The sequence below is a fragment of the Ruegeria sp. E1 genome (genome assembly GCF_056534225.1).
Genome location: NZ_JBQFPE010000004.1, coordinates 221,447 through 277,510, shown reverse-complemented (window position 1 = coordinate 277,510; position 56,064 = coordinate 221,447). Strand labels below are relative to the sequence as shown.

The 56,064-nt window shown below is 57.1% G+C and carries 57 protein-coding genes (1 of these 57 running past the window's edge); 25 read left to right on the top strand and 32 right to left on the bottom strand.

The features are described 5' to 3' along the window. Positions 1 to 1,134, top strand: the 3' portion of a protein-coding gene (locus ACR0FG_RS06900) for a SagB family peptide dehydrogenase (RefSeq protein WP_480891378.1). 171 nt of this gene lie to the left of the window's left edge; the window shows 1,134 of its 1,305 coding nt (coding positions 172–1,305); its start codon lies beyond the left edge, outside the window; its stop codon occupies positions 1,132 to 1,134. A 103-nt stretch (positions 1,135 to 1,237) separates the two neighbouring features. Beyond that, the gene (locus tag ACR0FG_RS06895) at positions 1,238 to 2,641 is read left to right on the top strand and encodes an MATE family efflux transporter (protein WP_480891376.1); all 1,404 of its coding nucleotides are present in this window, start codon (positions 1,238 to 1,240) and stop codon (positions 2,639 to 2,641) included. 5 nt (positions 2,642 to 2,646) lie between these two features. Here ACR0FG_RS06895 and ACR0FG_RS06890 read toward each other — a convergent pair whose 3' ends face one another. After that, complete coding sequence (locus ACR0FG_RS06890; protein WP_480891373.1) at positions 2,647 to 3,915, bottom strand: cytochrome-c peroxidase; 1,269 nt, start codon at positions 3,913 to 3,915, stop codon at positions 2,647 to 2,649. 15 nt (positions 3,916 to 3,930) lie between these two features. Between ACR0FG_RS06890 and ACR0FG_RS06885 the strand changes: the two genes are divergently transcribed. After that, on the top strand, positions 3,931 to 4,401 hold the full coding sequence (locus ACR0FG_RS06885; protein WP_170711336.1) for a tetratricopeptide repeat protein: 471 nt from the start codon (positions 3,931 to 3,933) through the stop codon (positions 4,399 to 4,401). A gap of 30 nt (positions 4,402 to 4,431) precedes the next feature. Here ACR0FG_RS06885 and ACR0FG_RS06880 read toward each other — a convergent pair whose 3' ends face one another. From ACR0FG_RS06880 to ACR0FG_RS06855, 6 genes are read right to left on the bottom strand one after another with little or no spacing between them, the layout of a single operon-like run. Beyond that, a complete protein-coding gene (locus ACR0FG_RS06880; protein WP_480891371.1) occupies positions 4,432 to 5,493 on the bottom strand; it encodes a TRAP transporter substrate-binding protein in 1,062 nt (353 codons plus the stop codon). A gap of 24 nt (positions 5,494 to 5,517) precedes the next feature. Further along, a complete protein-coding gene (locus ACR0FG_RS06875) occupies positions 5,518 to 6,807 on the bottom strand; it encodes a TRAP transporter large permease (RefSeq protein WP_170711338.1) in 1,290 nt (429 codons plus the stop codon). Continuing rightward, positions 6,808 to 7,395, bottom strand: a complete 588-nt coding sequence (locus tag ACR0FG_RS06870; protein ID WP_480891369.1) for a TRAP transporter small permease — start codon at positions 7,393 to 7,395, stop codon at positions 6,808 to 6,810. 53 nt (positions 7,396 to 7,448) lie between these two features. Then, a complete protein-coding gene (locus ACR0FG_RS06865) occupies positions 7,449 to 7,964 on the bottom strand; it encodes a flavin reductase family protein (RefSeq protein ID WP_170711340.1) in 516 nt (171 codons plus the stop codon). Beyond that, a complete protein-coding gene (locus ACR0FG_RS06860; protein ID WP_480891366.1) occupies positions 7,964 to 8,854 on the bottom strand; it encodes an aldo/keto reductase in 891 nt (296 codons plus the stop codon). The genes ACR0FG_RS06865 and ACR0FG_RS06860 overlap by 1 nt, the downstream gene beginning before the upstream one ends. After that, the gene (locus ACR0FG_RS06855) at positions 8,854 to 10,008 is read right to left on the bottom strand and encodes an LLM class flavin-dependent oxidoreductase (protein WP_480891363.1); all 1,155 of its coding nucleotides are present in this window, start codon (positions 10,006 to 10,008) and stop codon (positions 8,854 to 8,856) included. Before ACR0FG_RS06855 ends, ACR0FG_RS06860 begins: the two co-directional genes overlap by 1 nt. Positions 10,009 to 10,113: 105 nt before the next feature. On the opposite strand from ACR0FG_RS06855, the gene ACR0FG_RS06850 reads away from it, so the two are divergent. The 4 genes from ACR0FG_RS06850 to ACR0FG_RS06835 all read left to right on the top strand — a co-directional run bounded on the left by ACR0FG_RS06850 (position 10,114) and on the right by ACR0FG_RS06835 (position 13,464). Further along, on the top strand, positions 10,114 to 10,824 hold the full coding sequence (locus ACR0FG_RS06850) for a GntR family transcriptional regulator (RefSeq protein WP_480891360.1): 711 nt from the start codon (positions 10,114 to 10,116) through the stop codon (positions 10,822 to 10,824). A 12-nt stretch (positions 10,825 to 10,836) separates the two neighbouring features. Further along, positions 10,837 to 11,937: a Gfo/Idh/MocA family protein gene (locus ACR0FG_RS06845; protein WP_480891357.1), complete on the top strand. Its 1,101-nt coding sequence runs from the start codon at positions 10,837 to 10,839 to the stop codon at positions 11,935 to 11,937. Positions 11,938 to 12,040: 103 nt separating this feature from the next. Next, entirely contained in the window at positions 12,041 to 12,409 is a 369-nt protein-coding gene (locus ACR0FG_RS06840; RefSeq protein WP_480891354.1) for a group I truncated hemoglobin, read from the top strand. Further along, complete coding sequence (locus ACR0FG_RS06835; RefSeq protein ID WP_480891351.1) at positions 12,406 to 13,464, top strand: adenylate/guanylate cyclase domain-containing protein; 1,059 nt, start codon at positions 12,406 to 12,408, stop codon at positions 13,462 to 13,464. Before ACR0FG_RS06840 ends, ACR0FG_RS06835 begins: the two co-directional genes overlap by 4 nt. Before the next feature lie 5 nt (positions 13,465 to 13,469). On the opposite strand, the gene ACR0FG_RS06830 is transcribed toward ACR0FG_RS06835, so the two are convergent. From ACR0FG_RS06830 to guaA, 11 genes are all read right to left on the bottom strand, one after another. Then, positions 13,470 to 14,084, bottom strand: a complete 615-nt coding sequence (locus ACR0FG_RS06830; protein WP_170711347.1) for a TetR/AcrR family transcriptional regulator — start codon at positions 14,082 to 14,084, stop codon at positions 13,470 to 13,472. Between the two features lie 133 nt (positions 14,085 to 14,217). Further along, positions 14,218 to 15,249, bottom strand: coding sequence for a sterol desaturase family protein (locus ACR0FG_RS06825; RefSeq protein WP_480891348.1), 1,032 nt, complete (start codon positions 15,247 to 15,249; stop codon positions 14,218 to 14,220). A 114-nt stretch (positions 15,250 to 15,363) separates the two neighbouring features. Continuing rightward, positions 15,364 to 16,233, bottom strand: a complete 870-nt coding sequence (gene ppk2 / locus ACR0FG_RS06820; RefSeq protein WP_480891345.1) for a polyphosphate kinase 2 — start codon at positions 16,231 to 16,233, stop codon at positions 15,364 to 15,366. 49 nt (positions 16,234 to 16,282) lie between these two features. Next, the gene (locus tag ACR0FG_RS06815) at positions 16,283 to 17,230 is read right to left on the bottom strand and encodes an alpha/beta fold hydrolase (protein ID WP_480891499.1); all 948 of its coding nucleotides are present in this window, start codon (positions 17,228 to 17,230) and stop codon (positions 16,283 to 16,285) included. A gap of 9 nt (positions 17,231 to 17,239) precedes the next feature. Then, entirely contained in the window at positions 17,240 to 18,178 is a 939-nt protein-coding gene (gene metA, locus ACR0FG_RS06810) for a homoserine O-acetyltransferase MetA (protein ID WP_480891343.1), read from the bottom strand. Between the two features lie 39 nt (positions 18,179 to 18,217). Beyond that, entirely contained in the window at positions 18,218 to 19,090 is an 873-nt protein-coding gene (locus ACR0FG_RS06805) for an ATPase (RefSeq protein ID WP_480891340.1), read from the bottom strand. A 49-nt stretch (positions 19,091 to 19,139) separates the two neighbouring features. Next, positions 19,140 to 20,036, bottom strand: coding sequence for a DMT family transporter (locus ACR0FG_RS06800; protein ID WP_170711353.1), 897 nt, complete (start codon positions 20,034 to 20,036; stop codon positions 19,140 to 19,142). A gap of 97 nt (positions 20,037 to 20,133) precedes the next feature. Continuing rightward, the gene (locus ACR0FG_RS06795) at positions 20,134 to 21,354 is read right to left on the bottom strand and encodes an outer membrane protein transport protein (RefSeq protein ID WP_170711354.1); all 1,221 of its coding nucleotides are present in this window, start codon (positions 21,352 to 21,354) and stop codon (positions 20,134 to 20,136) included. A 117-nt stretch (positions 21,355 to 21,471) separates the two neighbouring features. Next, positions 21,472 to 22,374, bottom strand: coding sequence for a DMT family transporter (locus tag ACR0FG_RS06790; RefSeq protein ID WP_480891335.1), 903 nt, complete (start codon positions 22,372 to 22,374; stop codon positions 21,472 to 21,474). 201 nt (positions 22,375 to 22,575) lie between these two features. Beyond that, entirely contained in the window at positions 22,576 to 23,490 is a 915-nt protein-coding gene (locus ACR0FG_RS06785) for a methionyl-tRNA formyltransferase (protein WP_480891333.1), read from the bottom strand. Positions 23,491 to 23,610: 120 nt separating this feature from the next. After that, on the bottom strand, positions 23,611 to 25,185 hold the full coding sequence (guaA, locus tag ACR0FG_RS06780) for a glutamine-hydrolyzing GMP synthase (RefSeq protein ID WP_480891330.1): 1,575 nt from the start codon (positions 25,183 to 25,185) through the stop codon (positions 23,611 to 23,613). A gap of 93 nt (positions 25,186 to 25,278) precedes the next feature. Here guaA and ACR0FG_RS06775 point away from each other — a divergent pair, with 93 nt between their 5' ends. Next, positions 25,279 to 25,737, top strand: a complete 459-nt coding sequence (locus ACR0FG_RS06775) for a GNAT family N-acetyltransferase (protein ID WP_480891327.1) — start codon at positions 25,279 to 25,281, stop codon at positions 25,735 to 25,737. Between the two features lie 105 nt (positions 25,738 to 25,842). After that, positions 25,843 to 27,387 (top strand): trimethylamine methyltransferase family protein, encoded by a 1,545-nt coding sequence (locus ACR0FG_RS06770; RefSeq protein WP_170711358.1) that lies wholly within the window; start codon positions 25,843 to 25,845, stop codon positions 27,385 to 27,387. Here the strand turns inward: ACR0FG_RS06770 and ACR0FG_RS06765 are convergent, their stop codons facing one another. Beyond that, positions 27,388 to 27,687 (bottom strand): DUF6477 family protein, encoded by a 300-nt coding sequence (locus ACR0FG_RS06765; RefSeq protein ID WP_170711359.1) that lies wholly within the window; start codon positions 27,685 to 27,687, stop codon positions 27,388 to 27,390. 239 nt (positions 27,688 to 27,926) lie between these two features. Between ACR0FG_RS06765 and ACR0FG_RS06760 the strand changes: the two genes are divergently transcribed. Both ACR0FG_RS06760 and ACR0FG_RS06755 read left to right on the top strand, forming a co-directional pair. Then, positions 27,927 to 29,033, top strand: coding sequence for a DUF6456 domain-containing protein (locus tag ACR0FG_RS06760; protein WP_480891324.1), 1,107 nt, complete (start codon positions 27,927 to 27,929; stop codon positions 29,031 to 29,033). A gap of 60 nt (positions 29,034 to 29,093) precedes the next feature. Further along, positions 29,094 to 30,017: a hydrogen peroxide-inducible genes activator gene (locus ACR0FG_RS06755; protein WP_170711361.1), complete on the top strand. Its 924-nt coding sequence runs from the start codon at positions 29,094 to 29,096 to the stop codon at positions 30,015 to 30,017. A 40-nt stretch (positions 30,018 to 30,057) separates the two neighbouring features. On the opposite strand, the gene ACR0FG_RS06750 is transcribed toward ACR0FG_RS06755, so the two are convergent. Further along, on the bottom strand, positions 30,058 to 30,609 hold the full coding sequence (locus ACR0FG_RS06750; RefSeq protein WP_480891321.1) for a redoxin family protein: 552 nt from the start codon (positions 30,607 to 30,609) through the stop codon (positions 30,058 to 30,060). 262 nt (positions 30,610 to 30,871) lie between these two features. Between ACR0FG_RS06750 and lipA the strand changes: the two genes are divergently transcribed. Then, positions 30,872 to 31,822: a lipoyl synthase gene (gene lipA, locus ACR0FG_RS06745; RefSeq protein ID WP_170711363.1), complete on the top strand. Its 951-nt coding sequence runs from the start codon at positions 30,872 to 30,874 to the stop codon at positions 31,820 to 31,822. Then, positions 31,819 to 32,967, top strand: a complete 1,149-nt coding sequence (locus ACR0FG_RS06740; RefSeq protein WP_480891318.1) for an amidohydrolase — start codon at positions 31,819 to 31,821, stop codon at positions 32,965 to 32,967. The genes lipA and ACR0FG_RS06740 overlap by 4 nt, the downstream gene beginning before the upstream one ends. 21 nt (positions 32,968 to 32,988) lie before the next feature. Here the strand turns inward: ACR0FG_RS06740 and hpt are convergent, their stop codons facing one another. Continuing rightward, positions 32,989 to 33,531, bottom strand: a complete 543-nt coding sequence (hpt, locus tag ACR0FG_RS06735; protein WP_170711365.1) for a hypoxanthine phosphoribosyltransferase — start codon at positions 33,529 to 33,531, stop codon at positions 32,989 to 32,991. A gap of 72 nt (positions 33,532 to 33,603) precedes the next feature. On the opposite strand from hpt, the gene ACR0FG_RS06730 reads away from it, so the two are divergent. Next, complete coding sequence (locus ACR0FG_RS06730) at positions 33,604 to 34,047, top strand: type II toxin-antitoxin system RatA family toxin (protein WP_480891315.1); 444 nt, start codon at positions 33,604 to 33,606, stop codon at positions 34,045 to 34,047. Positions 34,048 to 34,085: 38 nt separating this feature from the next. Beyond that, on the top strand, positions 34,086 to 35,381 hold the full coding sequence (locus ACR0FG_RS06725) for an MmgE/PrpD family protein (protein WP_480891314.1): 1,296 nt from the start codon (positions 34,086 to 34,088) through the stop codon (positions 35,379 to 35,381). On the opposite strand, the gene pyrC is transcribed toward ACR0FG_RS06725, so the two are convergent. After that, entirely contained in the window at positions 35,378 to 36,415 is a 1,038-nt protein-coding gene (pyrC, locus tag ACR0FG_RS06720) for a dihydroorotase (RefSeq protein ID WP_480891311.1), read from the bottom strand. The genes ACR0FG_RS06725 and pyrC overlap by 4 nt on opposite strands. A gap of 135 nt (positions 36,416 to 36,550) precedes the next feature. On the opposite strand from pyrC, the gene ACR0FG_RS06715 reads away from it, so the two are divergent. Continuing rightward, positions 36,551 to 37,459 carry an AAA family ATPase gene (locus ACR0FG_RS06715; protein WP_480891308.1) on the top strand — a complete coding sequence of 303 codons (909 nt, stop codon included), beginning with the start codon at positions 36,551 to 36,553 and terminating at the stop codon, positions 37,457 to 37,459. 58 nt (positions 37,460 to 37,517) lie between these two features. Further along, positions 37,518 to 38,774 carry a vWA domain-containing protein gene (locus tag ACR0FG_RS06710; RefSeq protein WP_480891306.1) on the top strand — a complete coding sequence of 419 codons (1,257 nt, stop codon included), beginning with the start codon at positions 37,518 to 37,520 and terminating at the stop codon, positions 38,772 to 38,774. Positions 38,775 to 38,777: 3 nt separating this feature from the next. Here the strand turns inward: ACR0FG_RS06710 and ACR0FG_RS06705 are convergent, their stop codons facing one another. Further along, complete coding sequence (locus ACR0FG_RS06705; RefSeq protein ID WP_480891304.1) at positions 38,778 to 39,278, bottom strand: hypothetical protein; 501 nt, start codon at positions 39,276 to 39,278, stop codon at positions 38,778 to 38,780. Between the two features lie 227 nt (positions 39,279 to 39,505). Here ACR0FG_RS06705 and ACR0FG_RS06700 point away from each other — a divergent pair, with 227 nt between their 5' ends. From ACR0FG_RS06700 to ACR0FG_RS06680, 5 genes are all read left to right on the top strand, one after another. Continuing rightward, positions 39,506 to 40,474 (top strand): XdhC family protein, encoded by a 969-nt coding sequence (locus ACR0FG_RS06700; RefSeq protein ID WP_480891301.1) that lies wholly within the window; start codon positions 39,506 to 39,508, stop codon positions 40,472 to 40,474. Beyond that, positions 40,471 to 41,472 (top strand): molybdopterin-binding protein, encoded by a 1,002-nt coding sequence (locus tag ACR0FG_RS06695; RefSeq protein ID WP_480891299.1) that lies wholly within the window; start codon positions 40,471 to 40,473, stop codon positions 41,470 to 41,472. Before ACR0FG_RS06700 ends, ACR0FG_RS06695 begins: the two co-directional genes overlap by 4 nt. Positions 41,473 to 41,625: 153 nt before the next feature. After that, positions 41,626 to 42,111 carry a (2Fe-2S)-binding protein gene (locus ACR0FG_RS06690; protein WP_480891296.1) on the top strand — a complete coding sequence of 162 codons (486 nt, stop codon included), beginning with the start codon at positions 41,626 to 41,628 and terminating at the stop codon, positions 42,109 to 42,111. A gap of 51 nt (positions 42,112 to 42,162) precedes the next feature. Beyond that, a complete protein-coding gene (locus ACR0FG_RS06685) occupies positions 42,163 to 44,523 on the top strand; it encodes a xanthine dehydrogenase family protein molybdopterin-binding subunit (protein ID WP_480891294.1) in 2,361 nt (786 codons plus the stop codon). A 103-nt stretch (positions 44,524 to 44,626) separates the two neighbouring features. Continuing rightward, positions 44,627 to 45,418: an FAD binding domain-containing protein gene (locus ACR0FG_RS06680; protein ID WP_480891292.1), complete on the top strand. Its 792-nt coding sequence runs from the start codon at positions 44,627 to 44,629 to the stop codon at positions 45,416 to 45,418. A 35-nt stretch (positions 45,419 to 45,453) separates the two neighbouring features. Here the strand turns inward: ACR0FG_RS06680 and ACR0FG_RS06675 are convergent, their stop codons facing one another. Beyond that, a complete protein-coding gene (locus ACR0FG_RS06675) occupies positions 45,454 to 46,365 on the bottom strand; it encodes a MurR/RpiR family transcriptional regulator (protein ID WP_480891289.1) in 912 nt (303 codons plus the stop codon). An 89-nt stretch (positions 46,366 to 46,454) separates the two neighbouring features. Between ACR0FG_RS06675 and ACR0FG_RS06670 the strand changes: the two genes are divergently transcribed. Further along, positions 46,455 to 47,234 carry a beta-keto acid cleavage family enzyme gene (locus ACR0FG_RS06670; RefSeq protein WP_480891286.1) on the top strand — a complete coding sequence of 260 codons (780 nt, stop codon included), beginning with the start codon at positions 46,455 to 46,457 and terminating at the stop codon, positions 47,232 to 47,234. Next, entirely contained in the window at positions 47,231 to 48,547 is a 1,317-nt protein-coding gene (locus ACR0FG_RS06665; RefSeq protein WP_480891283.1) for an aspartate aminotransferase family protein, read from the top strand. The genes ACR0FG_RS06670 and ACR0FG_RS06665 overlap by 4 nt, the downstream gene beginning before the upstream one ends. A gap of 55 nt (positions 48,548 to 48,602) precedes the next feature. Here the strand turns inward: ACR0FG_RS06665 and infC are convergent, their stop codons facing one another. From infC to cobA, 7 genes are all read right to left on the bottom strand, one after another. After that, complete coding sequence (gene infC / locus ACR0FG_RS06660; protein ID WP_480504410.1) at positions 48,603 to 49,064, bottom strand: translation initiation factor IF-3; 462 nt, start codon at positions 49,062 to 49,064, stop codon at positions 48,603 to 48,605. 246 nt (positions 49,065 to 49,310) lie between these two features. Further along, positions 49,311 to 50,141, bottom strand: coding sequence for a ferredoxin--NADP reductase (locus ACR0FG_RS06655; protein ID WP_170711615.1), 831 nt, complete (start codon positions 50,139 to 50,141; stop codon positions 49,311 to 49,313). A gap of 107 nt (positions 50,142 to 50,248) precedes the next feature. Then, entirely contained in the window at positions 50,249 to 50,656 is a 408-nt protein-coding gene (locus ACR0FG_RS06650) for a DUF934 domain-containing protein (protein WP_480891281.1), read from the bottom strand. Then, on the bottom strand, positions 50,653 to 51,414 hold the full coding sequence (locus ACR0FG_RS06645) for a phosphoadenylyl-sulfate reductase (protein ID WP_480891278.1): 762 nt from the start codon (positions 51,412 to 51,414) through the stop codon (positions 50,653 to 50,655). The genes ACR0FG_RS06650 and ACR0FG_RS06645 overlap by 4 nt, the downstream gene beginning before the upstream one ends. After that, entirely contained in the window at positions 51,404 to 53,068 is a 1,665-nt protein-coding gene (locus tag ACR0FG_RS06640) for a nitrite/sulfite reductase (RefSeq protein WP_480891276.1), read from the bottom strand. Before ACR0FG_RS06640 ends, ACR0FG_RS06645 begins: the two co-directional genes overlap by 11 nt. 63 nt (positions 53,069 to 53,131) lie before the next feature. After that, positions 53,132 to 53,446 carry a DUF2849 domain-containing protein gene (locus ACR0FG_RS06635; RefSeq protein WP_170711383.1) on the bottom strand — a complete coding sequence of 105 codons (315 nt, stop codon included), beginning with the start codon at positions 53,444 to 53,446 and terminating at the stop codon, positions 53,132 to 53,134. Beyond that, positions 53,446 to 54,222: a uroporphyrinogen-III C-methyltransferase gene (gene cobA, locus ACR0FG_RS06630; protein ID WP_480891273.1), complete on the bottom strand. Its 777-nt coding sequence runs from the start codon at positions 54,220 to 54,222 to the stop codon at positions 53,446 to 53,448. The genes ACR0FG_RS06635 and cobA overlap by 1 nt, the downstream gene beginning before the upstream one ends. Positions 54,223 to 54,367: 145 nt before the next feature. On the opposite strand from cobA, the gene ACR0FG_RS06625 reads away from it, so the two are divergent. After that, entirely contained in the window at positions 54,368 to 54,847 is a 480-nt protein-coding gene (locus ACR0FG_RS06625) for an Lrp/AsnC family transcriptional regulator (protein ID WP_170711385.1), read from the top strand. Between the two features lies 1 nt (position 54,848). On the opposite strand, the gene ACR0FG_RS06620 is transcribed toward ACR0FG_RS06625, so the two are convergent. Then, positions 54,849 to 56,030, bottom strand: coding sequence for a cytochrome P450 (locus ACR0FG_RS06620; protein WP_480891497.1), 1,182 nt, complete (start codon positions 56,028 to 56,030; stop codon positions 54,849 to 54,851). Between the last annotated feature and the right edge of the window lie 34 nt (positions 56,031 to 56,064).

The following is a 56,064-nucleotide window of genomic DNA, read 5'->3' as shown; positions in this document are numbered from 1 at the left end:
CTTTGCGAGGGTCACGGCGCTGACGCGCAGGACAAAGCTGCCGCCTTTCTGTATCGCCTCGACCAGATGGGATTTCTGTGCAGGCATTTGATGCAAGATGCGCAGATCATTGCGACCTGCATCCCCAATCGTGCGCCGGAAACCGGATTTCCGGCTTCTTTGCCTGCAAACCCTCTCTCGCTTTCGTCGCGCGCAATTCTTCAGTCCCATGATGGTGGTATTCGGGCGCAGGTTCCGGGCGGATGGGCGACCGTTGATCTGCTGGACAAGCGGCTTGCAGGGCTGCTTTTCGATTTGTCCAAAGGCATCGAGGCAACGCAGGATCTGCCCGGGTTCGAGCCTTTGGCAAGGGACGCGCTGCTGAGGCTTTTTGCATGGTGCGCATTGTTCGAGAACGACGCGCGCGAAGGCGCACCGGTGCACGAGGCGTTGTTTCACAGCCGCACACGCAACGGCTTTGCGCGCAGAAAAATCGGAAAAACCGGCAGTAACACCACGCCTGCCAATGCGCCCGCTACTTTGCCGCAGATCGCGTTGCCATTGCCCGACAGGGCAGATTTGATCGCGCATGATCCGCCCTATGCTTTGGTTGCCCAAAACCGCCAAAGCCGCCGACAGCAAGGCACCGATCCGATGACGCGCGCGCAGCTTGGCGAGTTGTTGTTTCGGTGCTTCTATCAAGAAAATGGCCGACGTCCTTACCCGAGTGGCGGCGGGCTTTACCCGCTGACTGCGTATGTTTTGGTTCATCGTTGCGAAGGCCTTGCGCCGGGTCTTTATGCCTATGATGCGCGGCATCACGGCCTGACCATGATTGCTGAAAATACACCCTCTCTCAAGGCGCTTTCGGCGGATGCGGCCGCTGCTGCGGATTGCGCGTCGCTGCCTCAGACGCTGCTTGTTCTGGCCGCAGATATGAAAGTGATGCGGGCGACTTATGGCGATCTTGCCTATTCGCTTGTGCTGAAAGAAGTAGGGGCTGTTTTCCAATGCGTCCAACTGGCGGGCGCGGCAATGGGGCTGGCTGTCTGTCCGTTGGGCGTCGGGAACGCAGTTACCTTCGCTACAGCCTCGGGGCTGGATATCGGGGATGTGCCTTCGGTCGGAGAGATAATGATCGGCTCATCCGCCTGAACGCAATCGGTCACTTCATCTGCACGAAACCATCATACTTCTTGCTGGCCACACGGCATTGCGGGCAGGGTGGTTCGGGCAAAAGGCCGGGGACCAAAGGAAAATGGCGGGCAAATCAGAAACCAGCGCGGTGTTCCTGACCGGAGGGCTAATGCGCCATGTGGTTCGGATGTCGCTGACGACCAGTATCGGTCTGATGGCGATCTTTGCCGTGGATTTCGTGGACATGGTGTTCATCTCGATGCTTGGCAACGACGCCCTTGCGGCAGCAGTTGGATATGCGGGCACGTTGTTGTTCTTTACCAATGCGGTAAATATCGGCCTGTCCATCGCCGCCGGCGCGCTGGTCGCCCGCGAGCTTGGAGCAGGCCGCACTGAAAAGGCGCGGCAATTCGCGTCCAGTGTTGGCGTCCTCGGGGCGTGCATCGGGGCGCTGGTTTCAGTGCTGGTTCTTTTGAATGTCGATGGCCTTCTCTCCCTTTTGGGAGCAAAGGACGAGGTACTTAGACTGGCCGCGCGATACGTCTCGATCATTCTGCCGACGATGTGGATCATGTCTGCGGCGATGACCTCAATGGCTGTACTGCGCGCGCATGGGGATGCACGCCGGTCGATGATGGCGACGATCTATGGCGGCGTGGTCAATGCGGTGCTGGATCCGATCCTGATCTTTGGTATCGGTCTGGGTCTGGACGGGGCCGCAATGGCCTCGGTTCTGGCACGGATCACGATGCTGGTTGCAGCTTTGTTACCGGCCCTGCGGGTGCATGACGGTTTTGCGCGTCCGTCACTGGGGCAGGTGGCGCGTGATTTTGGGGCGGTCAGGATGATCGCCATACCTGCGATCCTGACCAACATTGCCACGCCGATCGGCAACGCCATCGTGGTGCGGGAAATCGCGGATTACGGCACCGACGCGGTGGCCGGAATGGCCGTGATCGGACGGCTTTTACCTGTCGCATTTTCGGTGATCTTTGCACTGTCCGGTGCCATTGGGCCTATCATCGGTCAGAACTTTGGTGCAGGGCAGTATGATCGCGTCAGGGCCGCCTTTCTGGCAGGTGTGAAATTCACCGGCATCTATGTGCTGGCGATGGCGACCGTTTTGTTTCTGTTACGCGCGCCCATCGCCGACCTGTTCGATGCACAAGGCGAAACGCGCACGTTGATTTACCTGTTCTGCGGACCCTTGGCGCTGGCGTCATTCTTTAACGGGGTGATCTTTGTCACCAATGCCAGTTTCAACAATCTGGGCCACCCGATCTATTCGACCTGGATAAACTGGGGGCGACACAGCATCGGAACATGGGTCTTTGTCATGATCGGCTCGCATATTGCGGGCGCACCCGGGGTTTTGCTGGGGCAGGCGTTCGGCGGCGTGATATTCGCGGTCATAGGCTGGCTGCTGGTAAACCGCGTCGTCGCCAATCTTTCGCGCCCGGTGTTGGCCGAGCCTTTTACCGAGCAAGGGCGGATGCAATCGCTGTTCGGGCGGCGCGGCTGGTAGGGTGCTTACGGGATAAATCCGTCGGGTACACCGAAGGGCGGATTTTCCGTGCTGGTCCCGGTTAGGGCGTTCAGAAATTCGACAAGGCTCGTCACCTCGTCATCCGAAAGGTTCAGGGGCTGAATGTCCAATCTCGCGCGTTGTCTGCGCATTTCCAGCTTATCCTGCCAGATGACAAAGTCGGCTTTTTGCAGCCACGGCACCGGGGGCAGGTTGGCGTCTTGCCTCTGCCAGCCTTGAAAACTTGCCGAAGGGTCAAGGTGATGACGTACGATGCTTTCCAGATCGGGGAAAGCGCCGTTGTGGCCATAGGGAGCCGTCAGCGCAACGTTTCGCAACATGGGTGTGCGAAAGCGATAGGCATCCTCGAGCCGGTTGCTTTCACCCATGCGTCCGACATCGCGGGCGTAAGGATCCCATTGCCGGGTGCGACCGGGCCCGAAGGGCGGCAGGCCAAGCGCGTGGAATTTCTGATCCGACAGAAACGGGCCGGAATGGCAGGTCGAACACTTTGCCTTGCCAAAAAATAACTCCATTCCGTCTTTCTGTTTGGATGACAAGGCGTCGATGTCACCCGCGAGGAATTGGTCAAACGGGCTGTCGGTGCTGCGCCATTCCAGCGCCATGAATGCGGCCAGAGCATTGGCGATCTCGACGATAGTTACGTCTTCGGCGGAGTCTACGGACTCGAAGGCGTTGACAAAGGCAGCTCCGTAACGCGGATCGGTGCGAACACGTTTGGCAAGGATGGGCCAGCCCTTGTCGATCCGGTCATGTACTGCACCTGTGACTTCATTCTCGGCCACGTTGCCTGCCATTTCAAACTGAGCCGTAAGCGGAAACAGCGCCTGTGCCGCCAGCAGAGAGTTCAGCCCTTCGGGCAGCCATTCCTGTGCCGGAGAGTTGAAGCCATTGCCATAGATCTCCGACCGGCTGAGGCGGCCATCGTGGAACAGCGTATGGATTTCCCTGGCGCCAAGGTTCCACAATCCCGGAGAGTTGCGGGGAATCCGCTTACGGATTTTGTCTGTACCCGTGCCGGGTGTTCGATCAGGTCCAAGTCCGTCTCCGCCTTCTCCGATCCCAAGGGACAGCCCGTCCGAGGTGCCGAAATCTGGATGATGGCAATGCGCGCAGGCGATGTTTTGGTTCCCCGACAGTATGGGATCATAAAAAAGCTGATGACCGATGGCGGCCTGTTCCATATCAAAGAGAATGAAATCGTCATCGGTCAGCGGGCGCGGCAAATCCTGCGCTGCCGCAGCCCCGGCCAACAGGAAAACAACGCCATGCGTCAGATTGTATTTGCCCTTTGCCTGTTCGCGACACCGGCCCTTGCCGAGCTTGAAGAGGCGCGCGACCTGATGGAGGCCGGGCAGTTTGAGGAAGCCCGAGAAGCGTTGATGCCAGCCGCCCGGTCCGGAAATGCCGAGGCCGAAGAGCTGATCGGTGTGATGTACGGGCTTGGGTTGGGTGTTGAACAGGACTACGAGCGTGCGTTCGAATGGTATCTGCGCGCTTCGCTGAAGGGCCATCCGGGGGCGCAGTCTGGGATCGGGTGGTACTATGAACTGGGTCTTGGAATGCCTGCGCCTGATCTGGTTCGGGCTTACATGTGGTACACGCTCAGCGCCATAGGTGGTGATCCCGATGCGGCGATCAGCCTTGAAGAAGTGGTCAAGAAGATGACGCCAGAGCAGATCGAAAAAGCGCATGTTCTGGTGAACGATTACAAAGGGTGGATGTACCCGTTTCGGTAGGGGCCGGGCGCGAGGCCCGGCCTGATTTTCTTAGTTCAGATCTGCATCGCGTGACGCGTTGACGTCTGCCTCGGCGGCGGCCACAGCGTCGGTTAGCGCGGTAAATACCTCATCCCCACGTGCCACATTGGACTGGAACCAGTCGTAGACCGGGGTTGCCGCCTCTTTGAACGCGACTTTCTGATCAGGTGTCAGCACATATAGGTCGCCACCACCGGCAACGAAATCCTCATAAGCCTGAATCGATTTGCGCTTGGGTGAGGCGAAGGTCGCCTGTTGCAGCGCATAGAACCCGTCCACCACTACGCGGCGCATATCCTCGGGCATCTCCTGAAACTTGGCGTTGTTCATCCACCACAGCGCGCCCATATAGGCGTGACCGTCCAGCGTGACATATTGCAGACCCGCATCAGGGAACTTCATGCCCATGATGTCGGTGATGCCATTCTTCGATCCTTCGACCACGCCGGTCTGGAAACTGGTGAACAGTTCCGGCCACGGGATCGGTGTGGGCGAAGCACCCAGCGCCTTGACCAGCTCCTGCGGCAGGTCGGCGACCACGGTGCGGATTTTCAAACCTTCCATGTCGGCAGGCTCCGCAATCCGGCGCTGCGTATTGGCAAAGTTACGCCAGCCGCCGGTATTGCCGATGGTCATCAAACGGATCGCACCGCCCGAGTCCTCTAGCGCCATGTCGCGGACCTTGCGGGTGAAATCGCCCGACAGGACGTGCTCGGCAATCCGGTCGTCGGCCATCAGATAGGGCAGGTCCAGAACCTGCACATAGGGAAAGATGCCCGAAGCCCCGCCCGATGTCGAAATGTAGATATCGATGGTTCCGTCCGCCACACCCTGCAGGCATTCCGCTCCGTTGGAACAGAGTTGCGTGCCGATGAACAACTCGACCTCGATGGCGCCGTTCGAGGCCGCCTCGACATAGTTCTTGAAAACGATCAGACCATCATAGTCCTCGTCGTTTTCGTTCGAGTTCGCCGTGGCGCGCAGCGTATAATCTGCGGCGGTGGCCGCGATGGCGGACGCCGCCACGAGCGACGTCGCCACCGCTGCGGTTTTGATAAATCTTCTGAGCATGCGTTTCCTCCCTGTGATACCCAGTTAGTTTGCAAATCCCGTTATGCGCGGGATCGTCATCGAGATTGCGGGGACATAGGTGATCAGAAAGATCACCAGAATTTCGACCGCCAGAAACGGCAGGATCGCTTTGGCAATGGTTTCGACCCGTTCGCGCGACACCGCGGCGGCAACAAACAGGACCAGCCCCATGGGCGGAGTGGCAAGACCGACGGTCAGGTTGACGCTCATGATAATGGCGAAATGAATGGGGTCGACGCCAAGGCTGGTGAAGATCGGGGCGAGGATGGGGCCAAGGATGATAATCGCAGGGCCTGCATCCAGAAACATGCCGACAATGAACAACAACAGGTTGATCAGAAACAGCAGGATCAGCGGATTCTCCGATAGGCTGAGGATAAACTCGGCCAATTGTTCGGGCGCGTGGCTGAGGCTGACAACCGTCTTGAATGCCATCGCAGCGCCGACCAGCAGCAAAACAACCGCCGATGTGAGCCCCGCATTGCCGAGGATCTCGGGCACCTCTTTCAGCGTTAGCGTGCGCAGAACGAAGAACCCGATGATAAAGGCATATCCAACCGCCACTGCGGCGGCCTCGGTCGGGGTGAAGATGCCGCCAAGGATTCCGCCCAGAATGATCACCGGGGTCATCAGCGGAAAGAACGCCTTGAGACTGGCCTGACGCCGCTCACCCCATGTGTATTTGCGGCTTGCAACCGGAAAGTCGTATTTGTCGGCCATGAACTTGATCATCAGCATCAGACCGACGCCGACCATAACGCCCGGTACGATCCCGGCAAGAAACAGCGCCGCTACGCTTTCACCCATGACATAGGCATAGATAATCATGATCCCTGAAGGCGGGATGATCGGGCCGATTACCGAACTGGCCGCTGTGATAGCAGCCGCAAACTTGCGGGTGTAGCCCTGTTTTTCCATCGCGGGGATCAGCATCGACCCAAGCGCCGAGGTGTCAGCCACCGCCGAGCCGGACAGGCCCGCGAACAGGATCGAACTCAGCACGTTCACATGCGCAAGGCCGCCCCGCAGGTGGCCCATCAGGGCCTGGCTGAACTCGACCAGACGGATGGTGATGCCGCCGCGATTCATCAACTCTCCGGCCAGCATGAAGAACGGGATTGCCATCAGCGGAAAGCTGTCCATCCCGTTATAAACATTGCGATAAAGCAGTGTGATGTCGTTGGTTTGACCGTTCAGCCACAGCAAGATGCCGGGCGCGGCCAGAAGCGCAAAAAAGACTGGCAGACCGATCATCAGGAACACAAGGAAGGCGGGCAGGAACCAGATCAGCATCTATTCGGCCCCCACGGGTGCGTCTGCAATGTCCGGCAATTGGTCGCCACCACCCAACAGCGTGATGAGCGCGCGCAGGATCAACTCGATATTGACCGCGACCAGAAGGATGACGCCGACCAGCAGCGATGCCATCATCCAGCTGCGCGGAATGCGATACCATTCGTCGAAACCAAGAGAGGTCGGCAGATACAGCGCCGCAGTCGCGAATTTGCCGCCAAAGCCTGTGACCTCGGACCAGCCGATTGAGACTGCGACCAGAAGAACGGCCAAAGATACGATCAGAAGCAGGATGTTCAGTATCTGCGCAATGCCCATGGGCAGCAGTCTTGGAACCATATCGATTGCAACAAACCCGCCGCGCCGGAACGCAGTCGGGGCCATCAAGCCTGTCATCCACAACATGCAAAACCGCGCAGCCTCATCCGGCCAGGGCAGGGCGTTGCCCAGTACGTAGCGGAAAAATACCTGAATGAGGATTGCGATCACCATAACTGCAACCGCAACAACTCCGACCGCGCGGCCCAGTCGCAGCACGGTTTCATTCACAAAAGCGATCGGTGCCAGCACCGACGTCAATCCGCCCATGCGGATCCTCCCTTATTAGGCTGCGGGTTTGTCCCGCGGAATAGTTTTCGCGTCTATTGCTGCGCGAATTGGCCGAGTTTTCCGGCATAGAAGGTCAGCGCGTCCCCGTCTGCCATGCTGGCGCGCAAAACCTTTCCGACCATGATAACGTGATCGCCTGCATCGTGATATGCGTGTTGTTCACACTCGAACCGCGCCAGACAATCCGGCAGGAGCGGCGTGCCGTTTTCGCAGTGTTCATGGTCAATAGCCTGCAACGCATATGCGTCTTTCGAACAGCCAAAGCACAGTTCAGCCTGTTCTGCCGACAGGACGTGCACGCTGAAATGGCGCGCCGCATGGAAATACTGAAAACGCCGCGAGTTACGGTCGCCAGCCCACATGATCAGGGCCGGGTCAAGCGACAGAGACGAAAAGCTGTTGGCTGTGATGCAGATAGGGCCGTCATCACTGTCGCATGTGACGATTGTAACGCCCGTTGCAAAACGGCCAAAAGCATCGCGCAGGGTCCTTGTGTCGTCTTTATGGGGAACGAATGTATGAGCCATGTCTCGTGAGATTGCGTTCATCATGCTACCTCGTGTCCAAGCGCGGCCTGGTACAGTCGGAACCAGGTTTCGCGATCCAGTTTGACTTTCAATGCGTCAGAAATTCGTCTGATACGGTCCAGATTGTTGGTACCCAGCACTGGTAGGATCCCTGACGGGTGCGCCAGCAGGAATGCCACGGCAACGGCGGCACGGTCCACGCCGTATTCCGCAGCAATTTCGTCTGCGACCCCTCCGACCGAGGAGTTTTCGGCCATCAGCGCACCGCCGCCCAGTGGCGACCACGCCATCACAGGCTGGCCGTGCTGCTGATGATACGCCAGATCGCCATTGGTAAAGGGGCTGATCTCGCCCAGCGAAATCTCGATCTGGTTTGTAACCAGTTGGGTTTTCATCGCCGATTGCAGCAGGCTCCAATCCCACGGACGAAAGTTTGAAACGCCCACCGCGCGAACCTTGCCGCTGGCCACAACTTCATCCAGCGCGGCACCGGTTTCCCGGTGATCCATGAACGGGTCGGGGCGGTGGATCAGCAGCAGGTCGATATGATCAATCGCCATCTCGGACAGAGACGTATCGACGGACTTCAGGATGTGGCCGCGCGAAGTGTCGTAGTATTTGACCTTGGCATCCGCATACCGGCCCATCGGCGCGACGATGTCACATTTGGTGACAATCTCCATCTTCTGGCGCAGCGAAGGATTGGCGCGCAAAGCGTTGCCCAAAACAGCCTCGGCAGCATAGCCGCCATAAATATCGGCCTGATCGAATGTCGTGATCCCCTGATCCAGACAGGCCTGTATCTTGGCCTCGACATGTTCTGCCGAAGTATCGCTGTCATCGCCCAGCCGCCACATGCCGTAAACAAGGCGGCTTAGTACCAATGCGTCTGATAGTTTCACGCGTTGCATCAGCGACGAACTCCGTTACCCAGCGGGGTCGCCGGGGTAGATTGCGGGACCCTTCCGTAAGCTTCAGGAAGGGAGCAGGTTTTCAGGTTCGGCATCACGCGGGCGCCAAAGTGACGCGCTTCGTCTATGTGCGGATAGCCCGAGAAGATGAAGGCGCGGATGCCCATCATTTGGTACTCTTCAATCTTGGTCATCACTTGATCGGTCGATCCAACCAGTGCGGCACCACATCCTGACCGGGCGCGCCCGACGCCGGTCCACAGGCCGGGTTCGACATAGCCGTATTCATCCGCTAAATCCCGGTTCTTGGATTGATGCGCTACACCCAGCGAGGTCGCATCCAGCGCACGTTCCCGAATGGCACGACCATATTCATCGTCCAGCTTTGAGACGATGTAGTCTGCGTATTCCTGTGCTTCGGCCTCGGTATCGCGGACGATCATGTGAACACGCAGACCGTAATCCAGCGTGCGGTCGTAAGTTTCGGCGACGGCATGAACCGCTTTCATTCGCTCGGCTAACTGATCCTTGGTTTCAGGCCACATCAGGTAGACGTCACAATGTTCGCCGCACAAATCCAGAGCCGACGGAGAATAGCCGCCGAAATATAGCAGGGGGCCACCAGTCTGATACGGCCGGGCGGGGTCGGTGGTCAGACCTTCGAAGGTGTATACCTCGCCAGAATGATTGATCTCATCCTGAGTCCACGCCTGTTTCAGTATTTCGACGACTTCGCGCGAGCGTTGATAGCGGAACGCGCTGTCAGCTTTCTCGCCCGGGAAGTCGGATGAGATGATGTTGACCGTCAACCGCCCCTGCAACATGTGATCCAGCGTCGCGATGGTGCGGGCCAGCATGATTGGTTGCATCTCGCCACAGCGTACGGCGGCCAGCAGATTGATCTTTTCCGTGATCGGTGCGCAGCCGGCGACAAAGCTAAGCGTGTCCTGTCCGACCTGATAAGACGATGGGCACAGAATGTTGCGAAAGCCCTGCGCCTCGGCTTCTTTCACGATACCGGAACAGTGGTCCCAGCTGGATCGCAATTCACCTTCCGGCACCCCCAGGAACTGATAATCGTCCGAGCACAATGCCGCAAACCACGAAACCTCAGCCGCATCCAGATCGGGGGATGTGATGGGGACGATGCTCATTTGATTCACGCTCCGTACATCTTTGACTTTCCTCTTGCGTAGCAAGCGCATTGATGTAGATCAATAGTGTATCAATTTTTCCCGCGACCGAGTGAAGCGCCCTCAATGCCCTCCAACAACCGTAACCCAAATGCCTTGCCGATCTATGTTCAGATCTCAGAACTGCTGATCCGCGATATCGCAGCGGGCCGACTGATTGATGGCGAACGCTTGCCGCCTGAGCGTGACATGGCAGCCGATTTGCAGGTTTCGGTCGGCACTTTGCGAAAATCGCTCACTGAGCTCGAAAAAAAAGGCATGTTGGAGCGCATTCAGGGCTCGGGCAATTACGTACGCGAGACCGGAACGCAGAACAGTGTCTATGCCATGTTCCGTCTGGAATTGCCCGAAGGGGGCGGTCTGCCGCGCGCGGACATTCTTTCGGTCGATCATCTGGTAAAGCCCGCGGATTTGCCGGAATTTGGTGCCTCAGGTTCCGGGTCGCGGGTGCGCCGGATGCGTTATCTGAATGACACAATCATCGCGGTCGAGGAGATCTGGTTGGACGAATCAGTGGGAACCATTGACCGCGCCCTGCTTTCAGATTCGCTTTATCGCTATTATCAGCACCAGTTGGGGTTCTGGATCACGCGGGCAGAAGACCGAGTTTCGGTCGGTGTTTTGCCGGATTGGACCCCATCAGGTTTCACAAAATCACCCGGCGAGACCGTGGGGTATATTGAACGGTTCAGCTGGTCGGAACGGTCTGAGCCGGTCGAGTTTTCGAAAACATGGTTCGATCCTGATCGAGCCACTTACGTACAACGCCTGAAATAAAAGGAACTGCGCATGACCCGGATCATAAACTACGGGCTGATCGGATGCGGTATGATGGGGCAGGAGCACCTGCATAACATTGCGCTATTGGAAGGAACCCGCGTTGCGGCCATTTATGAGCCGGAACCCGAGATGGCCAGCATCGCGCAACAGATCGCCCCGGATGCGACATTGGTGTCTTCAGTGCAGGATCTGTTGGCAGTGGAAGAACTGGATTGCATCGTGATCGCCAGTCCGAACCACCTGCATGTTGGTCAGATCGCGGAAATCGCGCAAATCCGTCCGCTGCCATTGTTGGTGGAAAAACCGTTGTTCACCGACCCTGCTGACCTCGCGAAGCTGGAGGAACTTGAACAAACCTATCCGCATCCGATCTGGGTCGCGATGGAGTACCGTTATATGCCCCCAATCTCCGCTTTGATCGCCGAAGCGGATGAGGTAGCCGGCGGGATCAAAATGCTGTCCATTCGCGAACATCGCTTTCCGTTTCTTGAAAAGGTTGGCAACTGGAACCGGTTCAACCGCAATACCGGTGGCACCTTTGTGGAAAAGTGCTGTCACTTCTTCGATCTCATGCGCCTTATCCTTAAATCCGATCCGGTGCGAATATCCGCAAGCGGCGGACAAGCCGTAAATCATCTGGACGAGGATTACGAAGGCGAGACGCCGGATATTCTGGACCATGGCTTTGTGATCGTAGATTTTGCATCCGGTACACGCGCGATGCTTGAACTTTGCATGTTCGCTGAAGGCTCGCGTTATCAGGAAGAGATCTCGGCCGTTGCCGTGGATCGCAAGATCGAGGCGCTGGTTCCGGGACCCGGCCGCTTCTGGCCCGACCATCTGGGCGCTCCACCGGTTCCAAAACTGATTGTCAGCCCTCGTGCGCCAAAAGGTCCGGTGATAAAGGACATCCCTGTCGATCCGCGTCTCTTGGCGGCGGGGGATCACAATGGATCCACCTATTTCCAGCATTGCGGGTTTCTGGAACTGGTCAGGGGTCAGCGGTCGACGCCCGAGGTAAGCGTGCGGGATGGCGTATGGGCCGTTCGAATGGGGCAGGCCGCGCAAGAGGCATTGCAGAAGGGGGAAACCGTTCACCTCCAGAAGTGAACCTTGAACCGCAGCTACTGCAGGGGGTCTCAAAAGCGTTAACAAAACTGTCAGTTTGATATAACCTTGCAGTGTTATTGTAATTTGCGGTCTGGTTAACGCTGTGAGTCAAACGATCTATGAGAAATACGGCGGGTTCAAAACCATCAGCCGTATAGTGATGACATTCTACGAGATGGCGCTGGATTCCGATGAGATCGGATTTCATTTCGAAGAGATCGATATGCCCCGGCTGATCGATCATCAGACGAAGTTCGTGTCCTCGCTGGTGGGTGGTCCGGCCTCGTTCAGCGATGACCGCATCGAAGCGGTGCATCGGCATCTGAACATCTCGCACGCCCATTTCGATGAGATGGCTGCGCTGTTCAGCGAGGCGCTTTCGATGCATGGGATGGAGGATGCAGACATCGAAGCCGCGCTAAGCGCGATCGAGTCCAAACGCGCGATCATCGTCGTGCGGGATGTTGCATGAGCATTCTTGCCATCAATGAACATCTGCTGCGCGCCATTGGCGTCGGTGTCGCGGTTCTGCGTGCCTCGGACCTGAGCTTTGTGTTTCATAATGGCCCGTTTGCCGAATGGTTCGGCACGCCCGAGGCAGGGCAGACTCTATTGGACCTGCTGCCCGATCTAGACCCAAGGGAACTGGACGACGTCAAGCAATCGGGCCTTCGGTATTCGGCTGAATTGAAGATCAAGCCCAAGCGGCGGACACTGATCTTTGCCACCTCAGTTTCGCTGGCAAACGGGCTGGATGAACAGGTTTTGGTGGTCGAGTGTCAGAACATCACCCGCATCCGAGAGTTGGAAAGCATGATCGACAGCTATTCGACCATGGTTGAGCGCAATACCCGCGAGCTGGAGCGCGAGAAAGAGAGAGTTGAACGCCTGTTGCTGAACCTGATGCCGCGCGCGGCATACGAAGAATTCAAAACCTTCGGCGTTGTCACCCCTCAGTTGTACGATCAGGTCTCGGTAGTGATGCTGGATTTTGTGGGGTTCACCGATTTTGCCGCCAAAACCGATCCGACGGTCACGTTGAGCGAACTGAACGATATCTTCACTGCCTTTGACAGGATTGTCGAACAGTTCGGGTGCGAACGGATCAAGACCATCGGCGATGCTTATCTGGCTGTGTCTGGAATGCCCGATGCAACACCCGACCACGCAACAGCCGTTGCCCATTGCGCTGTCAGATTCCTGCGATATCTGGAACGGCGCAACGAAAGCCATCCACATAAATGGCAGGCGCGTGTTGGCTTGGGTATGGGGGCTGCCGTTGGTTCGGTCGTTGGGATTCAAAAGTATGTTTATGACGTCTTTGGCCCAGCGGTGAACATCGCGTCGCGCCTGCAGGTATTTGCCAACCCGATGAACATCGTGGCCCCGGAAGAGATGAAGTATGCCCTGATCGACGAGTTTCAGATCAGCGATATCGGGCCGGTTGATATCAAGGGCATGGGGCAGATGGAGTTGATCAACGTCACCTCACGCCTGAACACCCCTAAGCCCAGCCAGGTGTTCTGAGCGGGTTATTCGTCCGGTGCGACTAAACCCAATCCCCGCAGATAGATACCAATGCCCGATTCCAGAAGATCTTCGGGCGGGAAGGGGGATGTGGCACCGGTATTGCGCGCATAGAGTTCAACAACCCCGTGGCTCATCGCCCAGATATGGGCACTGAACATCGAAGCGGGCGGGCGCTTTTCGGGCGGAATGTGGCGCGATAGATCAGCGGCGGCCTGTTCCAGAACCTCCTTGGCCCGGTTGGCTGACAGGGCGAGTTCAGGTGTCCGGTTCAGCGAAATGCCACTTTCGAACATCGCGATGTAGTGGCCCGGGTGCTTGCGCGCGAAGGCAAGATAGGCCCGCCCGGTTGCCTCAAACGCGGCCAAAGCAGATGGCTGTCCCTTGTCGTAGGCAAACTGCATCAGGTCCGCGAACATCTCGAACCCCTGCCGCGCAGCTTCGGCGATCAGGTCTTCGCGCCCGTGATAGTGCCGGTAGACTGCCGCTGGCGTAACGCCTGCGGTCTTGGCAGCCTCGGATAGGGTAAATCCGGTCGGACCTTTTTCCTCGATCAAGGACAGCGCTGCCTCGATGAGGGCCTGTTTCAGGTTGCCATGGTGATAGCCGCGTTTCGTCATCCCTGCCTCGGGCGAGTTTTCATCAGTGATTATCGGAGCAAAACGAATAGATTATCAAGAGCAGTTCGTGCAATCACGCGCGTTCGCACACCGGGTGTATATGCGCGGCATCTGAATGATAAGACGTGATTGATTACTTGGTTTCGGCAGAGTGGGCCGGAGCCGCATCCAGATCGATGTCCGATTGATCGGGTGCGCTGACAAACGCCCCTCCGCGCTCATTCTTGATCAGTTCATACGCATTTTTGAACGGGCGGAAATATAAGGCGATCGGGTTATTCCAGGTCCCGTCTTCACCATTGCCCAAGCCGTATTCAACAGATTCCTTCGATTTGGGAGAATACAGTGTACCTGCGCCCCAATCCCAAAAGGCAAAAATGAATCCCATGTTCTTGTCCCAATGCTTGCGGGCCTTTGAATGGTGGATCTGATGTTGCGCAGGGCTGACCAGGATATGTTGAAGCCAATTGGGATAGGGCAACCAGACATGGCTGTGGCGCAGGTTAAAGGCCGCCACGAAGAAGACGAAGAGGAAAATGTTAAGGTCAAACAGCGCAAAAATTCGGGAGCCACTGCCAAACTTCTGATCAAGCAGACCAAAGACCACACCTACGGCTGCCGCCCCCAGCATTGAGGATATCGCCTCTTCGAGCGGGTGCATTCTGGCTGCGGTCAAAGGGGTCATGACTTCGGCGGAATGGTGAACCTTGTGAAATTCCCACAAAAACGGAACCCGGTGAAAAATATAGTGCCCGAACCATAGCGCGCCATCAAAAGCCAGTATGATCAACACGGTATAAAGGGCGGTTGTCGCCCACGAGGAATGTTCGGGCCCAGCTGGGGCAGGTCCCATGACGTTTTCGACAACGCCATACCAAAACGGTGCTTGAATCAGGATCGATGCGTAGATGGCGGCAATCATCGATTTGTTGACGAAGAACATGACATAATCGGCTTTGGCCGATTTGTGGGTGATCACCTCGATTGGCAGCAGCCATTCCAGTAACCCCTTTGCGCCATGCTCTTTGGTTTGTGCACGGCTGCGCATAAATACGAAAATCGCAGCAATCAGTGCTGTCATGAGGTAGAAGAGCGAAAGCCTCTGGTTCGGGTCGAAAAACAGCTCGAACGGATGCCGCAGAGCTGCCGCAACTTCATCCATCATATGCTGCATTCCTCAACTGTTCGACAATCGTTGCATGTCATTTACAGGGCATAGTTGGCAAACAATTGACCAGAATGTGGCAGCGGTGCGATGCGCGACCCCAAAGTTCTTCCGTCAGGCATCCCAGATATCCGGCCCGCCGCAAATCTGCTCGTCGGGTGTGCCAACGGCTTCGTGGTCCTTTTCGTCATAGTCGAGTTGACTTAGAACCATGCGAATGGCTGCCAAGCGCGCGCGTTTCTTGTCGTCCGAGCGTACGATGGTCCAGGGGCATTCTTCGGTATGTGTGCGCGTCAGCGTTTCCGAGATTGAACTGGTATAGGCATCCCATTTATCCAATCCTGCAATGTCGATCGGGCTGAGCTTCCAATGTTTCAGAGGATCTTTCTCTCGCGCCAGAAAGCGGTTCAATTGCTCGGCGCGCCCGACATTCAGCCAGAATTTGAACAGGCGGATACCATCATGTACCAAGCCGGTTTCAAGCGGTAAAACCTGCCGGAAAAACCGTTCCCGCTCGTCCGATGTGCAAAAACCGAAGACGTTTTCGACGACGCCGCGATTGTACCAACTGCGGTCGAAAAAAACGATCTCGCTGGCGGAAGGCAGGTGATGGATGTAGCGCTGGAAATACCACTGGCTGCGTTCGGCGTCCGAAGGTTTGCTAAGCGCTACGTTACGTGCACCGCGCGGGTTCAGGTTTTCGCGAAACCGTTTGATGGTTCCCCCTTTGCCAGCCGCATCGCGCCCTTCGAACACGATAGCGATCCGCTGTCCCGTTTCCCTGACCCAGGACTGCATCTTGACCAATTCGATCTGCAGCGCCTCCATCTGACGGTCATAATCTTTGGATTTCATCTTTTCCGCGTAAGGGTAGGTCGGGTTGACGATATCGCCTTTTTTGGCTTTGCCTATCGCGTCTCGGACATCATTGGGGGCATCATTGCGAAAATAGCTTTCAATGGCGCCTTTGTTCGAACGGGTCATGGGAGGCCTCGCGATAAAATCCATAACTTACTATGGATTACCGAAGGTTTTAACGCAAACCCGCGCGCTCAGCCGCCCGGCCTATTGCGGCGGCAACCTCGGGGGCGGCCACGACCTGCGGCATGTGCCCCAGACCGTCCAGTTCGATCAGTTCAGCATCAGGGATCAGTTCCAGCAAGCGAGGTGCGTGCCAGTCCTGTTTCACCGTTGTATCCGCAGTGCCAAACACGATTTCGGTCGGAACGTCGATCTCTGAATATCGCGGCTCAAGCTCGGTTACTTCGGCCAAAAGGTTGGCGCGCTGCTTGGCGTTGGCGTGCATCGACGCGCGGCGCATGGTCAGGCCGGGGCCGAAATGTTCGGCGTACCCTCCGGGCGCTTGTTGCGGGGCAAAAACGCGGTCCAGCGCCTGGGTCACGTACCACTCGGGGACATAGGCTGAGATCAACGGCAGGGCCAAGGCATTGCCAGCCCCGGTAGCGGCCATCGTGTTGAAAGCGTCCAATGGCGTTTCCCATGGGATCGCCGCAGGGGCGATCAGCACAAGGCCCGAGATGTTGTCAGGCCGCGTCACAGCCCAGGCCAATGCGACCGAGCCACCATAGCTTTGACCCGCCACGATGGGTTTGTCTGCGCCCAGTTGAGCCGCGGCCTTTTGCAGGATTTCCGCTTGCTCGACAATGGTTTCCCCGTCGGGGTTGAAGCTTTCGGAATAGCCCAGACCGGGGCGATCAAAAACAATCACACGGTAGCTTTCCGCAAGAATGGGAGCCAGCGCAAAGGTCATGTCGCGAGTATTGCCGCTTGAGCCGTGGATCAGGACGACGTCAGGACCATCACCCATGGTCACCGCATGTACCGTGATGCCATCAACATCCAGTAACTGACCTTCTGGCGGAAATGCGGCTTCGGCCCGCGCTTCGTTTCTTGCGGCGATAAACAGCGCCGCGACCCAGACGAGAACGATCAGAACCAGAAATATGACACCGATGCGCATCATCTCACCTCAAGCCCTCAGATCTGTTGTATCCATTCCGATCCGGTTCAGATCGAAAGGCGTGGTTTCATAGATTTCACTGATCCAGTTACCGTACAGCAAATGCGCATGGCTGCGCCATCTGTTCTGCGGTGTCTGGCTTGGATCATCATCGGGGTAATAGTTGACCGGCACGTTAATCGGCGCTCCACCGGCAACGTCGCGGTCATATTCCTGTTTCAGCGTGTCGCTGTCATATTCGAAATGGTTGAAAATATAGAGCGCGCGATGCGCCTTGTCCTCGACCAGACAGGGGCCGACCTCATCGCTCCCCAGAAGGGTTTCAAGACCATCGGCCGTGTCGATTTCGCTTTGTTTCATTTCGGTCCAGCGGCTGACAGGGATCACGCAATCATCCGAAAAGCCGCGCAGAAACGGCGAGGACGGGTTCAGGTTCCGGTGCCGGAAACAGCCGAAGGCCTTCCCATCCAGCATGTGTTTTTTGACGTCATGGAAATGGTTGATCATCGCCATCCCGCCCCAGCAAACACCAAACGTCGAATGCACATTGGTCTGGGTCCAGTTGAACACTTCGCTGATTTCGTCCCAATAGGTAACGTCTTCGAACTCAAGATGTTCAATCGGTGCGCCGGTGATGATCAGCCCGTCGAATTTCTGATCCTTCACGTCCTGAAACGGTCGATAGAACTCGGCCATATGCGCCGCAGCTGTGTTCTTGGTTTGATGCTCGGTCATCCGGATCAGTGACAGCTCGATCTGCAGCGGCGTCGCACCGATTAGACGAGCGAATTGGTTTTCGGTCTGGATTTTCTTGGGCATCAGGTTCAGCAACCCGATCCGCAAGGGGCGAATGTCCTGCCGCGCGGCTTGATCCTCGGACATGACCATGACGCCTTCCTGGCTCAGGACGTCAAAGGCGGGCAGGTCGGATGGGATCTTGATGGGCATCGGGTCACGCTGTTGAAGCTGTCTCAGGAAATCAGGAAGTTAGGCTTGGGCGGGTCGGTTCTCAAGAGTGCGTTCGATCAACTCGCCGAAATCACTTGCGTCACGGACTTTACTGACATCTTCGGCGGTCACCGTGATGCCCCAGTTGTTGGCCATCGCCTCGTATCTGGGGTGGCGGTGCGCCAAGGCGCGTGCATAGGTCCAGCGAATAAAGTCATCAGGGTTCACATCGGCACCGTCGCAGCCATGCTGTTGCAGGTATTCGGACCAGACATTGGACAGAAACTCTGCCTGATACGACATTGGCTTTGGCGACTTGTCGAACCGGCGAATCAACTCGGCGGTATGAGCGTCGTCTCCCTGCAGCCAGATCATTAGCGTATGGCCGGACAGCTCCGACAAGATCTGATCATTTGGGTCGTTCGGGTCGACCCATTCACAAATCGAACCACCGGTGTCGCAAATGAAGTTGGGATATTGATACAGATGCTGGGCGCGATCGATAAAATATTTTGTATCCAGAAGGGCATGGATTTCGGCCAGCCGGAACTGCTCTTGCCTGCGCCGATATTCAGCGATCTCAAGCCCGCCCAGCTCGGGATTGCCCGGTTTGCCCAGATAGGTCGAGACCGGCGTCAGGTTGTTGAACGAAATGTTCGATCCCAGATAGATCGAATCCGATAGCAGCAGATCCCTTAGAAAGGGCACTTTCATCGCCTCGGCCTTGGCATTGTCGGTGATATATTCGCCCATGTAGCGTGTGCCGATACGGTAATCGATCGAGTAGTGAAACCACTCTCCGGCATCCCGCAGAATGTTCGATACATAGGTCTTGCCTAGCCCGGACATGCCAAAAAACAGCACTTTCTTACGCGCCGCATCGCGCCAGTCCTGAGCTGAGGTGTAGATCATGTCTCGCCGTCCCTTGTTTTGCCCTAGCTAGAACGGGCTGAACCCGGGGTCAATCTTGTCTGGAGGCACGATTGAGAATTAACAGACCCGCAGCCAGTACCGCGAACCCGAGATATGCGCTGGAGGGTAGGGATTCGTCACGCACGATTGCGCCCAGCAGGATCGCGACCGGAGGGATGACCAGTGTGACCAGCATCAGATTGCCGCTACCCGCCTGCGCCAGAACCCGGTAGTACAAAAGATACGCCCCGGCGGTCGCGATGACCGAGTAATATGCGATTGCAGCCCAAGTTTGCCATGGCAGGGAAAGGGACGGCATACCGTCGATGCCAAGCGAGATAGGAACCATCATGATGGTGGCGGCGCTAAGCATTCCAGCAGCTGCGATTTGCGGTGGCAGATCCCCAAGCTGTTTTCGCGCCCAAACGGCGGCCAGAGCATAACAAATCGTCCCCGCAAGGATAGCCAATTGGCCAAGGCTGCCGGGATTCAGATCGGTGAAGTTCTTTAAACCAATTGCAATGGCAACCCCCAGAAACCCCAGCCCGATACCCAGCGCGCGCATTTTGCTTAGCCGTTCATCCGGAAAGAACATCGCAGCAAGCACGACGCCAAAAACAGCGGTCGCTGCATTCAGGATCGAAGTCAGACCTGTTTCGACATAAAGCTGGCCCCAGGCCATCAAAGAAAATGGCAGGACGTTGTTCAACAGCCCCATGACAAAGAACGCCCCCCACACGCGCGGATCGCGCGGGATGGGCAGCCGTTTGATCAAGATATAGGCCCACAGAACCAACGTCGCCCAGAACACGCGGTGCAACACCGATGTCATCGCCGGGATCGTATCCAACGCAATGCGGATGGACAGGAACGAGGCTCCCCAGATCAAACCCAGCAATATCAGCTCGGACCAGGCGCGCGGAGAAAGTGTTTTTTGCTGGGTCATAGTGTCTTGTCTCAGGCCAAAGCGTTTGATGCGACCCGTTTCATGCGAAAAACCCCGCCGGTAGGGCGGGGTTTCCAAAGCGTTCTATCTTACGCGATCAGTCCAGCGCGTAGGTGATCTGAATGCCAACGCTCCAGGCGCTGTTGCCTTCGAATGTGGCGCGGTTGTCCGGGCCGGTTCCGTTCGCGGTTGCATCGCCGATATCGGTGTAACGAACGCCACCAGAGATCTTGGCCTTCTCCAGCGAGTAGGTTCCACCCAGACCGATGCTCCAGAACCCGTCGGTCGGGCCCAGGTTCGAGACCGAGTTGCCTTCGGACGTTTCATAGCCAAATGTGACAGCACCCGAGAACTCTTCGGTGAACTGATATCCCAAACCCAGCGAATAGGTGAACGTCGCCTCTTCGTAGTCAACGAGGTTGATGCCTGTCAGATCAGTATAGACCGGCGGTGCATAGACAGTTTGCGGCCAGTCAACCCAGCGCACCGAACCGAACAACAACGTTTTCGGCGCGACGCCGGTCTGGAAGTCAAGGTTGATGGACTGCGGCGTAACAACCTCGGTGGTCGAATCCGCGCTGATCCGCGACGCCGAAGGGCCAAGCGGCGTCAGGCCAATAACATCGCGTGCCTCGGACTGCGACAGATCGTGCGTGATCTTCGAGTTATAAGTCAGAGCGACCCGGGCCGCGATGTCCGGCCGTTCCCAGGCAACACCGACCACATAGCCAAAGTCGATTTCCGCATCGGTCGTGACCCGGTATCCACCTTGCGGGAACGGGGTCGAAGAACCGCCTGCAATCGGTACCGAAACACTTGCCTTCAGACGCTGGGCGCGGACACCGCCGATAACGCTGAAGCCGTGATCGAATTTGTAACGCAGCAGCGCCGTGATCGCATCCGTATCGGCCTTGGCACGCAGAACGTCCGTGGTAGCACCCGGTATACCAGCCAGTGCGACCAGGTTCTGAGATAGCGGATAAGCCGACGAATAGTCGATATCAGCGCCAAAAGGCTGATCGTAGATAAGCGCAAAATCCAGCTCTTCGGTCAGGCTGCGCTTGTACGCAAGGTGCGGGGTCCAGAAGCTGTTGGAGACATTGCCCGAGTCGATGGTCTGGCCAAAGGTCGGGCTAATTGGAATCTGGTCCTGCATGGTTCCGCTGACGTCAGGCCTTGTATAGCCCAGACGGAACTGAACCACAGATCCTTCTTCAAACAGAATGTTCACACCCTGACCGCTTCGGTCAAGTCCACCTGCCTGCACGGTGGTCGCCCCAACACAGAGCGCGCACGCCTGTAGCAGCGTCTTTTTCATTATTTCCTCCCATTCACTGTCCGATTGCCCGACTATCACGCTGTAAGCGCGTACCCGGCTTCGTTACCGGTTGTTACTTTCTTAAACCTTAATTAATCGTCAACCGGTGACGGAGCGTTACTTAATAGGGGTGTCCTGCCGAACTGTTGCCGATTGGATACGGTTTTCCGAGTGAACATTCAGAAAGATACCAGCAAAGATCACGAACGCGCCCAACAAGGTCCAGTGATCCAACGGTTCGTGATACAGAATCATGCCCACCACGGCGATGGTTGGCAGGCGGGCAAAGTCAAACGGCACAACCACTGTGGCAGGTGCGATGGCAAGCGCGTTGGTGATGCAATAGTGGGCCAGCAGCCCGGCCAGACCTACCAGCAACAGGTACGGCGCCGTTTGGGCGCTGGGGAGTGTGATCTGCCCGTCCAGGCCGGCAGCGATTAGCCCAAGCACGGCCTGCATGACTGTCAGCCAGAACAAGATGCAGCCAATGCTGGCAATTTTGGTCAGGGATTTTGTGGTAATGGTGGTCAGCGCAAAGAAGACCGCTGACAAGGCAGCCGTCATCATACCCAGATTCAGCGGCACCGCACCGGGTCGTGTCACGATGAGAACACCAACGAAACCGATCAGGGCCGAGGTCAAACGCAGTGCAGTCAGACGTTCGCTCAGCAGCAGCGGAGACAGAAGAATTACCCAGATCGGCTGCGTAAACTCCAGCGCAAAAACCTGCGCCAGTGGGATGACGCCAACCGCATAAAACCAAAGATTCTGGCCGGCGAAATGAAACGTATTTCTGATGGTGTGCAAGCCCAGCCGACGGTTCGAGACCTGATGCCACTTTCCGGACAGGGTCAGGACCGTGGCAACTACGCAAATGCCTACAAGGCTGCGGAAAAACATGATCTCAAACGTATCATGCGTCGCGCTTAGTTCGCGCCCGGCCACGGCCATGGAGGAAAAGGATGCAATCGCACCCGTCATCCACAATGCAGCTTTTCCGATCTGGGTTTTTGGGTTCATGCAACTCCTAAGATGGGCGAGGCATCAGTCCGGGTAAATCCGTTGTCAAGCGCGGAGCTTTTGTGGGTGGTTTGATGGTTCGATATAGTGACAAGCGCAGGCACCGGGTTTGTATACCTGCCGACATTCTGGCGCACATTGATGTCCGACAGCCGTAAAATCAACCGGATAAAGAGAACTCTCGTATCAAATATGCGCCGCCTATTGCAGACGTATCTTGATTGAGGGCAACAGGTTTCTCGCCTCTTGTATCTCCCCGTCCACCTCCAATTCGATCAGATGTATCGCCGAGTTGTTGCCGCAACAGACCGAGACGTAATTGTCGCGAACCTCAAAAACCTGCCCAGGCGTCCCGTAGACGACGCGACCATCTATCCGATGTTTAACAATTTTCACGTTTTGCCGATCCAAACGAAAGAACGCTCTGGGGTAAGGAGATGCCTGTGCTCTGATAAAGGCATCGACCGCGTCCACATGCCAGTGCCAGCAAATTGCGCCGTCGAACTCATTTCTCTGGGCGCAATAGGTTGCATCAAGGTGATTTTGTTCCGTCGCGATCAGTTTGCCGTCACAGAAGTTTCTCCAAAGATCCGGTGCTCTCTTTATCCATTCAGATTCAATGAGATCAGACGCTTCTTTTATATCCAGACCATCTGCGTTGTTGATGCGAACCTGATCCAGAACTGGTCCATTGTCGACACCATCCGCAAACTTGAAGAACGTGGATCCTACAGTGCTTTCCCGATTGATGATCTGCCAGACCAAAGGTGATCCGCCGCGGTATCTTGGCAACAGGCTGTTGTGAATCCCCCAAACGCCCGCAGGGATTCCATCAATCATTTCTTTGGGTAGAACCCTGTAGTAGCCGCATACAATCATGACGTCCGGGCGATAGTCTGCCGCGAACCGCGCCAAGTTACCGGTGGAGTTGACGCGACGAAGATTCAGGCCCTTTGCGCGCGCGTATTCGTCGAATTTGTTGAAACAAGTTCTTGCGTCGTCCTGATCAGGCGGACAAGTGACTGCCCATTGAACTTTGGGGTCGGCCTCATAAAGCGATTTGAATAGTTCGAGACCGAACCTCTTACTACCCAGGAAGATCGCACGCTCAATCATTTCTTCTGACTCTTCCGTTCTCTAAGCTGCCGAAATAGTAGGTCGAAGTATTGATCTCTGTATCAACATAGTTTGGCGTTGGCGTCACTTCGCACACTATTTCTGTGAGACGGGTCACGTTTACTCCCACTCAATCGTGCCCGGAGGTTTGGACGTGATGTCATAGGTGCATCTGTTGATGCCCTTGACCTCGTTGATGATGCGCGTTGCGGTCTCGCCCAGAAATTCGTGGCTAAAGGGATAATAGTCGGCTGTCATACCATCAACTGATGTGACCGCGCGAAGGGCGCAGGCATAATCATATGTTCGGCCATCTCCCATCACACCGACGGTACGCACCGGCAAAATCGCGACAAAGGCTTGCCAAATGTCATCATAGAGATCGTGTTTGCGTATCTGGTCGATATAGACGGCGTCAGCTTCACGCAGGATTTCCAGTTTCTCGCGGGTGATCTCTCCGGGGCAACGGATTGCAAGACCGGGTCCGGGAAAGGGGTGGCGACCGATGAAGCTGGCAGGCAGGCCAAGTTCGCGACCCAATGCACGAACTTCATCCTTGAACAACTCGCGCAGGGGTTCGACCAGTTTCAGACCCATCTTCTCGGGCAGGCCACCCACATTGTGGTGTGACTTGATTGTCACCGATGGACCGCCGGAAAAAGACACAGATTCAATGACATCAGGATACAGTGTGCCCTGCGCCAGAAACTCGGCGCCCTCGATGGTGTCGGCATGTTTCTGGAACACGTCAATAAACAGTTTGCCGATGATCTTGCGCTTGGTCTCGGGATCACTCTGACCATCTAGTTCGCCCAGGAACAGTTCGCTTTCATCCGCGTGGATCAACTGAATGTTGTAGTTGTCGCGGAACATGCCCACGACCTCGGAGGCTTCGTTTTTGCGCAGTAATCCGTGATCAACAAACACGCATGTCAGTTGATCGCCGATCGCTTCGTGGATCAGGATCGCAGCGACCGAGCTGTCAACGCCGCCGGACAGGCCGCAGATGACCTTTTTGTCTCCGACCTGCTCGCGGATCTTTTCGATCATCTGTTCGCGATAGGCACCCATGGTCCAGTCGCCTGAAAAACCGGCGAGTTTGACGAAGTTCTCATACAGCTTCGCACCGCGTGGGGTATGGTGCACCTCGGGGTGGAACTGAACGGCATAGAAATGACGGTTTGTATCCGCGGTGATTGCGTATGGCGCGTTGGGTGAGGTGCCGTAGACTTCGAACCCCGGCGCCAGCTGGCTGACATGGTCCCCGTGGCTCATCCAGACCTGCTCGTCGCCATCGGCGAACCAACCATCCAGAATGTCGAGAGGCTTGCCAGGAGTCACAAAGGCGCGCCCGAACTCGGCTGTGCCGCCACCACCCGAGATCTTGCCGCCTTCGACTTTGCCGCCCAGTTGCTGCATCATCACCTGCTGACCATAGCAGATGCCAAGGATCGGTACGCCATAGTCAAAGATTTCTTGTGGCGCGCGCGGGGATCCGTCGCGGGTAACGCTGTCCGGTCCGCCCGAGAAAATCACGGCGCGTGGGGACATCTCGCGCACGAATTCCATCGTGACGTTCTGATAGGGGTGAATTTCGCAATAGACGTTCAATTCGCGCAGGCGGCGGGCAATCAGCTGCGTCACCTGGCTGCCGAAGTCTATGATCAGAAGGCGGTCATGGGTGTCTTGGGTCATAACCGGCTATTAGGTCGCAAGCCTTGCTTGTGCAAGCGCTATGACGTCAAATACGGGCAGCACTTCAAAGAAGGCATCGGGGGATGACTGAAAATGGCAGAAATCACGTTCCGGCCAGCTACCCCGGCAGATACGGAAGCGATCCGTTTCTGCATTGCGCGGGCATATGCGTCAGCGTTGCGGGATATTTCGGATTTGCCGGATGTTACCAACGGCATTGGTGAAGATATTGCAGTCCATGACGTAACGGTTGCGCAGGAAGGTCAGCAGGTTCTTGGCGTCGTCATATTTGGCGAGGTTGAGGATGCGGTCATGATCTTCAATCTGGCGGTGCTGCCCGAAACGCAGGGCAGGGGCGTTGCGCGTCGCCTGCTTGAAATCGCCGAATCCTCGGCACGTGAAAAGGATCACCCGTATTTGCGGCTTCGAACCCATAAGTTGATGCAGGATACCCGATCAATTTACAGCCATCTGGGATGGGCAGAGATCGAGATGGCGGGAAATACGGTTCTTTTGCAGAAACCTGTTTCGGCAAAGGTGACGTCGTACTGAGACCCATGTCGCTTTTCCCCCGATTACGCCGCAATGAACCTTCGCGAAAATTGCGCTATCTTGTAACAAATTATGCAATACTGACCAAACAGACGGGATAATCTCATGTCAGAGGCAAACACCCGCCGCAGGGCGCGCGGAGGCGGAGGCGCGGCGCGCCGGGCTGAACGTACCGCGGTTGTGATCGAAACTGCGAAGTATATCGAGCGCAACATTCCCAATTTCGAGGTTCTCAACGAAGAGGCCCTTGAACTGATCGAAACCAACGCGGAAACCGTGCTGGAGGAGGTCGGCGTTAACTTCGTCGATAACCCGGCCGCGCTGGAACGCTGGCGCGAAGCAGGTGCCGACATCGATGGCGAACGCGTGCGCATTCCGCGTGGATTGGCCCGCAAGCTGGCGTCGACCGCGCCGTCCCAGTTCACCCAACATGCGCGCAACCCCGAGAAATCGGTGGTAATCGGCGGGCGCAATCTGGTGCTGGCACCGGTTTATGGCCCTCCGTTTGTGCGCGATGCAATGGGTGGTCGGCGCTATGCGACCATGGATGATTTCAACAAGTTCGTGAAACTGGCCTATATGTCGAAATGGTTGCACCATTCCGGCGGCACAGTTTGTGAACCGACGGACATCCCGGTGAACAAGCGCCATCTGGACATGTTGATGGCTCACATGACCCTGTCCGACAAGCCATTCATGGGGTCCGTGACCGAGCCCAGCCGGGCGCAGGATTCGGTAGAAATGTGCGAAATCCTGTTCGGCAAAGAGTTCGTGCAGGAAAACACGGTCATGACTTCGCTCACCAACATCAACTCGCCGATGACGTTCGACGACGTGATGATGGGCGCGCTTGAGGTATACGCCAAGAACAATCAGGCCTGCATCATTTCTCCGTTTATTGTTGGCGGTGCGATGGCGCCGGTCTCGGTCGCGGGCACGCTGACACAGGTTCTGGCCGAGGTTCTGGCGGGCGTGGCTTACAGCCAGCTTATCCGCCCCGGTGCGCCGGTTATTTTCGGGGCCTTCGTGTCCTCGATTGACATGAACTCGGGCGCGCCGACTTTCGGAACACCCGAGGCTTCGCTGGTCACCTATGGTGCGGGCCAGTTGGCGCGTCGTCTGGGTCTGCCATTCCGTTCGGCAGGATCGTTCTGCGGGTCGAAATTGCCGGATGCACAAGCGGCCTATGAAACCGCGAACTCGCTAAACATGGGTCTGCTGGCAGGCGTGAACTTCATGCTGCATTCCTGTGGCTGGCTCGAAGGTGGTCTGGTTGCCGATTTCGAGAAATTTGTCATGGATGCGGATCAGTTGGGCGCCCTGCACGGCGTGGCCAAGGGTATTGCCTATGACGAAAACGCGCTGGCGCTGGATGCGATCCGCGAAGTTGGTCCGGGTGGACACTATCTCGGGTGCGACCACACGCAGACAAACTTCAAATCGGCGTTCTGGAAATCCGAAATGCTCGACTACAAGCCGTTCGAGACATGGGAAGAAGAAGGCGCGCGCGATACACGCACTCTGGCTTCGGCACGGGTCGAACATCTGCTGGCAAACTACAAGCAGCCGCAGATCGACCCTGACGTAAAGGCAGCGCTAGAGGCTTATGTCGCCGAGAAAAAAGCCTCCATGCCGGATGCTTTCAGCTGATCACTGATATCGCGCGGCGCGGCTGGCCTGATACAGCTGCGCCTCGCCAATCAATGCAATCATGATATCCAGATGACGCACCAGAGAATAGGCTGCGTCATCATCCCTGCGCTGCGTATTCACGTCTTTTTCAAGCTCAATCAAGCAGATCAGCGCCGACCCTGATCCGGGGAGTGATCCGTAGCCGAGAATGCGCTGCAGATGGCGTTCGCGGTCATAGTCCTGTGCTCCTAGTTTCGCTGCTCGCGTCAACAGACGGGGACGGCGGAGAGAGGCGATCATGGTCAACAGATCCTGCATGGTTGGTCCTTTCAATCCAAAACTGTTGAGGATTGTGTTGCACAACCTAAGAGGGTGTTGCTTCGCGCAACTTCGCGCCGAACGATGGTTTCACGCCTGTTTATCTTTTTGAACCAATTCTGCTGCTGACCGCCTGAGATTAACGAACCAGTAACAAAACCGACTCTAGTTAGAATTGGTTAACTAAGAATCCGGCGGCGGAGAGTGACAGATTGTTTGGTCGACAAGGGCGCATAACTATGGAAAACAACTTGGCTTTCACCGTTCCGGCGTGGGTCCCCGAAGGGGCGCAGAGATATCTGGATCACACGGAATCCGGTCGGTCCATCCGCGATATCGCACGTTCGGTGGGCTGCCATGCGTCAACTATTCTCAGGCAAATCCGCCGCATAGAAATGCGCCGGGACGATCCTTTGGTCGATGCGGCCCTGCAATCGCTGGCCGAAACGCATTTCACTTCGACCGATGCGCATCACGGTGCACTAAATCCGGGATCTCATGCCGATACGCCTTCGCCTGGTGATGCCGAGTTCGACCGTGAGGTACTGCGCGTATTGCGACGCCTGTGCGAGACCGGGGCGGTTCTGGCTGTGGCTGAAGACATGGACAAGGCGGTCGTAGTCCGCGACAACGGAGATAGTGGAACCGCGCGCACTGCGGTGGTGGATTGCAAGATCGCACAGGCGCTTGCGCTGAAGGACTGGATTTCGTGCGACAATCCGGGCCGGATTTCCCGCTATCGTATTTCGACTGCAGGCCGCGCATCGCTGAGCCATCTGATTGCTCAGAGCGAAAATCAGGCCCGCTCTCGCAGTGAATTCGGTATGGCCGAGGCCCAGACTCCATTTCAGCCCAACGAAACAAACAAGTCCGGCGATCATCTTGCTCAGCGCCCGCGCCGCGCCCGCTATAGCGCTGCCGAAAGTCCCTTAATCGCCTTATCCCGCCGGCGGGACCGGGACGGAAAACCCTTTCTGGATGAGACTTTGATTGCCGCTGGTGAACGTCTGCGAGAGGATTTTGAACTGGCTCAAATCGGCCCTCAGGTCACCCAGAACTGGGAACGCTTTCTGACAGGAGGCGGGCGCGGAAACTTTGGGCCGGATGCATTTGCAGGGCAGGGGTCTTCGGCTGCGCGCGATCGCGTTGCTCTGGCTCTCTCGGAACTTGGTCCGGGATTAAGCGACGTTGCGCTGCGGTGTTGTTGCTATCTGGAGGGGTTGGAACTGGCTGAAAAACGCATGGGCTGGTCGGCGCGCTCGGGTAAGATCGTCCTACGCATCGCGTTGCAACGGCTCAAACGTCACTACGATGATCAGACAGAACGCGATCGGTTGATCGGCTAGATTCTCGTCAGAGCCATTTGTTTTCCTTGCGCTGGGTGCTGCAAGTGATAATCAAAGGCTATGAATTTTACCCTCAGACAATTGCAGTATTTTCGGGCGGTTGCCGAGCAGCGCAACTTTGGTCGGGCCGCTCAGACCTGCCACGTGTCGCAACCCGCCTTGTCCGTTCAGATCAAGGCACTTGAGGATGCAATGGGCGGGCCACTGTTCGAACGGCAGGCCCGCGATATTCTGCTAACACCCTTGGGGCGCGATGTGTTGGATCGCGTTCGCCTTGTGCTCGACTCGGCAGATCGGCTGGATCGTTTCGCGCGGGATCATTCCGGCGGGCACAGGTCACTGTCGCTTGGCATCATACCTACGGTTGCACCCTATTTGCTGCCGGGTGTTCTCGCCGGACTGCGGTCGGGGGATGTATCGCTGCGCGTTCAGATACGCGAAGCCAGAACCGAGCGGCTGCTGTCGATGTTGCGCGCGGGCGAGATCGACGCCGCCGTCCTTGCCCTGCCATCCGGCGTCGGCGATCTGTACGAGGAACCGCTGTTCGAAGACCGCTTTCTGCTGGCCGGAAGTCAGGACCGGGTCAATCGTCTGGGCATTGACCCGGATGCGCTGCGGCCTGTTGATCTGAAAGCTGCGCAATTGATGCTGCTTGAGGATGGTCATTGTCTGACCGATCAGGCGCTGGAGGTTTGCGGGCAGGATCGCAGCAGCGGTCAGATCAATATGGGTGCGTCTTCACTTGCAACCCTGTCGCGACTGGTGGCCGAGGGGTTCGGCCTGACCCTGATGCCGGAACTTGCAGCCCGGTCGGAAACCGAAGCCGTGCCGGGTTTGCAACTGATCCGCTTCGGCTCTCCGCAGCCATCGCGGACCATCGGGCTGGTGCGGCGCAAATCGACAGCGACAGAGGACTGGTTTGATGGTCTGGCCGGCGTCATCCGAAGCGTGGGTGAAGGGATCGTAAGCGCCGCTCGTACGTGAAAAGGCCCGCCAGAGGCGGGCCTTTCGGAGATGTTGTGAATCAGGCCAACGCAGGTTCGCGGGCTTCTTCTTCCAGATGTTTCATCAGGTTCTCCGGCGAGGACACGCCATAGGGGTCTTCCGGGCAGTTATCCATCAGGCCCGGCTCTTCGAACCAGGCTTCGACTACGCCATCATTGACAATGGCGGCATAGCGCCATGAACGCATACCAAAACCAAGATTGTCCTTGTCGACCAGCATACCCATCTTGCGGGTGAACTCACCTGAACCGTCCGGGATGACCTGCACGTATTTCAGGCCTTGATCTGCGGCCCACTTGTTCATGACAAAGCTGTCGTTCACCGACATGCAATAGATCGCATCGATGCCTTTGGTTGCGAAATCGGCAAAGCCTTTTTCAAACCCCGGCAGTTGGAAGGTTGAACATGTGGGCGTGAATGCGCCCGGCAGCGAAAACAGGATGACGCGCTTGCCAGCGAAATAGTCAGCAGTGGTTTTGTCTTCCCAACGGAAGGGATTGGGGCCTTCAACCGCTTCGTCGCGGACGCGGGTGTGAAAGGTCACCTGCGGAAGCTGCGCGTCTGTTTTCATGTCTGAACTCCTGTGAATCACATGCTTTTCTTGGGTGAATTAAAACGATTCCAAATCGCCTTCAATGTATGAATTGCTGCGATTGCAAATTGTCGATTGATCATGAAACAATTTGGAAAGAAGAGACAAATGTTCATTTCTTTTCAGGTCATGCTGCGGCAGCAAAGACGCGATGCATAGCGGCCATGCGCTGCTGGTCTGGAGACGCACAAGAAACTATGTTAGGGACAGATAAATTGACCCAAAGTCAGGAAAGCCGCCCGTGCGTGATCTGAAAATTCCCGAGCAACGTCATCCTGAAAAGGCACACAAACCCGACAACGCTCAGCCGAAGAAGCCCAAGTGGATCCGGGTCAAGGCCCCTGGCGGTAAGGGCTATGCCGATACGCATAAGATCATGCGGGAAAACAATCTGGTCACAGTCTGCGAAGAGGCGGGATGCCCCAATGTGGGTGAATGCTGGAGCCAGGGCCACGCGACAATGATGATCATGGGCGAGATTTGTACCCGTGGTTGCACATTCTGTAATATCGCGACGGGCCGGCCGGACAGTTTGGATGTGTTCGAACCCGGGCGTGTCGCTCATGCAGTCGAAAAACTCGGGTTGAATCATGTGGTCATCACGTCGGTTGATCGTGATGATCTTGAGGATGGCGGGGCAGATCATTTTGCGCAGACCATCCGCGCGGTGCGTCATCGCTCGCCCAAGACGACCATTGAAATTCTGACGCCTGATTTCCTGAAATGTGATGCGTCGGTCTTGGAAACAGTGGTCGAGGCACGGCCTGATGTGTTCAACCACAACCTTGAAACGGTTCCGGGCCTCTATCCTGAAGTGCGTCCCGGCGCACGGTATTTCCATTCGCTGCGCTTGTTGCAACGCGTGAAAGAGATGGATCCGTCCATGTTTACCAAGTCCGGTATCATGGTTGGGCTGGGCGAAGAAGAACAACAGGTTCGGCAGGTCATGGACGACATGCGCGCCGCAGATATCGATTTCCTGACCATAGGTCAGTATCTGCAGCCCACGCCAAAACATCACCGCGTAGATCGTTTTGTCACGCCCGAAGAATTCGCGGCCTATGAAAAAGCTGCTTTTGGCAAAGGGTTCCTGATGGTGTCCGCAACGCCTTTGACCCGGTCGTCCTACCACGCGGGCGACGATTTCGCGCGTCTGCGCGAGGCGCGCCTGAAAAAGCTGAATCAGGGGTGAACCCGCAGGATCAGAAGTGGCTGACCGACTGTCGCCATGCGTTGCATCAGCACCCTGAAATCTCGGGGCAAGAGGTGGAAACAGCCGCCAAAATCTGCGCTTTGCTGGAATCATGCGCGCCGGACCAAGTGCTGACCGGTATCGGAGGGCACGGCGTTGCTGCAGTCTATGACAGCGGCAACGATGGCCCGACCGTAGCAATTAGATGCGAACTGGATGGTTTGCCGATCCAGGAAATCTCGGAGGCGCCTTACAAGTCGACATATCCGGGTAGAGGACATCTTTGCGGGCACGACGGGCACATGGTCATGGTTCTGGGCGTTGCCAGAGAGCTCGGGCGGGCACGCCCAAAGGCCGGCTCTGTCGTGTTGATTTTCCAGCCTGCAGAAGAAACCGGAAAAGGCGCGATAGCCTATCGCAGTGACCCCAACTTTGCGGAAATTGCACCGGATTATGCGTTTTCACTGCACAATCTCCCGGGATTGGAGTTGGGTACCGTCGAGCTATGCGAAGGTCCAGCCAACTGTGCCTCGCGCGGAATGCGGATCGAACTGACCGGAAAGACATCTCATGCTGCGGCACCGCAGGATGGGGTTTCCCCTGCGCAGGCGCTGTCTCGGCTAATTTCGGCAATGGCCGAACTGGGGCAGGGTGGCGCATTAGACGACGCTTATGCGTTGACGACAGTCACCCATGTCAATCTCGGTGCACCGACGTTTGGGATCGCACCCGGTCAGGCTGAGATATGGGTGACGCTGCGCACAGTCACCGATGCGCGAATGAACCAACTGATCCAGTCAGCCGAGAGTCTGGCGGCCGAAGTGGCAAAGGCTGAAGGGTTGTCCGTAAGTGTCCAATATGACGACGTTTTTGATGCTTGTGTAAATCAAGCCGATGCTGTGGATGTTCTGACGCGGGCGTGCGGGGATCAAAACGTTCCATTGCAATTGTCGAAGCATCCTCAGCGGTTTTCCGAAGATTTTGGGCAATTCGCCAAAGGTGCAAAATCGGCGATGTTCTGGCTGGGGGCTGGCAAAGAGCATCCGCAATTGCATAACCCTGACTATGATTTCCCGGATGCTCTGATCCCAGTGGGCACCGGTATCTTTCTACAGGCGATCAATCATTTGTTGGGCACTGATTAACCCGGTTTCTATTCGCCCGGATCAATCCTCGACAAAGCGGACTTTGCCGATAAAAGGCAAGTTGCGGTTTCGCTGCGCATAATCGATGCCGTAACCCACAACAAATTCATCGGGTATCTCAAAACCAATCCAATCCGAGCGGAAATCAACTTCACGCCGGCTGGGTTTGTCCAGCAAAGCGATGGATTTCAATCGCTTGGGTTTACGGCTTTGCAGCAGCTTGGTCACATGGTTCAGCGTGTGGCCGGTATCGACAATGTCCTCAACCACCAAAACATCGCGACCTTCAATAGCGCCGCGCAAGTCTTTGAGAATTCGTACTTCTCGGCTGCTTTCCATCGAGTCTCCGTAAGAGGATGCCTCAAGGAAATCCACTTCGATCGGCAAATCAAGCTCTCGCACAAGATCGGCAATAAACACAAAACTGCCGCGCAAAAGACCAACAACGATCAGCTTGTCCGTGCCTGCGTATTCCGAGGTGATCTCACCGCAAAGCTCCTCGATCCGGGCGGCAATGGCCTTGGCCGAGATCATCGTATCTATCACATATGCGCGGTCGCTCATCACTGCCCCCTTGATCTTTGGCGCGCAACATACGACATGACGCGCCATTGTCACCTGTAAATGCCAGACGCCATGCCAACCCATTCAGAAACCCGACATCTGCCATATACCGCTCAGCAAATGTACGATCTGGTGGGGGATGTGGCGAAATACCCCGAGTTTCTGCCTTGGTGCGCAGCGGCCCGTATTCGCCGAACATATCAGGCGGGCGAAGGGCAGGTGATGGAGGCGGATCTGGTCATCTCGTTCAAGGTGTTCCGCGAACGGTTCGGCAGCCGCGTTACGCTGTTTGATGCACAGAAAAAGATCGACACCGAATATCTGGACGGCCCGTTCAAATACATGCGATCGGACTGGCAGTTCGAAGATGCCGAAGGTGGGTGCAACGTGTCGTTCCATGTCGATTTCGAGTTCAAGAATGCAGTATTGCAAGGCATCATCGGTGTTGTGTTCAACGAAGCCATGCACCGCATCGTACGCGCATTCGAAAAACGCGCCGCAGACCTTTACGGCTGAGGCTTTACCCAACCGGTGCGCGCGCTAGACTGCGTTATATGACAGATATTACCAACACGCTTGCCGAGTTTGCAGCAGGCCCCGTTTCAACAACCGCACAAGCCCGTATCGTCACATCGCTGTCCGCGTTGGATTGGTTGGCCGTCGGGCGCGCGGGCGCTGATGAGCCTGTTTCACGGATCATCCGGGACATAATTCTGGCTGAGGGTGGCGCGGCACAGGCACATGTCTTTGGTGGGGGCGCAGCACCGCTGCGAGCGGCGGCTTTGGTCAACGGTACCGTCTCGCACGCTCTGGATTATGACGACACGCATTTTGCCCATATAGGCCACCCATCTGTCGCCATCTTTCCAGCAGCGCTTGGCATTTGTGAATATGAAGACAGACCCATAGTTGATCTGCTTGAAGCCGCCCTGGTCGGAATGGAGCTATCCATTCGTATCGGTCTATGGCTCGGGCGCGATCACTATCAGGCCGGTTTTCATCAGACTGCGACCGCTGGGGTCTTTGGAGCAGCGGTTGCGGCCGGGCGTGTCATGGGATTTGACGCAACGCAGATGCGTCAGGTACTTGGCCTGACTGCAACACGGGCCGCGGGGCAAAAGGCGCAGTTCGGGACGATGGGAAAACCCTACAATGCTGGCATGGCGGCTTCGAACGGGATCGAGGTTGCGCTGCTGATCCAAGGTGGTTTTGAGCCCAATGCGGATGCTATCGAAGGGCCGTTTGGGTTCGCCGCCACTCATGCCGGGGCAGGTGACACCGCCAGCGCGCTGTCCGGGTTGGGTGACGAGTGGTTGTTTGAGAATGTCAGCCACAAATTCCATGCTTGTTGCCACGGCCTTCATGCCGCGCTCGAAGCCGCGCGCCAACTTGACATTGCCGAACCCGAAGTGGCCGAGATCAAGATCAAAACCCACCCACGATGGATGAGCGTGTGCAATCAACTTGCGCCGACAACCGGTTTGGGGGCCAAATTCTCATACCGCACCGTGATCGCAATGTTGGCGCTCGGCCACGATACGGCCTTGCCGGACAGCTATTCCGATGAGGTCTGCGCAGACCCGCGTCTGAAATCCCTGCGCGACAGGATCACGGTCGAAGCGGACGAGACCTTGAGCGAAACGCAGGCCCACCTGTCGCTACTGCGCCGGGACGGTGCGCGGCGTGAGGCAGACCACGATCTGCTGGCCCCGATGTCACTAGCCGACCGCGAAGATCGTGTGCGCGAAAAGGCCTCCAAGCTGATTGGCGGCGATGAGGCTGACTCCATCTGGTCCATGCTGCGCACCGGTGGGCGCGCAGCTGATCTGGCAGCCCAACTAAGCGATTAAGAAACGCGCCAGTGAAGTGGGAAACCCGGGTTGAACACGGTAACAGGCCCGTCCGCAGATTCGATCTTGGTCGGATATTCGACGACATCCCCTTTAGTCAGGGTGATCGTCTGCTCGTTCACAGGCAGCCGGTAAAATCCAGGCCCATTCAACGAGGTGAACCCTTCAAGCTTGTCCAATGCGCCCGCTCGCTCGAACACTTCGGCAAGCAGAGACATGGTGTTCGTCGCGGTAAAGCAGCCTGCACAGCCGCAAGCCATTTCCTTGTTCGCATCTGTGTGCGGCGCGCTGTCCGTCCCCAGAAAGAACCGACTGTCGCCTGACGTCGCCGCCGTTACCAGCGCCAACCGTTGCTCTTCACGTTTGGCAACCGGGAGGCAGTAGTAGTGCGGTTTGATACCGCCCACCAGAATGTGATTGCGGTTGATGATCAGGTGATGCGTCGTAATCGTCGCGCCCAGATCGCTTTCGTTCGCTTTCACATAGTCCACGCCGTTTGAGGTCGTGATGTGCTCCATAACCACCCGCAGACCGGGCGTGGCTTTGCGGATCGGGTCCAGAACACGGTCAATGAACACGGCTTCACGATCAAAGATGTCGATCTCGGCATCCGTGACCTCACCGTGTACGCACAGGGGCAGGCCAATTTCGGCCATTTTCTCAAGCATCGGCCGCACCTTGTCGAAATCTCGCACGCCCGAGGCAGAATTCGTCGTGGCCCCCGCCGGATACAGCTTGACCGCCTTGACCAGCCCGCTGGCATGAGCGGCAGCGACATCCGCAGGATCCGTATCTTCAGTCAGATAAAGTGTCATCAGCGGCTCGAATGACATGCCGTCGGGCAACGCCGCCAGAATACGCTCGCGATAGGCCGCGGCCTGACCACCCGTGACAACCGGAGGTACAAGGTTGGGCATAATGATCGCACGTGCGAAATGACGCGCGGTTTCAGGTAGGACGGCCTGCAACATCGCGCCATCGCGCAGGTGCAGATGCCAGTCGTCGGGACGGCGGATCGTGAGGGTATCGGTCATGGCCCCGGGCTAGCACAGCCCATGCGGAGGGGAAAGCCTTGTCAATTGATCAGATCGTCGTAAGTCCCGAAAGGGCCCCGGGCTTGACGCACACGCGCGCTCATGACCTGTTGGGCAGATCAACAAGGGGATTTCATGACGCAACCAAACTCAATCGACGCCGTGCAGCTGTTGCTGGGGGATCAAGGCTATGTCTGCGGCAGAGCGCTGGCGACGGTAGTATTCCTGTCGCTATCACTTGGGCGTCCGCTGTTTCTCGAAGGTGAAGCGGGCGTCGGTAAAACCGAAATTGCCAAAGCCCTTGCCGCCGGGTTGAACCGCCGCCTGATCCGCCTGCAATGCTACGAAGGGTTGGATGCGTCGTCGGCAGTCTATGAATGGAACTTCCCGGCGCAGATGGTTGCAATTCGCACAGCCGAAGCGGCGGGTGGGGCCGACCGAAACGCCCTTCAGACCGAGCTGTTCTCGGATAAATACCTGATTGAACGACCCTTGCTGCAAGCGATGCGTCCGGATGAAAACGGTGCGCCCGTGCTTCTGATCGACGAACTCGACCGCACCGACGAACCGTTTGAGGCATTTCTGTTAGAGGCGCTCAGCGATTTTCAGGTCACCATCCCGGAACTCGGCACCATCAAGGCACCTGAATCTCCAATCGTGATCGTCACCTCTAACCGCACACGCGAGGTTCACGATGCCCTCAAACGCCGCTGTCTTTATCACTGGGTCGACTATCCGAACTTTGATCGTGAAATCGAAATCCTGCACGCCCGCGCGCCCGAGGCGGCACAGGCGCTCAGCCGAGAGGTTGTGGCCTTTGTACAGCGCTTGCGTACCGAAGACCTGTTCAAAAAACCCGGCGTGGCGGAAACCATCGACTGGGCCAAATGCCTGTTGGCGCTGGATGTGATCAATCTCAGCCCCGAGGTAATCGGCGATACGCTGGGAGCCATTCTAAAATATCAGGACGACATTCAAAAACTGCAAGGGTCCGAGGCCAAGCGCATCCTTGACGAAGCCAAAGCCACGCTAGAACCCGCCTGATGCTTCATCTTTTCAGAAATACTCTGGGGGTATGGGGGCAGAGCCCCCATCAGCGATAATGGCCGAACAACTCCCGCTGGATATCCCCGACGACCCAAAACTGGTGCAAAACATCACGCATTTCGCGCGCGCGCTGCGTAAGGCAGGTTTGCCAATCGGAACAGGGCGCGTGGTGGATGCCATTCGGGCGGTTGAGGCGGCAGGTTTTACCCAAAAGCAGGATTTCTACTGGACGCTCCATGCGTGTTTCGTAAACCGACCCGAACACCGGACGGTCTTCGCACAGGTCTTTCGGCTTTACTGGCGTGACCCACGATACCTTGAACACATGATGTCGATGATGCTGCCCGCGATCCGGGGTGTGCAGGAAGAGCGCACGGCTGACGCTGCTGAAAAACGTGCGGCCGAGGCGCTGTTGGATGGTGTCGAGCGTGATCAGCCGAAGGCGACGGAACAAGAGCAAGACAGCGAGATCGAAATCGACGCAACTCAGACAGCTTCATCCGAAGAACGCCTGCGCAATCTGGATTTCGAACAGATGAGCACGGATGAAGTCGCACAAGCCAAACGCCTGCTGGCGCGCTTGTCCTTGCCTGTTCAACCGATCGCCTCGCGCCGGGGCGAGGCCAGCCAGACCGGGCGACGCATTGACCGGGCGCGCACATTGCGATCAGCGATGCGCCAGGGCGGAGATCTTCGCGACATCCGCCGAATGAAACCCAAACCGCGTTGGCCCAACCTTGTGGCGTTGTGCGACATCTCCGGGTCGATGAGCCAGTACAGTCGCATTATCCTGCATTTCCTTCACACGGTCTCGAACGCCAAAGGTGCCGGTTGGGCCAAGGTGCACGCCTTTACCTTTGGTACGCAGTTGACCAACATCACCCGCCATCTGCATCAGCGTGACGTTGATGCCGCGCTAGCGGCTGCCGGGTCCGAAGCACAGGATTGGGAAGGCGGCACCCGGATAGGCGATTGCTTGCATCAGTTCAATCGCGACTGGTCGCGGCGCGTTATGGGGCAGGGGGCGGTTGTCCTATTGATCACAGACGGATTGGAACGGGGCGCCCCCGAACAACTGGAAAAAGAGATTGAGCGCCTGCACCTCTCATCTCGCCGTTTGATCTGGCTGAACCCGCTTCTGCGCTGGGATGGATTTGCACCAAAGGCGCAGGGCATCCTGACCATGCTGCCGCATGTCGACAGCTTTCGTGCCGGTCATTCGATTGCCTCGCTCGAGGATCTGGCCGCCGTGATTTCACAATCCGACGACCAGGGACAGAAAGCCCGGTTGATGGCTGCGCTTTCTAAGTGATCATCAGGACAGTTGTTCCTGATTGCATTTGCGCGCCATTTCCATGGCTTTGTAGGTGCCGGTCAAATCTACCGTGAACGCAAATTCCTTTTCAGGAAAAACGATCATGACTTCTTTCTTGGCGATGTCCTCGGCGAACTGAGGGTCATCCGACAAAACGTATCCACCCGAATAGCCTTTGGTGATATTGCCCTTCATTCCGGTCGCTTCACCAACATAGATATTGTCGCCGATCAGGATAGCAACGGCCTCTTTCTCACCAGCTTTGATGTTGGTTTTGGCCTTGGTGAAAACGCCGACATAGCCAACGCCGCGATCCTCGGTCAGGCCCATCTGGACGACATTCTCGGCATCATCTACGGCTTCGATCAGACAGGATTTTTTATCCTGATCGATAAAGACCTTCCATCCTTCAACTTCGCCATATTTCAGAAATGTGTCCGCCGAAACGGCCGTAGAGGCGGCCAGGCCAACCAATGATGCAAGTGCGATAATGCGTTTCAACTCTCTGACTCCATTTAAAAACTTTCAGGGGGCGCAATGGTGCATATGCACTATGCTCGGGCACGCTAGAACTGGAATTCAATACAATCAATGGTTTATTTGTTTGAATGCGAAATCTGCGCATAACTCGCCGGTGAACGACAGAAGCTGCAACTAACCACAATTCCAACCGCTTTTCATTGCGATAAAGCATCCTATGTTGGTCTGGAACATTGCCGGAGGCATCAATGGACAGATTCGACAGCAGCCCCGAAACCGCGCTTGAGTGGTTTCGCAAGGGCAAAGGGGCTGCACTTGCGACGGTTGTGCAGACTTGGGGCAGCGCGCCCAGGCGCGTCGGATCTCAGCTGGTTATCGGCGGGGATGGCCGGATCGAAGGGTCTGTGTCCGGTGGATGCGTCGAGGGCGCTGTCATTGTCGAGGCGCTGGAAGCCATAGACGAAGGCGAGGCCCGCTTGCTTGAATTCGGTGTCAGCGACGAAGACGCCTTTGCCGTTGGTCTTGCCTGCGGTGGTACAATCCGGGTTCTGGTCGAGCCGGTCGGCAAGGTCTTGCCCGAAAACATGTTGGCTGAATTGGTTGCCGCACGGGCGGGGCGTGAGCCGATAGCATATGAGGTCAATGTTGAAACCGGGCATCGGGCGCTGCGTCGCAACGCTTATTCAGATCGTCTGCGAATGGATCGGTCAGGATTTGAAGAAGACGGTCAAACCTTTGTTGCGGTGCACAACCCTCCGCTGCGGTTAATCGTGGTCGGCGCGGTGCATATCGCACAGGCGCTGGTGCCGATGGCGCGCATTGCTGGATATGATCCAGCCATCGTTGACCCGCGCGATGCATTTGCCTCGGACGCGCGGTTTCCAGGTGAAAAGATCCTGACCGACTGGCCTGATGAGGCCGTTGTGAAACTGGGACTGGATTCGCGAACTGCGGTTGTTTTGCTGACCCATGATCCCAAGCTGGATGATCCGGCCCTGCAGGCGGCCTTGAGTGCCAACGTGTTCTACATTGGCGCGCTTGGGTCCACCCGGACCCATGCCAAGCGAGTGGAACGCATGAAGCAAGCCGGATTCACCGATGAACAGATTTCGCGGATCCATGGTCCGATCGGTCTGGACATCGGTGCAGCGGATCCGTCCGAGATTGCGGTTGCGATTTTGGCTCAGATGACAGCTGTGCTGCGGGGCAAGGCGTGAAATTCGGACCGGTTCCCGTCGCGACATCCAAAGGCGCGATCCTTGCTCATTCGGTCAAGCTTGATGGGCAGAAGCTGCGCAAAGGGATCGAATTGACGGATGTCCATGTGGCCCTGATGGAGCAGGCCGGTTTGCGCGAAGTGACGGTTGCAAGACTGGAACCCGGCGATTGCCACGAGGACGAGGCCGCGCGGATGCTGGCCGCTGCACTTGCGCCCGACCCGGCAGGGGTCAACTTGCGCGTGACAGATGCCTTCACCGGGCGCGTGAACCTGCTGGCAGATGCGCCTGGCGTGGCGGCGCTGAATATCGACGCCCTTCAGCGTTTTAATCGCGTAAACCCGATGATTACCGTTGCGACCGTGCCGCAATATAAACAGATGACCGCTGGCGGAATGGTCGCAACGATCAAAGTCATTTCCTATGCCGTACCCCACGCAGATGTTCAGGCTGCCGCACAATTGGCTCGGGCCGCGATAAAGCTGACGACACCCATTTTTCGGACTGCAGGGTTGGTGGTCACGGATATTCAAGGCGGGCCATCGAACGAAAAGGGCATCGCCGCGATACGGGGTCGGGTCGAGGCGTTGGGACTTGATCTGATCGATGTGCAGATCGTTCCGCATCGACCTGACGAGCTTGCCACCGCCGTGTCTTCGGTTCAGGGCGATGTAACGATGATCCTGACGGGATCGGCAACATCGGATGTGAACGATGTAGCCCCGGCGGCGGTTAGCTTTGCAGGGGGCAGGGTTGATCGGTTCGGGATGCCGGTTGATCCGGGCAACTTGCTGTTTCTCGGATCACTTCAGGGGCGTCCGGTCATCGGGTTGCCCGGCTGCGCCCGCTCACCTGCGTTGAACGGTGCGGATTGGATTTTGTCCCGGGTGGCTTGTGGGGTGGAAACGACCGGAGATGACATTTCCGCGATGGGCGTTGGCGGGTTGCTCAAGGAAATCCCGACAAGACCGCAACCGCGCTCTGGGCGAAAGAAGTGACGCTGCGGCACTTTTGACCCTAAGAAATCGCAATCTATCTCGTGCACGTTAAGCAACTAGACGGCTGAAAAACACGGCAAATATTTTTGTTCTCAAACAAATTTTCCCGTGTTTAACTCGTCCCGAGGAAAAAATACCAAACGGGAGGAACACATGACACAGGTCTCAATGACCGTGAACGGGAAAGCCGTTAGCGGTGACGTAGAAGGCCGGACGTTGCTGTCCGGCTTTCTGCGCGACCATCTGCACCTGACCGGAACGCATGTCGGATGCGATACAGCCCAATGCGGAGCGTGCGTGGTTCATGTGAACGGCGAGGCGGTCAAATCCTGTAATATGCTGGCGTTAGAGGCAGACGGCGCTGAGGTTGGCACGATTGAGGGGCAAGCCAACGAAGATGGCTCATTGAACGTGATCCAACAGGCGTTTCAGGATCATCACGGATTGCAATGCGGGTTTTGCACACCGGGCATGGTGATGAGCGCGGCCGCATTGCTGAAGGAAAACCCGCGCCCGACCGAGGCTGAAGTGCGCAAGTATCTTGAAGGCAATCTATGCCGCTGCACCGGGTATCACAACATCGTCAAGGCGATCATGGCCGCTTCGGGCCAGGACGTTTCAAGCATCGCCGCCGAATAAGGCGGGTAAGAATTTTCGACGAAAATTCTTTTCCAGGGAGGAGAACAAGCAATGCCCAAAGACAGTGGCATCGGAGCCAGTTCCAAGCGGCGCGAGGACGTGCGCTTTCTGACCGGAGCAGGCAATTATACCGACGACATCAACGTACATGGCCAGGCCTATGTACATTTTCTGCGGTCCGACATCGCACATGGCCGGATCAACAGCATCGACACATCAGCGGCAGAAGGAATGCCGGGTGTGGTCAAGGTTTTCACCGGCAAGGATTTCGAAGGCGTGGGCGGAATACCCTGCGGTTGGGAAGTCACCGACCGTCACGGCGCGCCGATGCAAGAGCCTGCGCATCCCATTTTGGCGCAAGGTAAGGTGCGCCATGTGGGCGACCCGATTGCAGCCGTGGTGGCCGACAGCCTTGAACAGGCACGGGATGCAGCCGAGGCTATTGATCTCGACATCGAGGAATTGCCCGCGGTGATCGACATGAAAGCTGCGGCACAAGACGGCGCGACGCTGGTTCATGACGATCTGAAAAACAACATCTGCTATGACTGGCACTTGGGCGAAGCGGACAACGACAAGGTCAACGAGGTCTTTGCCAACGCGGCCCATGTGACGACGCTGGATCTGGTGAACAACCGGCTGGTTGCCAACCCGATGGAACCGCGTGTGGCCGTTGCGGAATACAGCCGCGGGACCGAGGAGTATACGCTCTACACCACCTCGCAGAATCCACACGTGATCCGCCTGCTGATGTGCGCCTTTGTTCTGGGGCTTCCCGAGCATAAGGTCCGCGTGGTTGCCCCGGACGTCGGTGGCGGCTTTGGTACCAAGATCTTCCACTATGCGGAAGAGGCTTTCTGTACCTTTGCCGCCAAGGCTTGCGGTCGCCCGGTCAAATGGTCGGCCAGCCGGTCCGAGGCGTTCATGTCGGATGCTCATGGTCGTGACCATGTCACCCGGATCGAACTGGCATTGGATGCAGATAACAACTTCACTGGCTTGCGCACCGATACCTACGCCAATCTGGGGGCTTATCTGTCGACCTTCTCCAGCTCGGTTCCGACATGGCTGCATGGCACCTTGATGGCGGGCAATTACAAGACGCCGGTCATTCAGGTGAACGTGAAGGCGATGTTTACCAATACGGTGCCGGTGGACGCCTACCGCGGCGCAGGCCGCCCCGAGGCGACCTATCAGATCGAGCGCGTCATCGACAAAGCAGCCCGCGAGCTCGGCGTAGACCCGATCGCGTTGCGTCGTCAGAACTTTGTCACCCAGTTCCCCTATGACACGCCGGTGGCGTTGACCTATGACACCGGGGATTACAACGGAACCATGGACAAGCTGGAGGCCACCGCCGATCTGGCAGGCTTTGCCGCGCGCCGTGCCGAAAGCGAGGCCAATGGTAAGCTGCGGGGCCTTGGCATCAATTGCTATATTGAGGCTTGCGGCATTGCGCCCTCGAACATCGTCGGGATGCTGGGCGCGCGCGCGGGTCTTTATGACGCCGCGACCGTGCGGGTGAATGCCACCGGATCAATCAGCGTCATGGTGGGCGCACACAGCCACGGGCAGGGGCATGAAACGGCATTTCCGCAGGTTGTGGCCGACATGATCGGCATCGACGAGTCGATGGTTGAGATCGTGCATGGCGACACCTCGAAGATCCCGTTCGGCATGGGGACCTATGGCTCGCGCTCGCTGGCGGTCTGTGGCTCGGCTATGGTTAAGGCGACTGAAAAGGTGATCGAGAAAGCCAAGAAGATCGCGGCCCACCTGCTGGAAGCGTCTGAGGCTGATATTGAGTTGAAGGACGGTCAGTTCAGCGTGGCAGGCACCGACAAATCGGTGGCCTGGGGCGATGTGACCCTGACAGCCTATGTGCCGCACAACTATCCGCTGGAGGTGGAGCCGGGGCTGGAGGAAACCGCGTTCTACGACCCGGCCAATTTCACCTTCCCTGCCGGTGCTTATGCCTGCGAGGTCGAGGTTGATCCCGAGACCGGTCAGGTCAGCATCGAGGCCTTCACCGCGGCGGATGACTTTGGCAACATCGTCAACCCGATGATTGTGGATGGGCAGGTGCATGGCGGTATCGGTCAGGGCATCGGTCAGGCGCTGCTTGAGAACTGCGCCTATGACGAGAATGGCCAGCTGCTGAGCGCATCTTACATGGACTATGCCATGCCGCGCGCCGATGATGTGCCGTTCTATGTCGTAGACCATTCCAGCCAGACGCCATGTACGCACAACCCGTTGGGCGTGAAGGGCTGTGGTGAGGCCGGGGCGATTGGTTCACCTCCTGCTGTGGTTAATGCGGTTCTGGATGCGCTGAACTCGGGTGGCAAGGCGGTCGATCACATTGACATGCCGATGAGCCCGTCGCGCGTCTGGGCGGCGATGAACGGGTGAGTTGGAGAGGGAGGACCGGGGGCCAGCCCCCGGACCCCCGAGGTATTTTTGAACAGAAGAAGGGCGGGGCGTGCCTTGTCCTGATTTTGGAAAGGAAGACGAAATGTACAGTTTCGAGTTTGAGAAACCCTCGACCATTGCGGACGCGGTAGCCGCGCTGGGGGCAGAGGAGGCGCAGGCTTTGGGGGGCGGTCAGACGTTGATCCCCACTTTGAAGCAGCGATTGGCGGCACCCTCGGCTTTGGTATCGCTGAGCGGGATTGCCGAGATGCAGGGTGTTTGCATCGAGGACGATGGTTCGGTGGCGATTGGCGGGGCGACGACCCATGCTGCGGTCGCGCGTGAGGCGGCGGGGTCGTATCCGTCGCTGGCGGCATTGGCCGGGCAGATCGGCGATCCGGCAGTGCGCAATCGCGGGACCATTGGCGGGTCGATTGCCAATAACGATCCGGCTGCCTGTTATCCAGCGGGTGTTTTGGGTTCGGGCGCAACCATCGTGACCAATCGGCGCGAGATTGCGGCAGATGATTTCTTTGAAGGCATGTTCAGCACGGCGCTGGATGAAGGCGAGATCATCACTCTGGTCCGGTTTCCAGTACCGCAGGCGGCGAGCTACCAGAAGTTCCTGCAGCCCGCTTCACGCTTTGCATTGGTCGGCGTCTACGTGGCGCGGTTTGCCGACGGCGTGCGTGTGGCCGTGACCGGAGCAAGCGAAGATGGGGTATTCCGTTGGTCCGAGGCAGAGGCCGCGCTGAATAAAGAGTTCCGCCCGGATGCTCTGATGGATTTGCGTATCAACCCGATGAACATGATCGGCGACCTGCATGGCAGCAAAGAGTACCGGGCGCATCTGGTCAGTGTCATGACAAAGCGCGCTGTCGTGGCCTGTTCATAGATTGGCTGGAAGCGAAATGTGCAAAGCCCCGGTGTTCAACCGGGGCTTTGTGGTTTTCTGATCCTGGGTAGCTTTGAGGGTTGCCAATAGGCGCCGGTGTCTTCGCGTGACTTCAGATAGCGCTCGGCGCGTATGCGGGCGGCCTCGCCACCGCTGGCAATGAGATGACCCAGCAGACATTCCAGAACGGCCATGGCCCCAGAGAAGCTGGAGAAATGGTGCAAGGTCCGGGTGCTGATCGGCAGTATGACGTCTGGTGAAATGCCCGGCGCGATAACGTCGCTGTCGGACAGCAGTATGATCTTCAGGCCTTGGTCACGTGCATATCGCAAGGCCTGGATGGTATCAGCGGAATAGGGCTGTACGGTGATCGCAAACACGCAGTCCTGCGGGTTGGCATCCAGAAGATCATCGATGGCCGAGCCCATATGGCGGGGTATCAGCTGAAGTCCGAGATGTGCCATGCGTCCTGCATAGTGAAAATAGTAGGCCAGCGCGAAACTGGCGCGCGCAGCGGTGACGAAGCAGCGTTCCGATTTTGTGATCAGCTGGTTTGCTGCACTGACCTTTGCGGGATCCAGCTGTCTGAGGGATCGGGCGACGACGTTCAGTTCGTTCTGTGCAAACTCTGCCTGAGCCGTCTGAAACCCGCCGCCTTGCCGCATGGTTTGCAGCCAGTCCTGCCCAAGGCGGTCTTCGCTGTCCGTGACCAGTGCACTCCGAAAGGGCTGCCGGAACGCATCGAAGCCGTCAAAGCCCATGCGTTGTGCCAAACGGACAAGAACATTGGAACTGATGCCGATCTTTGATGCCGTGACACGGATCGGGTCGATGCCGAAATCTCCGGGATGATCTATGATGTATTTGGCGGCAGCCTGCAGTTGCGCTGGCATCTTGTCGATGCCAAGGCGCAGGCGCTTGTTGATTTGATCGGGATGTATGGTCATGACATCAAGAAAAACATATGTTTTCTATTAGGCAAGTTGAAAACGTATCTAAAACCCGTAAGTCGGCGTTGAAGCATGAGGTTTTGAACATGACGCAGACTGATAATGGTGTAGATCACACTGTAGACCCATACGTTCTGGTTGCGCCGAACGGGGCGCGGCGAGGGGCTGCGGACCATGCGGCGCTGCCGGTTTCAGTCGAGCAGATCGTCGAGACAGCGAAAGCGTGTAACCAGGCTGGCGCACAGGGGCTTCACCTGCATGTGCGGGATGACATGGGTCAACATTCGCTGGATGCGGGCCGGTATCTGGAAACCATGGCCGAGCTGAAGCGGATTGTACCGGGCATGGACCTTCAGATCACGACCGAAGCGGCGGGTGTTTTCAGCGTTGCCGATCAGTTTAACTGTCTGCAACAGGTGCGGCCCGAATGGGCCTCGATCTCGGTTCGTGAAATTGCCCGACAGCCCGCGCTTGCGCCCCGAATCTATGCGCTGTGCGCGGATCAGGGAACGCGGGTTCAGCATATCCTATACGATGCCGAGGATGCTGGTCTGTTGACCCACTGGGCGGCGACCGGAGTTGTGCGGCCTCAGCAGATTGAGCGTCTTTTGGTGCTGGGCCGGTATGCCGCCGGGCAGGAATCGACACCTGCGGATCTTGATCTTTTTCCACGCGATGACTCACCATGGATGGTTTGCGCGTTTGGAACGCAGGAACATGCCTGCCTTTATGAAGCTGCCCGACGCGGTGGTGATCTGAGGGTTGGTTTTGAAAACAGTCTGACAACGCCTGATGGTCAACAATGGGCTGATAACGCCGCATCGGTTGCCGCATTGGTCGCTGGATTGAAAGGGACTTTGAAATGAGCCACGTTTTTCCACGTCACACCAAATCGAACTTGCCCGTCGCAGCGGGTGGGGACGGGTGTTATTTGATCGATGATCAAGGAAACCGGTTCCTTGATTGCGGGGATGCGGCGGTTTCGTGTCTGGGGCATTCGAACCCGGCTGTGATCCGTGCAGTGCAAGAGCAGGTCGAACAGATCGCCTTTGCCCATACCGGGTTCATGACGTCGAAACCGGCCGAGGCGTTGGCGGATCTGTTGATCGAACATGCGCCGGGGGAACTGGATCGGGTCTATTTTGTTTCGGGTGGGTCCGAGGCAACAGAGGCCGCCATCAAATTGGCGCGTCAGTATTACCTTGAGATCGGACAACCAGAAAGGCGTCGCGTCATCGCGCGACGCCAAAGCTATCATGGCAATACGCTGGGCGCATTGTCAGCAGGCGGAAACGAATGGCGCAGGGCGCAGTTTGCGCCGATGTTGATCGAAATGACTCATATCGCACCCTGCTATGAGTATGCCGAAAAACCGGACGCAGAAAGCAGCTTTGACTATGGTCAGCGCGTTGCGAATGAGCTGGAAGCCGAGATTCTGCGCTTGGGGTCAGATACCGTCATGGCCTTTATGGCTGAACCTGTTGTTGGGGCGACGTTGGGGGCAGTTCCTGCGGTTGATGGCTACTTCAAACGTATTCGCGAGATTTGCGATACCTACGGTGTTTTGCTGATCCTGGACGAAGTCATGTGCGGCATGGGTCGAACAGGTCATTTGTTCGCTTGTGATCATGACATCGTGACGCCGGATATTCTTTGCATCGCCAAGGGGTTAGGTGCAGGATATCAACCTATCGGGGCCATGTTGTGCACGTCAAGAATTTATAACGCGATCCGCGATGGGTCCGGGTTCTTTCAGCACGGACATACATATATCGGCCATCCGGTCGCAACCGCCGCGGCTCTTGCCGTTGTGACCGAATTGACGGAAAAAATGCTGCCAGAACGCGCAGGGGTAATGGGCGAGAGGTTGCAATCTGCGCTTGAGGCCACCTTTGGTCAACATCCCAACGTGGGTGACATTCGGGGTCGGGGTCTGTTCCGGGGCATCGAACTTGTGGCGGATCGGGATAGTAGAACACCGTTTGACCCGGCCAAAGGCGTGGCCGGACGCTTGAAAAAGGCGGCGTTGGCCGAGGGTCTGATTTGCTATCCGATGTCCGGGACACGGGATGGAAAAAACGGCGATCACATCTTGCTGGCACCACCGTTCATCATCGAAGACGCGCAGATAGATGAGTTGGTGGTCAAGTTGAAGCGTGCATTGGACGCCGTGATCTGACGAAAAAGGGCTCCTGCTATTTGACGGAGCCCTTTCAGATTGCAATCTGATCGATTTACTTCTGTGGAAGCGGGCCGATCATCATGATCATCTGACGACCTTCCATCTTGGGCATGTTTTCAACCTTGCCCAGATCTTTGATGTCTTCTGCCACACGTTCCAGCAGCTCGCGGCCCAAATTTTGGTGCGCCATTTCACGGCCCCGAAAACGCAGGGTGACTTTGACCTTGTCGCCCTTTTCCAGAAACTTGAAGACGTTCTTCATCTTGACGTCATAGTCATGCGTGTCGGTGTTGGGTCGGAATTTGACCTCTTTCACCTCGATGACTTTCTGTTTCTTGCGGGCTTCGCTTTCGCGTTTCTGCTGTTCGTATTTGAACTTGCCAAAATCCATGATCTTGCAGACCGGCGGGTTCGCGTTGGGCGAAATCTCGACCAGGTCAAGTCCGGCATCTGCGGCAAGTTGCATGGCTTTGGCGGGATGAACCACCCCGACATTATCGCCGTCTGCGCCAATCAGGCGGATTTCGGGGGCACGGATTTTGTCATTGACGCGCGGTCCGGTGTCTCTTTGCGGCGGCGCGTTGTGAGGTCTGCGAGCTATGGGTTCATTCCTTTGATGATTGCAGAATTTCGAGCCCGGAATTTAGACCGCCCAGCGCGTTGTTTCAAGCGGCATAACGAACCGCCAACACGAAAATTCCGGGTTTGTCAGGGGTTTTGGTGTTGGTCGGGCCGCATCGCGCCCGACCAGAGACACATGTCAGCCAACAAAGGCTTTTTCGACCACAAATTCCTTAGGCTCGGAATTTGCGCCTTCGCGCAGACCAAAACCTTCTAGGATCGCCTTTATGTCGTGGTTGAAGGCAAGGCTGCCGCAGACCATGCCGCGATCCGTTTCCGGTGCGATACCGTCGATACCCAGGTCGGCAAAGACGGTGCCGTCTTTCAGCAGTTCGGTGATGCGGCCCATCTTGGGGCTCTCTTCCCGCGTCGTAGTTGGGTAGTAACGGATCTTGTCGGCAAAGCCTTCACCAATCAATTCTGCCAGCAATTCATCCTGACGGATGTCTTCAATCAACTGGCGACCATATTCCAACTCGGCCACTTCGCGGCAGGTATGGGTGATGATGACTTCATCGTAATCCTCATAGGTCTGCGGCTCACGCAGCAGCGAGGCAAAAGGCGCAAAACCGGTGCCGGTTGCAAAGAACCACAGGCGTTTGCCGGGCAGCAGGGCATCATGGACCAGTGTGCCAACAGGCTTGGGCCGCAGGATGATCTGATCACCAGGCTTGATGTGCTGAAGCTTCGAGGTCAGCGGGCCGTCCTGCACCTTGATCGAGTAGAACTCAAGCTCTTCGTCCCAAGATGGCGAGGCAATCGAATAAGCGCGCAGAAGCGGTTTGCCGTTGTCACCCAGCAAACCGATCATCACAAACTCGCCCGAGCGGAACCGCAGCGAGGCAGGGCGCGAGACCTTGAAGGAAAACAGGCTGTCGGTCCAGTGCTTGACGTCAGTCACGGTCTGGGCGTCCGGCAGAACGGGGGCCTTTACGGCGGTTGCTTCGGTCACGGGTGTCATCTCTGTCATCGTTTCACTGCCGGTCTGGTAAACCGACATCTCCGTTTAAGCGTTGATCCAAGTCAGGAAAAGGGGACAGATTGCCCCCTTTGCGTCACAAGCAGGCGAGCGAAGTCCTAACCACGCAGGCGGGCCTGGTAGTTGTGATTCTTCCAGTCGGCCCGGGCAAGCCATTGATCTTCGGGCTGACGATCTGCCAGCGCATCATCGATCTCGACCTCGTCAAAGCCGCTGCGGCGGGCCATGGCGTATTGGTCGGCCAATACATGGCCCCTTGCACGCAGGCGACCGGTATAGCCTTTCAGGCGCAGAACCCGCGCGATGGTAAAGCCGCGCCCGTCTGCCGAGGACGGAAAGTCAACGCGGACCATTTGCGCGCTGCCCAAGCGTTCCGCTAGCTCATCCGGGTCGGTGTCCGAGGCAATATCCAGCGCAACCACGTCATTGGCGGCATCGTCCAGCGTGACATAGCCGTCGGTCCAGTCATCAGGGGAGAACCCCTCATCCGTTACGATTACGTTCATGTTTTCTCTCCGGCGCGCACCATTTTGCCATCGACAAAATGGATGCCGCATTCTTCCTTGTTCTGATCGCGCCAGCGCCCGGCGCGTGGGTCTTCGCCCTCTTTGACCGGCGAGGTGCAGGGCGCGCAGCCGATCGAAGGGTATCCTTTGGCCACCAGCGGATGCCGGGGCAGGTTGTTTTCTTCCATATAGGCACGCACATCCTCGGGTGCCCAATGGGCCAGCGGATTGACCTTGATCCTGCCGGTACCGTCCTCGACCTCAAAGAACTCGAGCGCAGCGCGGGTGCCGGACTGAAACCGTTTGCGGCCTGATATCCAGCCACAATACCCTGTCAGAGCCCGCTGCAGCGGAAAGGTTTTGCGCAGGTTGCAGCAGGCGTCTGTATCACTCAGATGCAGCGCGCCATAGGGGTCGTCCCGATCAAGGTCTTCATCCTGGGCGCGGATAATACGCACATTCGTCAGGCCCAGACGCTCGCTGACCTCATGCTGGTATTCCAGCGTTTCGGTGAACAGCATCTGCGTGTCCACGAACAGGACCGGTGTGGCCTTGTCCACCACCGCAGCCATGTGCAGCAATACAACCGATTCCGCGCCAAAGCTTGAGACCAGAGCAAGCTGCTCGACCTCTTCCAGCGCGCCGTGCATGACGTCGTGGGCGCTGTGGTGGCGGAACCGGGCATTCAGCGCCTCGACCTTTTCGGTCAACGCGCTGCGATCTTTGCCCAGTTCCGTCTGGATCAGATCAAGCGGCATTGGCCTGCGCCTCGGGGTAGAGGGCCGCTTTGAACGGGGCCATGCCGACGCGGCGATAGGTTTGCAGGAATTCCTCTTCGGCGCTTTCGCGAACGTTCAGATAGGTATCGACGATGCGTTCGATAGCAGGAACAATCTCATCATAAGCGAAACCCGGCCCGGTGCGGTCGCCAATGGCTGCCGTTTCCGTGCCGTCGCCGCCCAGAGTGATCTGGTAGTTTTCGACGCCTGCGCGATCAAGACCCAGAATGCCGATGTGTCCAACGTGGTGGTGACCACATGCGTTGATGCAGCCCGAGATCTTGATCTTCAGGTGGCCGATATCGTGCTCCAGCTTCAACTCGTCAAATCGGGTTGCGATCTGCTGGGCAACCGGGATCGAGCGGGCAGTTGCCAGCGCGCAATAATCCATGCCGGGGCAGGCGATGATGTCGCTGATCAGGCCGATATTGGCGGTAGCCAGTTCGTACTCTTTCAGCTTGGCGTGGATCGCGGGCAGGTCCGATTTGTGGACATGCGGCAGGATCACGTTCTGCTCGTGGCTGATGCGCAGCTCGTCATAGGCGAACTCTTCGGCCAGATCGGCCATCACACGCATCTGTTCTGCCGTCGCGTCACCCGGTGTTGCGCCGTGCTTTTTGATCGAGATCGTAACAATCGCGTGGTCCGCATTTTTGTGCGGAGCGATGTTGGTATCGACCCACGACCGGAAGACCGGATCGTTGGTATAGGCGCTTTCAAAGGACGCGACCGAGCCCTGACGGAAATCGGGTGCAGCGAAATGCGCTTTGATTTCCTCAAGCAACGCCATGTCGGCGCCTTTGAACTGCGGGCGAACCTGCAGGAAACGCTCATTAACCTTGGCGCGGATGGCGTCGATGCCGTGTTCATGCACGGTGATCTTGATGCGCGCCTTGTACTTGTTGTCGCGGCGACCGATCTGGTTCCAGACGGAAACGGTGGCTTCGAGATAGGCCAGCAGATCGTCAAAGGCGACGAAATCCGACAGCTCTTTGCCGATCATCGGCGTACGGCCCAGACCGCCACCCACGATAACGCGGGCGCCCAGCACGCCGTCACGCTCGACCAGTTGCAGGCCGATGTCATGGGCTTTGATCACGGCGCGGTCATTTTCGCTGCCGGTGATCGCGATTTTGAACTTGCGCGGCATGAACTGGAATTCCGGGTGGTCGGTCGACCACTGGCGCAGCAGCTCGGCATAGGGGCGCGGATCGGCGACCTCATCGGCGGCGGCACCGGCAAAATGGTCGGCGGTCACGTTGCGGATGGTGTTGCCCGAGGTCTGGATGGCGTGCATTCCAACCTCTGCCAGCGCGTCCAGCATATCCGGCACGTCGTTCAGTTTCGGCCAGTTGTACTGGATGTTCTGACGGGTCGTGAAGTGGCCATAGCCCTTGTCCCACTTCTCGGCCAGCAGTGCCAGTTGGCGCATCTGCGCGCTGGACAGCGTGCCATAGGGGATGGCAACCCGCAGCATATAGGCGTGCAACTGAAGATACAGGCCGTTCATCAGACGGAAGGGTTTGAACTCATCCTCGGTTAGAGAGCCGTCGATACGACGCTCAACCTGTGCACGGAACTGCGCGTTGCGTTCTGCCAGAAAGGCCGTGTCGAACTCGGAGTAGCGATACATGTCTAGCTGTCCTTAGTTGCAGCCCCGAGCCGGGGCCTTTTGGGGAGAGGAATGGGCCAGAGGTCAGGCCCGGGGCTGCGGGGAAGATTCCTGTTTGCCGTGGGCATAGTTGGACGGACCAGTCCGGCGGAAGTCTTCCCGGAAATGGGTGGGTTCAGGGCCGTTTTCACCAGCAACCGCATCGGCCAGATAGGCCCCCACGATTTTGCTGGCCTGACGCGCGGCGTCCAGCAAGCGAACCTGCGCATGGGCTTCGTCAGTGATCAATTCAGCCTCGGATAGATCACGCGACCAGCGATCGTCTTCGGTCTGATAGATCACGTCACCTTCCAGCAGATCGTTGGCGGTGACGACTTTAGGGGTAAATGCGCGGGCCATCAGGCAAGCTCCTTATTGAAATCGGTCAGGGCCCCAGCCGCATCGCGCGGGGCAAGGCCATAAAATGTCAGGGAAGGGCCAGTCAGTTCGGCATCAGCCAGATCTGTAGGCAGGCGGTCGAGAGTCGTTGCCAAAACACGCTGATCAGGGCGCGAGGCGTTTTCAACCAGTGTCACAGGTGTTGCACGATCTGCACCGTGCATGATCAGGCGGCCCTGAATGAACCGGGCAGATTTCTTGCCCATATAGATGGCGGCCACTGATCCGGGTCGTGCCAGTGCAGACCAGTCGTGATCCGCAAACCCCTTCATGTCGTGCCCGGTCAGAAACCGGACCGAGCTGTTGCGACCACGTCGGGTCAGGCTTTGACCAATGCCGGCAACCGCGGCAGAGGCGGCGGTAATGCCTGGCACAATGCGCCATGAGATGCCTGCCTCTTCAACCGCTTCGATTTCTTCATCCAGTCGCCCAAATACTGTCGGATCACCAGATTTCAGGCGCACGATGCGCTGACCCTTCAAGGCGAATTCAACCAACAATGCGTCAATGTCGCTTTGTTTCCAGGATGGACCAAACCCAGCTTTCCCTACATCGACAAGCGTCGCACTCTTGCCTGCAATTGCCAGCACCTCATCGCTGATCAGGCGGTCATGCAGCACGACATCAGCCTGCTCAAACGCGCGGAGCGCTTTGAGGGTCAGCAATTCCGGATCGCCGGGACCAGCGCCGACAAAGTCGACATGTCCGGTTTCACCTATGGTCTTCGAAAGCTGCATTCAGTTGCTCTTGGGTTCGGTTTGACTTGGGTCTCAATATAGGAAATATTCCCACCAAAACGCCATATCGCCGCACAAATAAGGACAAACGTTCCAAAACCGGATGTGTTTGGAACGTGAGTTTCGAAACGAGAAGGAAATTGGAATGTCGGTGCGAATAGACGCCACAGACCGGAAAATTCTGGCTGAGCTTCAACAGGATGCAAGCCAGTCACTGGACGAAATTGCAGCACGGGTAGGCAGTTCAAAGACCCCGGTCTGGAATCGGATCCGCAAGCTAAAAAGTGCAGGAATCATTGGTCAGCAGACCGTTTTGCTGGATGCCGAAGCGCTAGGATTTGAAGCCACATTCTTTGTGCTGATCCGCACATCCGAGCACGAGGCCGATTGGCAGCGGCGCTTTCTCAAGGCTTTGCGTGATCGGCCTGAAGTGCAGGAAGCACACCGCTTGGCAGGCGATATCGATTATATCCTCAAGGTTCGGGTCAAGAACGCGCGGGCTTATGATGCGTTCTATCAAAAATTGATTTCCGAAGTTCGCGTCCACAACGTTACTGCGTTGCTTTCGATGGAAGAGATCAAGTCGACGACAATGCTGCCGCTTTCTGAATTGGGCGATGAGTAATCTAGGCCTGAACCATCAGCTGCCTTAGGCCATGGAAATGGTAGCTATCTGAACAGCAAGGCTTTTCAGTCAGTCGCAAAGCAGGGCACCGTTCAAAGAGTATTGGCAGCGCGATGCGCATTTCAAGTCGTGCCAAGGGGGCGCCGACGCAGAAATGCAAACCTGCGCCAAAGCTTGTGTTTGCGGCGATGTCGCGGGTCGGGTCGAACATATTGGGGTCCGACCAGACCGCCGGATCGCGATTTGCTGCGCCCAGCAGCAAGGCCACCTCGTCGCCGCGTTTGAACTGATGCCCGAAGATTTCGACCTTTTCATATGCATACCGCGTGAACATATGCAGCGGCGGATCGTAGCGAAGGATTTCCTCGACTGTTTTGTCGATGGTGGCCTCAGCAAAGATGTTTGGGTTCACATCAGAGCCAAGGAGGGTCTTCACGCCATTGCCAAGGCTGTGCACCGTTGCTTCGTGCCCGGCGTTCAGCAGCAGGATACAGGTCGAGATCAACTCATCTCGGTTCAGTTTCTCACCATCCTCTTCGGCCTGAATAAGGCGCGTGATCAAATCGTCGCGCGGATCTGTGCGGCGTCGGTCGATATAGGTGGTCAGAAACTCGGTAAACTCACCGGATGCCTTGGCTGCAGCATCTTCTGTCTCGCGCGTGCAGCCTGATTGATACATGGCAACCATGTCATGCGACCAGCTAAGAAGATGGGGGGCCATTTCTTCAGGAACGCCCAGCAGGCGACAGATGGTAATCACCGGAACTTGCGTACAATAGGCCAACAGAAGCTCGAATGGCGTGTTCGGAAAATCATCGATCAACGCATGGCAAAGGCTTTCGATTTCAGGTGCCAATGCTGAAATCGCACGCGAGGTGAAGGCACGCAGAACCAACGAGCGCAATCGAGTGTGACGGGGCGGTTCCAGTTCGAGCATCGAATGCGCCTCGACCGCCAGCCAGGGTGCAAGGTGGTCGGGTCCATTTGTGGCCAGTTCAGGCGGAATTTCTCGGCCGAACCTCCGATCTCGCAGCAAACTGTGAACCGCCCGATGTGAAACGGCGGCAACCTTGTTGTAGTCCTCCCACCGGAACAGATCGCCATGCTGGCGGGCTGTGTCGTAAAAAGGATAGGGGTTCTGAACAAAGGCAGGGTCGGTCGGGGATTGCATCAGCGTCTTCATGCGCTGCACACTTGCCATGGCGCGCGTCGAATGC

What these genes read in the sequence shown, in the direction of transcription:
- ACR0FG_RS06895 (WP_480891376.1), top strand. Translation starts at nt 1,238, where the DNA reads ATGGCGGGCAAATCAGAAACCAGCGCGGTGTTCCTGACCGGAGGGCTA.
- ACR0FG_RS06885 (WP_170711336.1), top strand. Translation starts at nt 3,931, where the DNA reads ATGCGTCAGATTGTATTTGCCCTTTGCCTGTTCGCGACACCGGCCCTT.
- ACR0FG_RS06880 (WP_480891371.1), bottom strand. Translation starts at nt 5,493, where the DNA reads ATGCTCAGAAGATTTATCAAAACCGCAGCGGTGGCGACGTCGCTCGTG.
- ACR0FG_RS06875 (WP_170711338.1), bottom strand. Translation starts at nt 6,807, where the DNA reads ATGCTGATCTGGTTCCTGCCCGCCTTCCTTGTGTTCCTGATGATCGGT.
- ACR0FG_RS06870 (WP_480891369.1), bottom strand. Translation starts at nt 7,395, where the DNA reads ATGGGCGGATTGACGTCGGTGCTGGCACCGATCGCTTTTGTGAATGAA.
- ACR0FG_RS06865 (WP_170711340.1), bottom strand. Translation starts at nt 7,964, where the DNA reads ATGAACGCAATCTCACGAGACATGGCTCATACATTCGTTCCCCATAAA.
- ACR0FG_RS06860 (WP_480891366.1), bottom strand. Translation starts at nt 8,854, where the DNA reads ATGCAACGCGTGAAACTATCAGACGCATTGGTACTAAGCCGCCTTGTT.
- ACR0FG_RS06855 (WP_480891363.1), bottom strand. Translation starts at nt 10,008, where the DNA reads ATGAGCATCGTCCCCATCACATCCCCCGATCTGGATGCGGCTGAGGTT.
- ACR0FG_RS06850 (WP_480891360.1), top strand. Translation starts at nt 10,114, where the DNA reads ATGCCCTCCAACAACCGTAACCCAAATGCCTTGCCGATCTATGTTCAG.
- ACR0FG_RS06845 (WP_480891357.1), top strand. Translation starts at nt 10,837, where the DNA reads ATGACCCGGATCATAAACTACGGGCTGATCGGATGCGGTATGATGGGG.
- ACR0FG_RS06835 (WP_480891351.1), top strand. Translation starts at nt 12,406, where the DNA reads ATGAGCATTCTTGCCATCAATGAACATCTGCTGCGCGCCATTGGCGTC.
- ACR0FG_RS06830 (WP_170711347.1), bottom strand. Translation starts at nt 14,084, where the DNA reads ATGACGAAACGCGGCTATCACCATGGCAACCTGAAACAGGCCCTCATC.
- ACR0FG_RS06825 (WP_480891348.1), bottom strand. Translation starts at nt 15,249, where the DNA reads ATGATGGATGAAGTTGCGGCAGCTCTGCGGCATCCGTTCGAGCTGTTT.
- ppk2 (WP_480891345.1), bottom strand. Translation starts at nt 16,233, where the DNA reads ATGACCCGTTCGAACAAAGGCGCCATTGAAAGCTATTTTCGCAATGAT.
- ACR0FG_RS06815 (WP_480891499.1), bottom strand. Translation starts at nt 17,230, where the DNA reads ATGCGCATCGGTGTCATATTTCTGGTTCTGATCGTTCTCGTCTGGGTC.
- metA (WP_480891343.1), bottom strand. Translation starts at nt 18,178, where the DNA reads ATGCCCATCAAGATCCCATCCGACCTGCCCGCCTTTGACGTCCTGAGC.
- ACR0FG_RS06805 (WP_480891340.1), bottom strand. Translation starts at nt 19,090, where the DNA reads ATGATCTACACCTCAGCTCAGGACTGGCGCGATGCGGCGCGTAAGAAA.
- ACR0FG_RS06800 (WP_170711353.1), bottom strand. Translation starts at nt 20,036, where the DNA reads ATGACCCAGCAAAAAACACTTTCTCCGCGCGCCTGGTCCGAGCTGATA.
- ACR0FG_RS06795 (WP_170711354.1), bottom strand. Translation starts at nt 21,354, where the DNA reads ATGAAAAAGACGCTGCTACAGGCGTGCGCGCTCTGTGTTGGGGCGACC.
- ACR0FG_RS06790 (WP_480891335.1), bottom strand. Translation starts at nt 22,374, where the DNA reads ATGAACCCAAAAACCCAGATCGGAAAAGCTGCATTGTGGATGACGGGT.
- ACR0FG_RS06785 (WP_480891333.1), bottom strand. Translation starts at nt 23,490, where the DNA reads ATGATTGAGCGTGCGATCTTCCTGGGTAGTAAGAGGTTCGGTCTCGAA.
- guaA (WP_480891330.1), bottom strand. Translation starts at nt 25,185, where the DNA reads ATGACCCAAGACACCCATGACCGCCTTCTGATCATAGACTTCGGCAGC.
- ACR0FG_RS06775 (WP_480891327.1), top strand. Translation starts at nt 25,279, where the DNA reads ATGGCAGAAATCACGTTCCGGCCAGCTACCCCGGCAGATACGGAAGCG.
- ACR0FG_RS06770 (WP_170711358.1), top strand. Translation starts at nt 25,843, where the DNA reads ATGTCAGAGGCAAACACCCGCCGCAGGGCGCGCGGAGGCGGAGGCGCG.
- ACR0FG_RS06765 (WP_170711359.1), bottom strand. Translation starts at nt 27,687, where the DNA reads ATGCAGGATCTGTTGACCATGATCGCCTCTCTCCGCCGTCCCCGTCTG.
- ACR0FG_RS06760 (WP_480891324.1), top strand. Translation starts at nt 27,927, where the DNA reads ATGGAAAACAACTTGGCTTTCACCGTTCCGGCGTGGGTCCCCGAAGGG.
- ACR0FG_RS06755 (WP_170711361.1), top strand. Translation starts at nt 29,094, where the DNA reads ATGAATTTTACCCTCAGACAATTGCAGTATTTTCGGGCGGTTGCCGAG.
- ACR0FG_RS06750 (WP_480891321.1), bottom strand. Translation starts at nt 30,609, where the DNA reads ATGAAAACAGACGCGCAGCTTCCGCAGGTGACCTTTCACACCCGCGTC.
- hpt (WP_170711365.1), bottom strand. Translation starts at nt 33,531, where the DNA reads ATGAGCGACCGCGCATATGTGATAGATACGATGATCTCGGCCAAGGCC.
- ACR0FG_RS06730 (WP_480891315.1), top strand. Translation starts at nt 33,604, where the DNA reads ATGCCAACCCATTCAGAAACCCGACATCTGCCATATACCGCTCAGCAA.
- ACR0FG_RS06725 (WP_480891314.1), top strand. Translation starts at nt 34,086, where the DNA reads ATGACAGATATTACCAACACGCTTGCCGAGTTTGCAGCAGGCCCCGTT.
- pyrC (WP_480891311.1), bottom strand. Translation starts at nt 36,415, where the DNA reads ATGACCGATACCCTCACGATCCGCCGTCCCGACGACTGGCATCTGCAC.
- ACR0FG_RS06715 (WP_480891308.1), top strand. Translation starts at nt 36,551, where the DNA reads ATGACGCAACCAAACTCAATCGACGCCGTGCAGCTGTTGCTGGGGGAT.
- ACR0FG_RS06710 (WP_480891306.1), top strand. Translation starts at nt 37,518, where the DNA reads ATGGCCGAACAACTCCCGCTGGATATCCCCGACGACCCAAAACTGGTG.
- ACR0FG_RS06700 (WP_480891301.1), top strand. Translation starts at nt 39,506, where the DNA reads ATGGACAGATTCGACAGCAGCCCCGAAACCGCGCTTGAGTGGTTTCGC.
- ACR0FG_RS06690 (WP_480891296.1), top strand. Translation starts at nt 41,626, where the DNA reads ATGACACAGGTCTCAATGACCGTGAACGGGAAAGCCGTTAGCGGTGAC.
- ACR0FG_RS06685 (WP_480891294.1), top strand. Translation starts at nt 42,163, where the DNA reads ATGCCCAAAGACAGTGGCATCGGAGCCAGTTCCAAGCGGCGCGAGGAC.
- ACR0FG_RS06680 (WP_480891292.1), top strand. Translation starts at nt 44,627, where the DNA reads ATGTACAGTTTCGAGTTTGAGAAACCCTCGACCATTGCGGACGCGGTA.
- ACR0FG_RS06675 (WP_480891289.1), bottom strand. Translation starts at nt 46,365, where the DNA reads ATGACCATACATCCCGATCAAATCAACAAGCGCCTGCGCCTTGGCATC.
- ACR0FG_RS06670 (WP_480891286.1), top strand. Translation starts at nt 46,455, where the DNA reads ATGACGCAGACTGATAATGGTGTAGATCACACTGTAGACCCATACGTT.
- ACR0FG_RS06665 (WP_480891283.1), top strand. Translation starts at nt 47,231, where the DNA reads ATGAGCCACGTTTTTCCACGTCACACCAAATCGAACTTGCCCGTCGCA.
- ACR0FG_RS06655 (WP_170711615.1), bottom strand. Translation starts at nt 50,141, where the DNA reads ATGACAGAGATGACACCCGTGACCGAAGCAACCGCCGTAAAGGCCCCC.
- ACR0FG_RS06650 (WP_480891281.1), bottom strand. Translation starts at nt 50,656, where the DNA reads ATGAACGTAATCGTAACGGATGAGGGGTTCTCCCCTGATGACTGGACC.
- ACR0FG_RS06645 (WP_480891278.1), bottom strand. Translation starts at nt 51,414, where the DNA reads ATGCCGCTTGATCTGATCCAGACGGAACTGGGCAAAGATCGCAGCGCG.
- ACR0FG_RS06640 (WP_480891276.1), bottom strand. Translation starts at nt 53,068, where the DNA reads ATGTATCGCTACTCCGAGTTCGACACGGCCTTTCTGGCAGAACGCAAC.
- ACR0FG_RS06635 (WP_170711383.1), bottom strand. Translation starts at nt 53,446, where the DNA reads ATGGCCCGCGCATTTACCCCTAAAGTCGTCACCGCCAACGATCTGCTG.
- cobA (WP_480891273.1), bottom strand. Translation starts at nt 54,222, where the DNA reads ATGCAGCTTTCGAAGACCATAGGTGAAACCGGACATGTCGACTTTGTC.
- ACR0FG_RS06625 (WP_170711385.1), top strand. Translation starts at nt 54,368, where the DNA reads ATGTCGGTGCGAATAGACGCCACAGACCGGAAAATTCTGGCTGAGCTT.
- ACR0FG_RS06620 (WP_480891497.1), bottom strand. Translation starts at nt 56,030, where the DNA reads ATGAAGACGCTGATGCAATCCCCGACCGACCCTGCCTTTGTTCAGAAC.